This window comes from Micromonospora sp. KC606, from assembly GCF_004348675.1.
Lineage (GTDB): Bacteria > Actinomycetota > Actinomycetes > Mycobacteriales > Micromonosporaceae > Micromonospora.
Genome location: NZ_SMKN01000001.1, coordinates 112268 through 169938 on the forward strand (window position 1 = coordinate 112268; position 57671 = coordinate 169938).

44 protein-coding genes and 16 pseudogenes (2 of these 60 running past the window's edge) are annotated in these 57671 nt (G+C 68.7%); 39 read left to right on the forward strand and 21 right to left on the reverse strand.

Features of this window, described 5'->3' with window-relative positions; genetic code table 11:
• The 4 genes and pseudogenes from E1193_RS00565 to E1193_RS00580 form a co-directional block, all read left to right on the forward strand.
• Positions 1 to 669 carry the 3' portion of a Gfo/Idh/MocA family oxidoreductase gene (locus tag E1193_RS00565; protein WP_207922470.1) on the forward strand. The gene continues 408 nt to the left of window position 1, outside the view, so only the last 669 of its 1077 coding nucleotides appear in the window; the start codon falls outside the window, past its left edge; the stop codon is at positions 667 to 669.
• A 220-nt stretch (positions 670 to 889) separates the two neighbouring features.
• A pseudogene (locus tag E1193_RS33890) lies at positions 890 to 1265 on the forward strand (transposase); the annotation flags it as partial.
• Between the two features lie 554 nt (positions 1266 to 1819).
• Positions 1820 to 2013, forward strand: a pseudogene (locus E1193_RS33895) (helix-turn-helix transcriptional regulator).
• 121 nt (positions 2014 to 2134) lie between these two features.
• A complete protein-coding gene (locus tag E1193_RS00580) occupies positions 2135 to 3727 on the forward strand; it encodes an alpha/beta hydrolase (RefSeq protein ID WP_132179131.1) in 1593 nt (530 codons plus the stop codon).
• 259 nt (positions 3728 to 3986) lie between these two features.
• On the opposite strand, the gene E1193_RS00585 is transcribed toward E1193_RS00580, so the two are convergent.
• Positions 3987 to 4568 (reverse strand): transposase, encoded by a 582-nt coding sequence (locus tag E1193_RS00585; RefSeq protein WP_165945553.1) that lies wholly within the window; start codon positions 4566 to 4568, stop codon positions 3987 to 3989.
• Between the two features lie 748 nt (positions 4569 to 5316).
• Between E1193_RS00585 and E1193_RS00595 the strand changes: the two genes are divergently transcribed.
• Both E1193_RS00595 and E1193_RS32705 read left to right on the forward strand, forming a co-directional pair.
• Positions 5317 to 6528: a molybdopterin-dependent oxidoreductase gene (locus E1193_RS00595; protein WP_132179135.1), complete on the forward strand. Its 1212-nt coding sequence runs from the start codon at positions 5317 to 5319 to the stop codon at positions 6526 to 6528.
• Entirely contained in the window at positions 6525 to 7013 is a 489-nt protein-coding gene (locus E1193_RS32705) for a hypothetical protein (RefSeq protein ID WP_243707199.1), read from the forward strand. Before E1193_RS00595 ends, E1193_RS32705 begins: the two co-directional genes overlap by 4 nt.
• Positions 7014 to 7179: 166 nt before the next feature.
• On the opposite strand, the pseudogene E1193_RS32710 reads toward E1193_RS32705, so the two are convergent.
• From E1193_RS32710 to E1193_RS33610, 3 genes and pseudogenes are all read right to left on the reverse strand, one after another.
• Positions 7180 to 7497: pseudogene (locus E1193_RS32710) on the reverse strand (nucleotidyltransferase family protein); the annotation flags it as partial.
• A 76-nt stretch (positions 7498 to 7573) separates the two neighbouring features.
• The gene (locus tag E1193_RS33605) at positions 7574 to 8077 is read right to left on the reverse strand and encodes a transposase (protein WP_279433277.1); all 504 of its coding nucleotides are present in this window, start codon (positions 8075 to 8077) and stop codon (positions 7574 to 7576) included.
• Positions 8078 to 8096: 19 nt separating this feature from the next.
• Positions 8097 to 8837 carry an IS256 family transposase gene (locus tag E1193_RS33610; protein WP_279433278.1) on the reverse strand — a complete coding sequence of 247 codons (741 nt, stop codon included), beginning with the start codon at positions 8835 to 8837 and terminating at the stop codon, positions 8097 to 8099.
• Positions 8838 to 9096: 259 nt separating this feature from the next.
• Here E1193_RS33610 and E1193_RS00610 point away from each other — a divergent pair, with 259 nt between their 5' ends.
• Both E1193_RS00610 and E1193_RS00615 read left to right on the forward strand, forming a co-directional pair.
• Complete coding sequence (locus E1193_RS00610) at positions 9097 to 10032, forward strand: sigma-70 family RNA polymerase sigma factor (RefSeq protein WP_132179249.1); 936 nt, start codon at positions 9097 to 9099, stop codon at positions 10030 to 10032.
• Between the two features lie 3 nt (positions 10033 to 10035).
• Positions 10036 to 10791, forward strand: coding sequence for an alpha/beta hydrolase (locus E1193_RS00615; protein WP_132179139.1), 756 nt, complete (start codon positions 10036 to 10038; stop codon positions 10789 to 10791).
• Positions 10792 to 11038: 247 nt separating this feature from the next.
• On the opposite strand, the pseudogene E1193_RS00620 reads toward E1193_RS00615, so the two are convergent.
• Together E1193_RS00620 and E1193_RS00625 are read right to left on the reverse strand one after the other, a co-directional pair.
• Positions 11039 to 12331 (reverse strand): annotated as a pseudogene (locus E1193_RS00620) (ABC transporter ATP-binding protein); the annotation flags it as partial.
• A gap of 148 nt (positions 12332 to 12479) precedes the next feature.
• Positions 12480 to 12962 (reverse strand): NUDIX hydrolase, encoded by a 483-nt coding sequence (locus E1193_RS00625; RefSeq protein WP_132179141.1) that lies wholly within the window; start codon positions 12960 to 12962, stop codon positions 12480 to 12482.
• A gap of 256 nt (positions 12963 to 13218) precedes the next feature.
• Between E1193_RS00625 and E1193_RS33900 the strand changes: the two are divergent.
• Positions 13219 to 13890: pseudogene (locus E1193_RS33900) on the forward strand (helix-turn-helix transcriptional regulator); the annotation flags it as partial.
• Between the two features lie 879 nt (positions 13891 to 14769).
• Here E1193_RS33900 and E1193_RS32715 read toward each other — a convergent pair.
• Positions 14770 to 15370 (reverse strand): annotated as a pseudogene (locus E1193_RS32715) (leucine zipper domain-containing protein); the annotation flags it as partial.
• Between the two features lie 75 nt (positions 15371 to 15445).
• Between E1193_RS32715 and E1193_RS00645 the strand changes: the two are divergent.
• The 4 genes and pseudogenes from E1193_RS00645 (at position 15446) to E1193_RS00660 (ending at position 19842) form a co-directional block, all read left to right on the forward strand.
• Positions 15446 to 16999: an MFS transporter gene (locus E1193_RS00645; RefSeq protein ID WP_132179145.1), complete on the forward strand. Its 1554-nt coding sequence runs from the start codon at positions 15446 to 15448 to the stop codon at positions 16997 to 16999.
• Positions 17000 to 17004: 5 nt separating this feature from the next.
• Entirely contained in the window at positions 17005 to 17574 is a 570-nt protein-coding gene (locus E1193_RS00650) for a TetR family transcriptional regulator (RefSeq protein ID WP_132179147.1), read from the forward strand.
• 152 nt (positions 17575 to 17726) lie between these two features.
• Positions 17727 to 18077, forward strand: a pseudogene (locus tag E1193_RS00655) (leucine zipper domain-containing protein); the annotation flags it as partial.
• On the forward strand, positions 18070 to 19842 hold the full coding sequence (locus E1193_RS00660; RefSeq protein ID WP_132179149.1) for a hypothetical protein: 1773 nt from the start codon (positions 18070 to 18072) through the stop codon (positions 19840 to 19842). The pseudogene E1193_RS00655 and the gene E1193_RS00660, both read left to right, overlap by 8 nt.
• An 86-nt stretch (positions 19843 to 19928) precedes the next feature.
• Here the strand turns inward: E1193_RS00660 and E1193_RS00665 are convergent, their stop codons facing one another.
• On the reverse strand, positions 19929 to 20732 hold the full coding sequence (locus E1193_RS00665; RefSeq protein ID WP_132179151.1) for an aminotransferase class IV family protein: 804 nt from the start codon (positions 20730 to 20732) through the stop codon (positions 19929 to 19931).
• A gap of 55 nt (positions 20733 to 20787) precedes the next feature.
• Here E1193_RS00665 and E1193_RS00670 point away from each other — a divergent pair, with 55 nt between their 5' ends.
• The 4 genes and pseudogenes from E1193_RS00670 to E1193_RS32725 all read left to right on the forward strand — a co-directional run.
• Positions 20788 to 21138 carry a MerR family transcriptional regulator gene (locus tag E1193_RS00670; RefSeq protein ID WP_132179153.1) on the forward strand — a complete coding sequence of 117 codons (351 nt, stop codon included), beginning with the start codon at positions 20788 to 20790 and terminating at the stop codon, positions 21136 to 21138.
• An 87-nt stretch (positions 21139 to 21225) separates the two neighbouring features.
• Positions 21226 to 21456: pseudogene (locus E1193_RS00675) on the forward strand (ABC transporter ATP-binding protein); the annotation flags it as partial.
• Between the two features lie 57 nt (positions 21457 to 21513).
• Positions 21514 to 21792: pseudogene (locus E1193_RS32720) on the forward strand (DNA-binding response regulator); the annotation flags it as partial.
• Positions 21793 to 21918: 126 nt separating this feature from the next.
• Positions 21919 to 22106 (forward strand): annotated as a pseudogene (locus tag E1193_RS32725) (TetR/AcrR family transcriptional regulator); the annotation flags it as partial.
• Positions 22107 to 22194: 88 nt separating this feature from the next.
• Here E1193_RS32725 and E1193_RS00685 read toward each other — a convergent pair.
• Positions 22195 to 22977 carry a FadR/GntR family transcriptional regulator gene (locus E1193_RS00685; RefSeq protein ID WP_243707183.1) on the reverse strand — a complete coding sequence of 261 codons (783 nt, stop codon included), beginning with the start codon at positions 22975 to 22977 and terminating at the stop codon, positions 22195 to 22197.
• Positions 22978 to 23112: 135 nt separating this feature from the next.
• Between E1193_RS00685 and E1193_RS00690 the strand changes: the two genes are divergently transcribed.
• The 12 genes and pseudogenes from E1193_RS00690 (at position 23113) to E1193_RS31600 (ending at position 32899) form a co-directional block, all read left to right on the forward strand.
• Entirely contained in the window at positions 23113 to 24402 is a 1290-nt protein-coding gene (locus tag E1193_RS00690) for a sugar ABC transporter substrate-binding protein (RefSeq protein ID WP_243707184.1), read from the forward strand.
• A gap of 89 nt (positions 24403 to 24491) precedes the next feature.
• Entirely contained in the window at positions 24492 to 25433 is a 942-nt protein-coding gene (locus E1193_RS00695) for a sugar ABC transporter permease (RefSeq protein WP_243707185.1), read from the forward strand.
• A complete protein-coding gene (locus E1193_RS00700; RefSeq protein WP_132179157.1) occupies positions 25430 to 26245 on the forward strand; it encodes a carbohydrate ABC transporter permease in 816 nt (271 codons plus the stop codon). Before E1193_RS00695 ends, E1193_RS00700 begins: the two co-directional genes overlap by 4 nt.
• Before the next feature lie 3 nt (positions 26246 to 26248).
• Positions 26249 to 27397, forward strand: a complete 1149-nt coding sequence (dgoD, locus tag E1193_RS00705; RefSeq protein WP_132179159.1) for a galactonate dehydratase — start codon at positions 26249 to 26251, stop codon at positions 27395 to 27397.
• A 4-nt stretch (positions 27398 to 27401) separates the two neighbouring features.
• Positions 27402 to 28040: a bifunctional 4-hydroxy-2-oxoglutarate aldolase/2-dehydro-3-deoxy-phosphogluconate aldolase gene (locus tag E1193_RS00710; RefSeq protein WP_132179161.1), complete on the forward strand. Its 639-nt coding sequence runs from the start codon at positions 27402 to 27404 to the stop codon at positions 28038 to 28040.
• A complete protein-coding gene (locus E1193_RS00715) occupies positions 28037 to 28990 on the forward strand; it encodes a sugar kinase (protein ID WP_132179163.1) in 954 nt (317 codons plus the stop codon). Before E1193_RS00710 ends, E1193_RS00715 begins: the two co-directional genes overlap by 4 nt.
• A gap of 35 nt (positions 28991 to 29025) precedes the next feature.
• Positions 29026 to 30255 carry a D-mannonate dehydratase ManD gene (manD, locus tag E1193_RS00720; RefSeq protein ID WP_132179165.1) on the forward strand — a complete coding sequence of 410 codons (1230 nt, stop codon included), beginning with the start codon at positions 29026 to 29028 and terminating at the stop codon, positions 30253 to 30255.
• Positions 30245 to 30784 (forward strand): gluconokinase, encoded by a 540-nt coding sequence (locus tag E1193_RS00725; protein ID WP_132179167.1) that lies wholly within the window; start codon positions 30245 to 30247, stop codon positions 30782 to 30784. Before manD ends, E1193_RS00725 begins: the two co-directional genes overlap by 11 nt.
• Positions 30785 to 31128: 344 nt before the next feature.
• Positions 31129 to 31349: pseudogene (locus E1193_RS00735) on the forward strand (transposase); the annotation flags it as partial.
• 136 nt (positions 31350 to 31485) lie between these two features.
• A complete protein-coding gene (locus E1193_RS00740; protein WP_207922474.1) occupies positions 31486 to 32070 on the forward strand; it encodes a hypothetical protein in 585 nt (194 codons plus the stop codon).
• Positions 32071 to 32286: 216 nt separating this feature from the next.
• Positions 32287 to 32730 carry a hypothetical protein gene (locus tag E1193_RS00745; protein ID WP_165945536.1) on the forward strand — a complete coding sequence of 148 codons (444 nt, stop codon included), beginning with the start codon at positions 32287 to 32289 and terminating at the stop codon, positions 32728 to 32730.
• A complete protein-coding gene (locus tag E1193_RS31600) occupies positions 32708 to 32899 on the forward strand; it encodes a hypothetical protein (protein ID WP_243707186.1) in 192 nt (63 codons plus the stop codon). The genes E1193_RS00745 and E1193_RS31600 overlap by 23 nt, the downstream gene beginning before the upstream one ends.
• A 39-nt stretch (positions 32900 to 32938) precedes the next feature.
• Here E1193_RS31600 and E1193_RS00750 read toward each other — a convergent pair whose 3' ends face one another.
• Positions 32939 to 33292 carry an ADP-ribosylation/crystallin J1 gene (locus E1193_RS00750; protein WP_132179171.1) on the reverse strand — a complete coding sequence of 118 codons (354 nt, stop codon included), beginning with the start codon at positions 33290 to 33292 and terminating at the stop codon, positions 32939 to 32941.
• A gap of 807 nt (positions 33293 to 34099) precedes the next feature.
• Here E1193_RS00750 and E1193_RS33905 point away from each other — a divergent pair.
• A pseudogene (locus E1193_RS33905) lies at positions 34100 to 34156 on the forward strand (hypothetical protein); the annotation flags it as partial.
• Between the two features lie 240 nt (positions 34157 to 34396).
• Here E1193_RS33905 and E1193_RS00765 read toward each other — a convergent pair.
• Positions 34397 to 34945, reverse strand: coding sequence for a transposase family protein (locus E1193_RS00765; protein WP_347876999.1), 549 nt, complete (start codon positions 34943 to 34945; stop codon positions 34397 to 34399).
• 37 nt (positions 34946 to 34982) lie between these two features.
• Between E1193_RS00765 and E1193_RS00770 the strand changes: the two are divergent.
• A pseudogene (locus E1193_RS00770) lies at positions 34983 to 35087 on the forward strand (IS5/IS1182 family transposase); the annotation flags it as partial.
• 77 nt (positions 35088 to 35164) lie between these two features.
• On the forward strand, positions 35165 to 35605 hold the full coding sequence (locus tag E1193_RS00775; RefSeq protein WP_132179173.1) for a hypothetical protein: 441 nt from the start codon (positions 35165 to 35167) through the stop codon (positions 35603 to 35605).
• 305 nt (positions 35606 to 35910) lie between these two features.
• On the opposite strand, the pseudogene E1193_RS32730 reads toward E1193_RS00775, so the two are convergent.
• Positions 35911 to 36024: pseudogene (locus E1193_RS32730) on the reverse strand (transcriptional regulator); the annotation flags it as partial.
• Between the two features lie 698 nt (positions 36025 to 36722).
• Positions 36723 to 38231 carry a cellulase family glycosylhydrolase gene (locus tag E1193_RS00785; protein ID WP_132179175.1) on the reverse strand — a complete coding sequence of 503 codons (1509 nt, stop codon included), beginning with the start codon at positions 38229 to 38231 and terminating at the stop codon, positions 36723 to 36725.
• Positions 38232 to 38415: 184 nt separating this feature from the next.
• Here E1193_RS00785 and E1193_RS00790 point away from each other — a divergent pair, with 184 nt between their 5' ends.
• The 5 genes from E1193_RS00790 (at position 38416) to E1193_RS31605 (ending at position 44522) form a co-directional block, all read left to right on the forward strand.
• Positions 38416 to 39606, forward strand: coding sequence for an ROK family transcriptional regulator (locus E1193_RS00790; RefSeq protein WP_165945554.1), 1191 nt, complete (start codon positions 38416 to 38418; stop codon positions 39604 to 39606).
• A 386-nt stretch (positions 39607 to 39992) separates the two neighbouring features.
• Complete coding sequence (locus E1193_RS00800; RefSeq protein ID WP_243707187.1) at positions 39993 to 42440, forward strand: glycoside hydrolase family 2 protein; 2448 nt, start codon at positions 39993 to 39995, stop codon at positions 42438 to 42440.
• 109 nt (positions 42441 to 42549) lie between these two features.
• Positions 42550 to 42939 carry a hypothetical protein gene (locus tag E1193_RS00805; RefSeq protein WP_132179181.1) on the forward strand — a complete coding sequence of 130 codons (390 nt, stop codon included), beginning with the start codon at positions 42550 to 42552 and terminating at the stop codon, positions 42937 to 42939.
• A 227-nt stretch (positions 42940 to 43166) separates the two neighbouring features.
• A complete protein-coding gene (locus E1193_RS00810; protein ID WP_132179183.1) occupies positions 43167 to 43958 on the forward strand; it encodes an SMI1/KNR4 family protein in 792 nt (263 codons plus the stop codon).
• A 408-nt stretch (positions 43959 to 44366) separates the two neighbouring features.
• Positions 44367 to 44522 (forward strand): hypothetical protein, encoded by a 156-nt coding sequence (locus E1193_RS31605; RefSeq protein WP_165945555.1) that lies wholly within the window; start codon positions 44367 to 44369, stop codon positions 44520 to 44522.
• A 9-nt stretch (positions 44523 to 44531) separates the two neighbouring features.
• Here the strand turns inward: E1193_RS31605 and E1193_RS00815 are convergent, their stop codons facing one another.
• A complete protein-coding gene (locus tag E1193_RS00815; RefSeq protein ID WP_132179185.1) occupies positions 44532 to 45011 on the reverse strand; it encodes a hypothetical protein in 480 nt (159 codons plus the stop codon).
• Positions 45012 to 45214: 203 nt separating this feature from the next.
• On the opposite strand from E1193_RS00815, the pseudogene E1193_RS32735 reads away from it, so the two are divergent.
• Positions 45215 to 45360 (forward strand): annotated as a pseudogene (locus E1193_RS32735) (RNA polymerase subunit sigma-24); the annotation flags it as partial.
• Positions 45361 to 45497: 137 nt separating this feature from the next.
• Here the strand turns inward: E1193_RS32735 and E1193_RS00825 are convergent.
• The 3 genes from E1193_RS00825 to E1193_RS00840 all read right to left on the reverse strand — a co-directional run bounded on the left by E1193_RS00825 (position 45498) and on the right by E1193_RS00840 (position 52332).
• On the reverse strand, positions 45498 to 46901 hold the full coding sequence (locus E1193_RS00825) for a M1 family metallopeptidase (protein WP_132179187.1): 1404 nt from the start codon (positions 46899 to 46901) through the stop codon (positions 45498 to 45500).
• Positions 46898 to 50818: a Pls/PosA family non-ribosomal peptide synthetase gene (locus E1193_RS00830; protein WP_347876998.1), complete on the reverse strand. Its 3921-nt coding sequence runs from the start codon at positions 50816 to 50818 to the stop codon at positions 46898 to 46900. The genes E1193_RS00825 and E1193_RS00830 overlap by 4 nt, the downstream gene beginning before the upstream one ends.
• 629 nt (positions 50819 to 51447) lie before the next feature.
• On the reverse strand, positions 51448 to 52332 hold the full coding sequence (locus E1193_RS00840; RefSeq protein WP_132179191.1) for an aminoglycoside phosphotransferase family protein: 885 nt from the start codon (positions 52330 to 52332) through the stop codon (positions 51448 to 51450).
• Positions 52333 to 52359: 27 nt separating this feature from the next.
• On the opposite strand from E1193_RS00840, the pseudogene E1193_RS31610 reads away from it, so the two are divergent.
• Positions 52360 to 52494 (forward strand): annotated as a pseudogene (locus E1193_RS31610) (IS3 family transposase); the annotation flags it as partial.
• Between the two features lie 228 nt (positions 52495 to 52722).
• Here E1193_RS31610 and E1193_RS00845 read toward each other — a convergent pair.
• From E1193_RS00845 to E1193_RS00860, 4 genes are all read right to left on the reverse strand, one after another.
• A complete protein-coding gene (locus E1193_RS00845; protein ID WP_132179193.1) occupies positions 52723 to 54546 on the reverse strand; it encodes an RICIN domain-containing protein in 1824 nt (607 codons plus the stop codon).
• 128 nt (positions 54547 to 54674) lie between these two features.
• Complete coding sequence (locus tag E1193_RS00850; RefSeq protein WP_243707188.1) at positions 54675 to 55007, reverse strand: RICIN domain-containing protein; 333 nt, start codon at positions 55005 to 55007, stop codon at positions 54675 to 54677.
• Between the two features lie 660 nt (positions 55008 to 55667).
• Entirely contained in the window at positions 55668 to 55853 is a 186-nt protein-coding gene (locus E1193_RS00855; protein WP_132179197.1) for a hypothetical protein, read from the reverse strand.
• Between the two features lie 161 nt (positions 55854 to 56014).
• A protein-coding gene (locus E1193_RS00860; protein ID WP_165945556.1) for a transporter substrate-binding domain-containing protein crosses the window boundary here: on the reverse strand, positions 56015 to 57671 show its 3' portion. 464 nt of this gene lie beyond the right edge of the window; 1657 of the gene's 2121 nt are visible here — the last part of the coding sequence; its start codon lies beyond the right edge, outside the window; its stop codon occupies positions 56015 to 56017.

Genomic DNA, 57671 nt, shown 5'->3' on the forward strand with positions numbered 1-57671 from the left:
GCGGACGGTCTGGTCGGGGAGGTGCTGTCAACGTCGCTCACGTACTCCCTCGCGACCCCCGAGGTCTGGTCGCAGCGCTACGCGGCGCTGTTCGACCACACCAAGGGCGTCAACCATGTGGCAGTCGTCGGCGGTCATTGCCTCGACATGTACCGCTCGATCGTCGGCGATTTTACCGAACTGTCAGCGACCCTGACGACCCGGATCCGCCGGGTCACTCTGCAGGAGACGGGTAACGAGATCGAGGTCACTTCGCCGGACCAGATCGTCGTGGCGGGGCTGTTGGAATCGGGGGCGGCGTCCTCGGTGCATCTCATGACAGGTGGACCACAGGGCGACGGCCTCCGGATAGAGGTGCACGGGCGGGCAGGCCGGCTGATACTCCGTTCCACGGACGACTCCCTGGTCGGTCCCGAGTTCGTTCTCACCCACGCCCGGGTCAACGGCAGCCCGGTCGAGCGGCTCACGGTGCCCATGCGTTATCAGTCTGCGCTCACCGGGGCGCCGTCCCCGGTGAGCAACGTGCACCAGGTGTACGCGGATCTGGCGCGAACGATTCGTACGGAACAAACCTTCGAGCCGGACTTCGCAACGGCGGTCCGTACGCATCGCCTGCTGGACACGATCAAACAGTCCGCGGATATGGGAGAGCGTCAACGACTCCCCTAACTGGACGTTTGCTTCACGTTCGCGCCAGTAGTGGGCGTTCACGGTCCGATCTCGATAGCGCAAGATGCCCGATCCAACCCGGAAAGAACACATCTTGCCCGACTGAACCCCGACCGGAATCAGAGCATTTCGCCCCTCGAACGCGTCTGGTTCACCTTCGCCCATAAATCGACGGACATGATGTCCGTCGAGCCGGCCCCCGGCCCCGTACGCCTGCACCGTGACCGCACGGCGAGCCTGTCCGTCCGACCTGTCCGACGCCCGGTGGGCCCTGATCGCACCCCCGCCTGACCGCCTAGCGACAGGCCCGCACCGACGCCGGCGTCAGCGGCCGCACCCCCACCCACGACCTACGCGACACCTTCGACGCCATCCTGTACATCAACCGCACCGGCATCGCCTGACGCTACCTACCCCACGACTTCCCGCCCCACGCCACGGCCTACGGCCACTTCGCCACCTGGAGCAAAGAAGGCATCTTCGCCGACCTGACCCACCAGCTCACCGGCCTCGTCCACGACCACCACGACCGCACCATCACACCCACCGCATCCCTCACGGACAACCACAGCGTGAAAACCTCCACCAACGTCCCACCTCTTAGGTGGAACTGACGGCAGTCCCGTGCCGCCGGGACCGGGGTCGGCTCGGCCATTGTCAAGTGAGCTTGACATCGCCAGCGAGTGCCTTCTATCGTGTCAAGTATACTTGACTCTCGCTGCAGGAAGGGCAACTCGTGCAAGCACAAAACGAGATCGGGGACTATTGCGACTCGATCAAGACAGCCGTTCGACTCGTACTCTGGACACTGGCCTGGGCGGCGACGCTCGCCCTGGCCAAGTTCGGCCCCCGACTCTTGTGGGATTCACAACAACCGGTGGCGAGCTGGGCCGCGGTGGTCGTCAATCTTGTCGTCGGCATCGGATGGATCGTCGCCTTCACGCGCTTTCTCCGAGCACAAGATGAGTTGCAACGGCAGATCCTGCAGGATGCGCTGGCGGTCACCCTCGGAGCGGGGTGGCTCGGCGGATTCGCCTATATCGTCGTGGACAGCCGGCCTCGTCGCCAACGACGTCAATATCGCAGTCTTCCCCGCGCTCATGGGAGCCGTCTACTTGATCGCCTTCGTCGTCGGCAGAACCAGATACCGGTGAAGAACCGCATCACGGACCTTCGGACCGAACGCGGGTGGACGCAGGCTGAACCAGCTCAGCGTATCGGCGTGTCAAGGCAGACGATCAACGCGACGAAACAGGGAAGTTCGACCCGAGCCTTCCAACCGCCTTCCGCCTCGCCAAGCTGTTCAACCTGAGAACCAAAGAGATCTTTATCGACGATGAATGACGCGCCTCGGTGCAGCCTGCACGAGCCGACCCCACACGCCGCATACGCCTTCACCACCAGGTTCATGCCGTTCCAACGGCGCTATGACCATCACAGCCATAGATGAATTGGAGCTACCCCAATGCCCGACGACCGAAGCCCGACCCGCCGGCCACGGCCACGGCGGTCACTCGCGCTCGTCGCGGTGGCCGTGTTCGCGGCCACGCTCACCCCGGCGACACCGGCAGTCGCCACGGCCACACCGGCCGGGCTGGTCTGGGGCGCCTGCCCGCCACCGGCCGAAGGTTCCGGGGGCGACACCCGCCAGCAGTGCGCCACACTGCAACTGCCGTTGGACTATCGCCATCCGCACGGCCGCCAGATCGACGTCACGATTTCACGGATCGCCACCGCCGAGCCGGGCCTACGGCGCGGCATCCTGCTGTCCAACCCGGGCGGACCCGGCGACTTCGGCCTCGACATGCCCAGCTTCCTCGCCGCCGCGCTGCCGGCCGAGGTGCTGACCCGCTACGACCTGATCGGGTTCGACCCGCGCGGTGTCGGGGCGAGCACGCCGATCACATGTGGCATCACCGACCCGGTCGCGGTGACCGACCTCATCCTGCCCTACCCGGCACCGGACGGGTCGATCGCCCGCAACATCGAGTTCGCCCGGACGACGGCGCGCGACTGCGCGGCGCACTCCGGCGAGTTGCTGCCGCACATCACCACCGCCAACACCGCACGCGACATGGACCGCATCCGGGCCGCGCTCGGCGAGCCGAAGCTGTCCTATCTCGGGTACTCCTACGGTACCTACCTCGGTGCGGTTTACACCTCGTTGTTCCCGGACCGCAGCGACCGGATCATCCTGGACAGCGCGGTCGACCCGAACCGGATCTGGAACGGCGTCTTTCGGCAGTGGAGCCCGTCCGTGGCGTTGCGCTTCCCCGACTTCACCGGCTGGGCGGCCGCCCGCAACGACGAGTACGGGCTGGGCGCGACGCCGGCCGCGATGGCCGAGACCTATTTCGCGACCGCGGCGGCACTGGACCGCGAGCCCCTGGTGACGCCCGGCATCGTGGTCACCGGAAACGTCTACCGCCAGATAACCCGCGTCCTCCTGGATGACGACCGCAACTTCCCGCTGCTCGCCGCGTTCTGGCAGGCACTCGCCCAGGCATCGCCACCGGCGGCGCTTCCCGCGCTGCGGCGCGCGGCGCCGACGGCCCAGATACCGGCCGACAACGGCGCCGCCGTTCTCTACGCGATCGTTTGCGGTGATGTGGCGTGGTCGCGTGACGTCGACCGGTACGCCCGTAACGTGGCCGTCGACCGCCGGCTGTTCCCGATCACCGCCGGCATGCCGGCCAACCTCTGGCCGTGCGCGTTCTGGCCGAACCGCCCGCTGGAACCACCGGTGGCGGTCACCGGCAAGGGGCCACGCAACGTGCTCATTCTGCAGAACCTGCGTGACCCGGTGACCGGCTGGCCGGGCGCGTTCGGGCTACGCCGGGCGTTGGACCGGCGGGCCACAATGGTCACCCAGGACGCGGGCGGGCACGGCGTGTTCCCCATCCGATCCGGACGGTGCGCCGCGGACATCGCCACCGCGTTCCTCACCACAGGAACGCTGCCCGACCGGGACCGCTTTTGCCCCGGTCCATCACCCGACGACATCGCCGTAACGTCCGCCGCGCGGCCGATACCCTCCGGTCCGCTCGCCGTCCGATAGGCCGTGACGATCCGCGCACCGGGACGCCCTGGCGATGTGCGCCCTGGTGCGCGGATCAGCGCACACCGCAAGATCGAAGCACTGTTCTCGGCTACTTGTTTCATTGACCTGCGACCGTAGCCCGGCCAGGCTTCGGTCGAGGCGCCCGGGCTGTCGCTCACTTTTCGGCTGCCCATGCTGGTCGTGTGGCTCTCATCTGACCTGCGCGGCCCGGGCGTCGCCCCAGGGCGGGGAGAGGCTCAAGAGCCGCCTCTGTGTGTCAACCCGTTGCGGTGAGGTGCTTGAGCTGATCTTTGATGAGCTGTCTGTAGAGGACGTTGGTGAGTCGTCTTTTGAGTGCTCGTCGGGCTTCGGCTGGCGTCTTGCCCTCACTGATTTTGCGGAGGTAGTAGACGCGGCCGGGTCCGGGGTCGCGGGCTTGGCAGACCGCGATGGTGTGCAGGGCGGTGTTGAGCTGCCGGTTGCCGGTGGGGTTGAGCCGGTGGCGGCGGCGTTCGCCGCTGGATGCTTCCAGGGGTGCGGTGCCGGTGTAGCTGGCGAAGTGATCGGCGGTCGGGAAGCGGGTCACATCGCCGACGTGGCCGAGGATCTTCCCGGCGAGGATGTGTCCGACGCCGTGGATCTCGGTGACCCTGGAGTGAGTCTCGGCGAGGGTTGTTTGACGGGTCTGTGCCTGGTTGGCGTCGAGGTTGCCAGCCGACCGCCACCCGCGTCGAACGCATCCGGGCCGTAAACGCCTACCAGGCGCTGAACCGGACCGAGGCCGGCCTCGCCGTGTTCCACACCCGCCTCGGTCTCTCCCTCGTCGACGCCCTCGACGGCAGCCACCAGCCGGCAGCACACCCCATCGTCGCCCGGCTGATCGAACGAGCCACCGGGGACGAATACGCCGCCCGGGATCTCCTCGCCCATGCCGGCTGCCGCAGCATCCACACTCCGCAACAGATCGAGCAGTTCACCGACTGCGTCACCACCTGCGGACTCGACGCCGGCGTCATACCGAGCTCCTTGCTGACCGAACTCACCGACGCGCTCGACATCGCCGCACGCCTCGTCGGCACGACGCCCACCGCCAGCGCATCCCAGCGGCCGCGGCAAGTGGCCAGTTGGGATGCAAACAACTCCCGGTCCCGGAGCCCAAGCCAACCCATTTTGTCGTATGCGCCCGATATGGTCGCTGCGCATCCCACGCCGACGTTCACCAACGGAGGTCCGATCATGACTGGTTCCGCACTCGACACCGTTACCGCAGACGAGGCTCGCGCCCGGCTGGTCGACCAAATGGTCGCCGACGGGAGGATCACCTCACCAACGGCGGAGGCCGCGTTTCGCCGAGTGCCACGACATCTGTTCGCGCCCGACGACGTCAGCATCGACGCACAGGACGGGCGGCGAGCCATCTTCGCCGAGCGGGCCCGGCATATCGCCACGGGGTTGAGGAGTGGACGTTCATCGACCGGGAGATCGACCTACGGCTGTCGCGTTTCTGACCGGGTTCGGGTCTGCAACGGAACGCGTGGACATCGATACGCTGTGATGCGTCAGCTGGGCGGTGATCACAGGCAGTATCGACCGAATAGGTGGCGTCCATGCGTGCTCCCGGCCTGCCCACATCCGCCTCGTTCCGTTCCCGACTCCATGACGAGAAGACGGCCACGCTCCTTGGCCTCGCCCTCGCCGTCACCTTCACCGTCTGCTTCGTGACCGGGCTGGTCTCCCATCTGATCCAACATCCGCAGCCCTGGTTCGAATGGCCCGCCGCCCCCCGCAACCTCTACCGGGTGATCACCGCCACGCACGTGGTGACCGGATTTGCCACCGTTCCCCTGCTGGCGGCGAAGCTGTGGACGGTCTATCCCAAGCTCTGGGCGAGGCCGTTGTTCACCAGCTGGGCACACGCGGTGGAACGGATCAGCCTGATCCCGCTCGTGGGTGGCAGCCTCTTCCTCGTCGTCGGCGGCATAGACGACTCGATGTACATCTACATCAACCCGTTCACGTTCACCCCGACGCACTATGTGGCGTCCTGGATCACGGTGGGCGCGCTCATCATCCACGTCGCCGCCAAACGGCAGGTCACCCTGCAGACGCTGCGGCGCCGCGACACGGTGGCCGGGCCATCGTCCCGCGGGCCAGGCTCACCGGCCCGCGCGGCTGGCCCGCCGGCTCCAGCGGTGGCGCTCGCCGATGATCACGCCGAACGCCGCAACTTCCTGATCACGGTAGGCGCCGCCGCCGGGGTTCTCGGCGTCAACTTCCTGGCCGCGAACGTGGACCCGCTGCACGATCTGGCCCTGCTGCCATCCCGGCGCTCGGACGTGGGCACGCAGAAACTGCCGGTCCAGACCCAGGCCACAGCAGCGGGCGTGACCGAGCGCATCACCTCCCCGGACTACCGGCTGCGGGTCATCGGCCAGGTCGCCAGCCCGCTGGAACTCGACGTCGACGACCTGCTCGCCCGGGTCAGCCACACCGCCACCTTGCCGATCAGCTGCGTGCAGGGCTGGAGTGTCAGCGCAACCTGGCGCGGCGTACGAGTCCGTGACCTGCTCCGCGAGGCCGGCGTGACGGACTTCGACGAGGTGATCGTGCGCTCGATACAGACCACGACCAAGCCCCAGCGTATGTTCGGCCGGGCCCGGCTCAACCCGTCGCACGCGCTGCACCCGGACACACTGCTGGCCACCGAGCTCAACGGCGAACGGCTTCACATGGATCATGGATACCCGGTGCGGCTCATCGCCCCGAACAACCCGGGCATCATGCAGACCAAATGGGTCGAGGAGCTGTGGGTCCGATGACACGACAATACAACTGGATCTTCTGGGCCAGCGTCGGCCTCGGCCTACTCCTGATGGGCTACGGCGTGCTGCTGCTCATCCGCAGCCCGATCCAGTCGTGGCCCTTCGCCAACGAAGCGCTCGTCTCGCCGTTGGACGCGCAGCTGGGCGCGATCCGCCGCTTCGCGATCATCCTGCTGCTCCACGACCTCGTCGTCCTTCCGCTGGTGTTCGGCTTCGCCACCCTCACATTCCGCGTGCTGCCGCCGGCCTGGCGCGCACCGGTCAGGTTCGGGTTGCTGATCTCGGTGTTCGTGCTTCTGATAGCCGCCTGGGGGCTGGCCGGTCAGGCGATTGAGGTGCAACCCGGCAACGAGCAGATCCTGCCCAACCACTACCCGACATCGGTAGCGCTGCTGCTGACGCCTGTATGGCTTGTCGTCGTGGTCTGGGGCTGGCGGGCAAAGGTCCGCGCCGGCCAGGACACGCGCGGGCGGGCCCACTGATCTTACGCCGATCGCGGCACGGGGCCCGGTGCCGTTGGCCCGATCGGCTCCGGGCCAACCAAGGCCGGCCGTCACCGCCGGCGGTGAAAGCCCCGGCCGGTGCGCGCTGGCACCGGTTCGACCGGCCACGGTAAACCCTGCGGTCTGCGCCGTACTCGGGCCAGGTCGCGACCGCGTCGGCGATGCCGTGCAACGGTGGGACGGGTCCTCCGCCGAACCGCTGTGGGTACCAGGTGTGTACGGCGGCCTGGTTCTTCGCCTCCCACGGCAGGCCAGGCTCCAGCGCGGCCAGCCGTGCAGTGGCCCGCTGGTCGTTGTCCTGACTCAGGTCGGCCGGGTCGAAGAAGGCCACGTCCACGTCCCGAACGTCCCGCAGGTCGAACCCGTCGCCGTAGCGGCACCCCCACACCAGATCGCGGAGGACCCCGGCACCGATCCACGCGTCCGGCAGCCCCGAGTCCCGCACCACGGCCAGTGCCCGCATCAGCCGAGGACTGGACCGCACCAAGTCCGGGAGTGTGGCGATTTCCGTGTTTGGGCCTGTGGTGTGATCGAGGTTGTTAGATGGCGATCCGGTCGCCGTAGGCGAGGATCAGGGCGTTGAGAGCTTTGGCCCAACCGTAGACCCGGCCGGTGATACTCCCGCCGCCCTTACGTTTCTGTTGGACGACGAGGTAGAGGACCTTCATCGCGGCCTGCTCGGTCGGGAAGTGCCCGCGTCGTCGGGCGGCTTGCCGGAACCGGGCGTTGAGGGACTCGATGATGTTGGTGGTGTAGAGGACCTTGCGGACCTCGTGGTCGTAGTCGAGGAACGGCACGAACTGCGGCCAGGAGGTCCGCCACAGTTTGATGACGGCCGGGTACTGGTCGCCGAACTCGGCGGCGAACGTCTCGAAGCGGGCCTCCGCCGCGGCCACCGTGGGGGCGGTGTAGATCTCCCGCAACGCGGGGGTGATTTTCTGCCAGTCCTTGCGATTGGTGTACCGCAGAGATGCCCGCACGAGGTGGACGACACATTGCTGGTGCACCGCCTGCGGCCAGACCTGCTCGATGGCGTCGGTCATGCCTTTGAGGCCGTCGCAGTCAGGCCATGAACACGTCCTCGACACCGCGGTTGCGTAGTTCGGTGAGGTAGCCGGCCCACTGCTTGGCGCCTTCCCCGCCGGTGCCGGCCCACATCCCGAGCACGTCGCGTTCCCCGCCGAGGCTGATACCCACAGCCACGTAGACGGGCCGGTTCGCGACCTGCCCCTGACGGATCTTCATCACGAGTGCGTCGATGAACACCACTGGATAGATCCGGTCCAGGGGCCGCTGCCGCCAGGCTTCCATCTCGTCCACGACGTTGTCGGTGACCCGGCTGATCAACTCCCGGGACACGTCGGCGTCGTACACATCGGCCAGGTGGGCGGAGATTTCCCCGGTCGTCAACCCTTTGGCATACAGCGACAGGATCGCCTCGTTGAACCCGTCCAACCTGCGGGCGTGTTTCGGCACGATCCGCGGGGTGAACGAACCCGCCCGATCCCGCGGGATTTGGATCCGCACCGGGCCGACCTCGGTCTGCACCGTCTTCGCCCCGTGCCCGTTACGAACGTTGGTCCGCCGGCCAGTCGCCTCGTCAACGCCGGCCTCGTCCAGGTGAGCATCCAGCTCCGCATCAAGGGCTGACTCCAGGACGGTGCGGGTGATCCCCGCGAGGAGCCCACCCGGCCCGACCAACGACACCCCGTCAGCCTTGGCCCGCTCGACCAACTGCTGAGCAAACTCCACCTCCGCCGCCGTCGGCTGCGGAAGTGGAGCAGCGTTCTTCTTGTCTGCCATGACGTGGTCCTTCCCGGACAGGATCGACGTCCTGTCCAACGGACCACACCCAGCTCAAACACGGAAATCTACGCAGTCCCGTACGGGCCGAAAGACCAACGGATATGGCTGACCTGCACTGATGCGGACGCGCCGGTGACGATGCTGGTGTCCTCTCCGATGGTCGCGTTCGTCGTGTCCGGGCCGCCCAACAACACGGCCGGCCCCGCGGGTGGGATCTTGAAGTCAAGTTGGGAATGGTCATTATTTTGGGCAGGTGATGTTCGAGGATCGTTTGGAAGCGCACCGGGTCGAACTGACCGGTTACTGCTATCGCATGCTCGCCTGCGTCGCCGAGGCCGAGGATGCCGTGCAGGAGACCCTGATTCGCGCCTGGCGCCACGCTGACCGCTTCGACGAGGGCAAAGCGGGCCTGCGTACCTGGTTGCACCGGATCGCTACGAACGTCTGCCTCGACATGGCCCGCAGCGTGCAGCGGCGTGCTCTCGCGATGGATCTCGGCCCGTCCTCACCTGTCGGGGGTGTCCTGGGTACGCCGTTGAGTGCCGCCGCCTTCGTGCAACCGGTCCCGGACCGGCGCGTGCTCCCTGTCGACGGGGATCCGGCGGAGCTTGCCGTGCAGCGCGACACGATCCGGCTGGCGTTCGTCGCTGCCCTGCAGCACTTGCCGCCGCGCCAGCGGGCGGTGCTCATCCTGCGTGAGGTGCTCTGCTGGTCGGCGCAGGAGGTCGCGGGGATCCTCGACATGAGCCCGGCCGCGGTCAACAGTGCCCTGCAGCGCGCGCGGACCACCATGTCCGCCCGTAACCGCCCGGGTGGGACCGGTGAGGTGGCCGAGGACCTGCTTCGGCGGTACGTCGAGGCGTTCACTGCCTATGACGTCGATGGTCTCGTCGCGCTGCTGCATGAGGACGCCACGATGTCGATGCCGCCGTTCGCCTGGTGGCTCGACGGCCGGGAGGCGATCCGGGCGGTCCTGCTGGGCGCGGCCGGGGTGTGTGCCGATGACCGGCTGGTCCGCACCGCGGCCAACGGCTCACCGGCGTTCGGGCAGTACCGAGACGGGCAGGCGTTCGGCCTGGTCATCCTGGATGTCTGGGACGGGCTGATCGCGGCTACGACGTCGTACCTCGATCCGTCTCTGTTCGCATTGTTCGGTCTGCCGATGAGTTTGGACCCGCCGCGTCGTATGTAGTGCATGACCAACATCGTTGACATGTGCCACGACGAACGCGGCGCCGGCGACCCGGTGGTGCTATTGCACGGCGGCTTGACCGACAGCCGCTGCTTCACCGCCAACCTCGACGGCCTCGCCGACACGTTCCGGGTGTACCTGCCGGACCGGCGTGGCCACGGCCGCACGCCCGATGCGCCCGGCCCGATCACCATCGAGCTGATGGCGCAGGACACCATCGCGTTCCTGGAGCAGGTGGTCGGCGGCCCGGCCCGGCTAGTCGGCTACAGCGCCGGCGGCACGGTAGCGCTGCAGGTGGCGATGCGCCGCCCCGACCTGGTCGAACGTCTCGTCCTGATCAGCGCGGCCTACGACCTCGACGGACTGATCTTCAAGCCGTCAGCCGGTGGCGAGATGCCCGCCGAAATCGTCGACGCCTACGCCGAGGTGTCACCCGACGGTCGGGACCACTTCCCGGTCGTGGTCGACAAGATCGTCCATGCGGTGGCGACGGAGCCCGGCCCGGACCCGGCCGACCTGCGCGCCGTGACCGCCCGCACCCTCGTCTTGGCCGGCGACGACGACCTCGTCACACTCGACCACACGGTGGCGCTCTACCGGGCGCTGCCCACTGCCGAACTCGCCGTACTGCCGAACGCCAGCCACCTGCTGCTGATGGAACACGCCGACGCGGTGCGCGACATGGTCCTGAATTTCCTGACCACCAATGCCGCCCCGACCTACATGCCTATCGCGCGTGCCGACCAAAACTCCCACTGAGTTCAGCGAGCGTCGGTCGATGCGTCGTCGACGCCAGAGGTACTCGGGTCTATCGCAGACGACCGTCTGCGATAGACCCCGCGACGGCACGCAGGCGCCAAGCATCGGCCCAGGAGCCAGCTGCCACAAAACCCACCCCGAAAACAAGCCATCACAACATTCCGGTCCGCGCGAGTCGGCCTGTACTACTGGGACCCGATCCGGCATGAGACACCACGCCGCTGGACGCGTTGACAGATCACATAACGGAGCCGTTCTCCCCCACGAACGCCACCGTCTGCCCGGCTCCGATGGTCAGGGTGACCTGGTCGACGGCCGGCGTGTCGCGATCGGGGTAGCAAAGGCTCACCGCGTCGACAGCGATCTCCCGCAGCCGCTCTGTTGCTGGCAACTCCGCGCCCGGGCTGGTGTGCGGTGGCAGGTAGTCGGCGGCGCGGGTCATGAAGCCGGTGTAGTCGCGGAAGTGCTGGCCCTCGGTGTAGACCCGGTCGATCTGGAAGGTCACCACGGCCAGGGAGCGTTGCGCGGACTGGACGGCGATGACGCAGGTCGCGGCGGCGGCGAGGGGGATCTGCCCGTCGACGAGCAGCAGGCCGAGCAGCACGTACACCACGGCGGTGGCCACCCCGCCGATCATGGCGCCGACGGTGGTGGTCGTGGTGACCCGCCGCGCGAGGGCGAGTTGGATGCCGGTTTCCACGCCCATGACCCGGTCGTACTGGTCGAGCAGGAAGCCACGCAGACCGTAGGAGCGCAGCTCGGGGGCGGAGTCCCGTTCGGCCATCAGCCGGTGCAGCAGCCACAACCGCCGGCGGCGTACCGACCCGGCGGCGTAGGTCTGGTAGCGCAGGTGCCCGGCCCGCAGCGACGCCCACCCGTTCGGGACGGTGGCCATGAGCAGGGCGAGCAGCAGCAGTGGGTGGATCACCACGACGGCGACCGCGACGGCGAGGACACCGGCCAGGCCGGCGAGCAGGTTCATCGACGACTGCACCAGCCCTGTCGTGGAGTCCGCGCCGCGGGAAGCGCGTTCCATGTCGTCGGCGAACGCGTCGGCGTCGAACGCCTCCAACCGCACCGCGGTGGTCACCTCGAACAGCCCACGCTCGACCTCCCGGTCCACCTTCGGCGTGAGCCCGTTCTGCGCGTACCCCATACCGGTGGCCATGCCGGCACGCAGCGCGGTCACCGCCGCCAGAGCCACCAGGGCGGGCAGCGCGGCGAGCACCTTGTCCGCGGTGGGCCCGCCGGCGAACAACTCCACCAGCACCCGCTGCGCCGCGAGCAGGCCGAACGCCGACATCACCCCCGCGCCCACCGTCGTGGCCGCCACAATCGACGTGCGGAGGCGGTCAGCACGCCAGCTGACCACGAGCGCGGCCCCGACCAGGCGGGGCAGCTCGGAGAAGACCGCGAACAGGCCGGCCTGTGCCCGCACCCCGGTCTCCCACCACATCTCCCGCAACTCCGGCAAAACCGAATCCCGCTGGGATGGCTCGGGACGGACGGGCGTGTGATCGGGGTGGCCAGATTTGGACATGGAGGTACCTCCCGAAAGTGAGCACGGTGGGCTGCGGCTGTGGTGTTTCGATGGGCGGACGGCGGGACGCGAAGGTGCCCCGCCGGTGATGGCGACTGGTGCCGCGGACGCTTCTGCCTCTGCCGAGAGAAGCCCGGGCGGTCTGCGGTCAGGTGACCAGCACGCCGTCTTCGAGGTAGTAGGCGCACCCGTCAGCTCGGGCGTGCAGCGCCTGGGTAATCCGGCGGGCCAGCAGCGGTGGTAACCGCTGGCCGGTCTGGGGCGGGTCGGACCACGCCCAGCCCTTCAACTCGCCGGGCGGCACCACGATCCGTTCCGCCGCGGTGGCGTCCAGGGCGCCGCCGTCGTAGATGACCATGACGCCCTCGGTGCGGCCATCGCGGGCGGGCACCCAGTCCACGACGAGCAACCGACCCACCGACAGGTCCAAACCGAGTTCCTCACGGCCTTCTCGGATCGCGGCCTGGTACGGCGACTCGTCAGCCTCGACGCACCCGCCGGGAATCTCCCACTGCGCCTCGTATGCCGGCTCCACCAGCAGAACCCGCTCGTCCGGGTCGGTGATCAGCAACCCCGCGGCCAACCGCTTACGGGGCAGATCGACGGTGAAGTCGCGGCGTTCGGAGGGCATGCAGGGACGGTATGCGGCCTCCGGGTCGACACGCCCGCAGCGCCGTGCGCCGACATTGTCGGCAGATTCCGACACCCACTCCGACACCACGCCGGCATCGATAACGCCGCCAGCCCGAACCGTCAGCACCGGCGCAGGGACCTGGCGATTACCGCACGCCGACCCCCGGGGAGAGAGTCTCCTGTGGCCCGAAAGTGTCACAGGGGGCAGCTACGGTGTCGGCTCATCGTGACCGCAGCGACCGGGGGTGGCAGCGATGGCCGACCACGACCAGATCACCACCGCCCGTCGCGCGCTCGGCCGCCACCTCGCCCACCTGCGCAAGGCCGCCGGCCACACCCAACACGGCCTCGCTCGGCTCGTGCAGTACGGGCGCAGCTCCGTGGCGAACACCGAGACCGGCCGGCAGCACCCCGAGCGGTCCTTTTGGACCCGCTGCGACCAGGTGCTGCGCACAGGTGGTGTGCTTACCGCCGAGTACGACCGCATCGCTGACCTGGACCACCAACGCCGCCACAGCCCGACGGCCCTGGACAGCCGCACCTGTTCCACTACCGGGAATGCCGTGTGGGAGCACGAGGACCACATCACCGCGCGCCGACTGGCGCTGACCACCGCGACAGATGACGACGCGCGGCTGGCGTACCTGGGACACGAAGTCCGGGATGCGATCGACAACAACGAACGCTGCCCACCGGCCACCCTCGTGGCCCGGCTGCGTCCGCTGCGGGTCTGCGTCGACCAGCTGATGGACGCCCGGCAGCACCCACCGCAACGCGCCCGGCTCTACACCACCGCCGCCCACCTGTCCGGGCTCCTCGCCGCCCTCGCCCTCGACCTACGCGCCTTGCGCATCGCACGCGCCTACGCCGCCGAGGCATACGATCTTGCTCACGCCGCCCAGCAACCCGACCTGCAGGCCTGGGCCCGCGCCACCCAGAGCCTGGTCGCCTTCTACACCGGCGACCTGCACGACGCTGTCACCTACGCCGAGGACGGCCTACGTCAGGCCGGCACCAGCCCACACCGGATCCGCCTCACGATCAACGGGCAGGCGCGGGCGCTCGCCCGCCTCGGCGACCGGCACGGCGTCGACCGCTGCGTCGAGCGCGCGTTCGCCCTGCTGGCCGAGCACCCGCCGAACGGGCAGGTCAGCACCAGCCTCACCCTCGGCCCCTACTGCCCCGCAAGGACCGCGGCCAACGCCGCCACCGCCTACCTCGCTCTCGGCCACACCACCAACGTCACCGACCACCTCACCACCGCCATCGGCGCCTTCGACAGCGCCCACCTGCGCGGCCCGCAAGCACTCAGCCGCCTCGACCTGGCCACCGCACACCTGCACGACGGCGACCTCGACCAGGCAGCCGAACTGGCGCTACAGGCACTCACCCTCACCGCCGACCACCACTTCGAATCGGTCCACCACCGCACCCGCCACCTCCTCACTACCGCCCGGCCCTTCGGCCACCACCCGCAACTGCAGGCCGTCGCGGACCTGCTCGCCCAGCGCACGCACCTCGGCACCGCGCCGCGACCGGGCCTACGATCGCCGGCATGAGTAGCCGGGAACTGGCCAGCTTGCAGCAGCGCTGGGCCGCCTAACAGAACCTGCCCGAACTCACCGACCACGGTTACTGGCGTCCCGGCTGGCGCGCCGACCGCCACTACTACACCTGGCACCTCACCTTCGACCACCAAACCCAACTCCACCACCTCGTTACCGACCTTCAGCGCCACCTCGAACTGCCCGAGCTGGACCTAGTGCCGTGAGACGGCCTACACCTGACCAGGCAGGGCATCGGCGTTCGGTGTAGGCCAGCCGGGAAAAGCCGTCGACGATGGAGTGCAGGTAGACATAGCCGCGCTTCGCGCCAGCTGACTTTGCTCGGCCAGCGGCCCTGGCCCTGGTCGCTGTCGCGGCCGTGGACGCACCAGCCGCCACCGTCGGGGATCCGGCCGACCTTCTTGACGTCCAGGTGGGCCATGTGTCCGGGCCAGCGGGCGGTGATCTTGCCCTACTTGCGGTTGTTCTCCCCCGTGGGGTCGATGAACTGCTGTCCGAGTCCAAGGCAGGCGAGGTGTCTGGTGACTGTGCGGCGGTGGACGCTGATGCCGATACCGCGTAGCTCGTCGGTAATCCGTTGGGCGGACCACTTGTTGTCCCTGCGCCAGGTCTCGATCCGTTCGATGACCTCGGGTGGTGTTGCGTTCGGGCTGGTGTGTGGGCTTGAGGGCCGGTCCAGGAGGCCTACCTCGCCGTAGCGGCGCCACCGGTTGACCCACTTTGGGGCGCACGCCCGAGACATCCCCATCTCCGCAGCGACATGGGTGATCGGCCGAGTCCTGCACCTCGTCACCAGGCGTCGTCTGCCCTCCACGCTGAGGGGTGCGTTCCTGTGAGTCACCGTTCCGGCTCGTTCACATCTCATGTGGAACGATGGTACAACTAGTACGTACGTTCAACTAGGTTGGAGGGTGAGATGGGGACGGAACTGTCGTCACGCGCTGGGTGGCGGGAGTGGGCCGGCTTCGCGGTGCTGGCGTTGCCGACCGTGTTGTTGGGGCTCGACGTAACGGCGCTATACCTCGTCGTTCCGAGCCTGGCCGCGGACCTGCATCCCACCGCAACGGAGACGTTGTGGATCATGGACGCCTACGGATTCCTCATCGCGGGGTTCCTGATCACCATGGGAACGCTGGGCGACCGGATCGGGCGCCGTCGCCTGCTGATGATCGGCATGGCTGCATTCGGCGCGGCCTCGGTTCTGGCGGCGTTCGCCCCCAGCGCCCTCTGGCTGATCATGGCGCGGGCACTGCTGGGAGTGGCCGGAGCGACGCTGATGCCGTCCACATTGTCCCTGGTCAGCAACATGTTCACCGACGCCCGGCAGCGGGCGTTGGCGATCGGTGCATGGGCCACGATGTTCGCGCTTGGAATGGCAGCCGGACCGGTCGTTGGCGGTGTCCTGGCTGCCAGCTTCTGGTGGGGTGCAGCCTTCCTTATCGCGGTACCCATCAGCGTGTTCGTGCTGGCTGCTGCACCAACGCTGCTGCCAGAGTTTCGGACCGACGCCGGTCGGCTCGACTTGTTGAGCGTCGGCCTGTCTCTGGCAGCGATGCTTTCGACCATCTATGCGATCAAGCATGTCGCCGCACACGGCATCGACATCCAGGCATGGGCCGCTGTTCTCTTCGGTGGCGGCTCGGCGGTCGCGTTTGTCCGTCACCAACTGCGCTTGAAAGAGCCGCTGCTGGACATGAGGCTCTTCACCAACCGGGCCTTCTCCGCCGCCCTGACAGTCTTGCTGATCGGCCTGGCCGGTTTCGGCGGAATGATGTTCCTGATCACACAGCACCTGCAGCTCGTCGAGGGCCTCTCGCCCACGGCAGCCGGACTGTGGATGGGGCCACCGGCACTAGCCATGCTGATCGGGGGCATCGGTGCGCCCCTGATCGCCACTCGCATACCGCCGGGGGGCGTTATGGGCTCCGCCCTCGCGCTGTCCCTCATCGGATATGCCTTCCTCGCCTTCGCGGGGACCGACAGCAAGCTGAGTGTGGTCACCGGATTCGCGTTCCTCTATCTCGGCCTCGGAGTCATCGCTGCACTGGGTACCGACATCGTCGTAGGTGCGGCGCCATCGGAGAGATCCGGGTCAGCCGCCGCACTGTCGGAGACCGTGCAAGAGCTCGGGATCGCGGCCGGGGTCGCGCTCCTGGGAAGCCTCACTACGGCGATCTACCGGACGGCGGCCGAGGCTCGGCCCGGACTGACCCGATCCGTGGCCGAGCCCTACAACGACAGCCTTTCCGGCGCAACATCCATGGCGGACCAGCTGCCAGCAGGGGCTCTCCGACACGCGCAGGAAGCGTTCACCAGCGGACTCAACACCGCCGCGATCGCCGCGGGTATCGCAATCGCTGGAGCATCAGTCGCTTGCTTCAGCACGCTGCGCCACATTCGCCCGATCGGCGACGCCAACCCTGGGACGAAGCCGATAACCTCAACTCGCCTGAGCAGCGATGATCGGTGAGGACAATGACGGACGAGCAAGACACGGTCGATGGGCGCAAACTGCGCGGTCAACGCCGCCGAGCCCAGATCATCGAGGCGACGCTCACGATCGTCCGCCGCGACGGTGCCGCTGGCGTGACCCATCGGACCGTCGCCAAAGAGGCAGGGATCACCACCAGCCTGACTCTCTACTACTTCGCCACACTCGACGACCTGCTGGTTGCCGCCCTGACCAGCGTCACCAACGCGTACACCCGCCGCATCCGCCAACTCATCGACACCGAGGGCGACCCTCTCGACGGGCTCGCCCGGCTCATCGCTGAATCAGCGGGACCAGGCCGTGAGCGCGCGCTCGCCGAACGTGAGTTGTCGACCCTGGCGGCTCGCCGCCCCGCCCTACGCCCCGCAGCGCGAAGCTGGCGCGACAACGTCGCAGAACTCGCCCAAACACAGACGGACGACCCTGATGCCATTGAAGCCTTCGTCGCACTCTGCGACGGGCTATGTGCAGCAATCCTCCTCGACGACCACGATGCCGACCCAGACCACATCCGGGCAGTCCTCAGCAAGGCACTACTAGGAACCAACCGATAGCCTCCGCTGGTCACGCCCGTGCACGTCACCAACGTCCAGCCCCGAGATGTTCTGCCCATGGACGTTGGTGACAGGGCTGGGATCTTGAAATAGGTGAGGACCTCCGGGTGAGGTGGAGCTTGTCGAAGGTTCCGCACACCCGGGAGGTCCTCGTGCCCCACGCTAACGCACCCCTGACCGAGCGCAATCGGCTGCGCCTGGCGCGCTGCGTGGTTGACGATCATTGGCCGTTGCGGCGGGCCGCGGAACGGTTCCAGGTCAGCGTGAACACCGCGAAGCGGTGGGCTGACCGGTACCGGACCGAAGGCATCGCGGGCATGGCTGACCAGTCCAGCCGCCCGCGCCGGTCCCCGAACCGGACGCGCCCACCGGTGGAGCGCAAGGTGCTTCACCTGCGGGTGAAGAAGCGGTGAAGGCCAGCCCGGATCGCCGGCCGGCTGGACATCCCGTCGTCGACGTGTCACGCGATTCTGCGCCGTGCCGGGGTCGCCCCCCTTGCCTACACCACTGCCGACCCGTGACGACGACCTGATCTGCTTCCACCTGTGGAACGCGTTCGCCAACGCGGCACCCGACACCTGGCTGCAGGGCGTGCATCCCGAACCGGTCGTTCTGGCCGTGCGCCACCGGCCGGGCAACCTTCCCGACTCGTTCTCCTTCACGCCGGAGGGCCTGCGCCGCAGGCCCACCAGCGACCAGCGCAGCCCGCTCAGATCAACCATCTGGATCTTCCACGGCGACCGCGCCCGGCACGCCTGCGGCGTGTTCGACACGCTGGACGCCGCACTCGCCTGGGCCGCCGAGCACCAGGTGACCGGGAACCTGGCCGAGAATTCCTTCGGCGGCGCCTGCGACGTCGCCGTCAGCGAAGGGCCGCTTCACACCATCGAAAGCACACCATGGCACCGCCGACCACGTCGGCACCTTCAGCCCCGGGCTACGTCACCTCCAACTGACCTGCGGACACCCAGACGAATAGACGTCGCTCATAGCGCAGACCGAGCATCACGCTCCGTGAGGAGGGTGCGGTGGGTCAAACGCTCGTGTCGAATCTGGGTTCACCGTCGTCGGCTGGTGTCGTGGGCGTGGTCGCCGGTCCTTGCGGGTCTCGGTGGAGGCGTCGTTGGAGTCTTGATCGTCCAGCCTGGTGCGTGGCTTTACGATGGCGGCGTGACGCCCTCCCGATTGCCTGCGGCGGTCGGTGGCCGTTGGGCTGGGCCTGTCGTTGAGGTGGAGGTACCGGTCCGTCCGTGTCTGCGCGTCGAGGTTGCCGGCGGCCGGCGGCTGCTGCTGCTGCTGCGTCAGGACGACCGGGTGGTGTTGCTGGGTCGACAGCGGGCGATGCATCGAGGTGTGTACTACGCCCGGACCGGTCGGTACCGCTCGCCGATACCGCCGATCACGGCTGCGCTGGCCCGGCGCCTGCGTGCGAGCAGCGAGGATGAGGAGTCGTGGGCAGCGCGGTGGACGCATCAGTTCACCGGCTGGCTGCAGGCCGGGGTTGACGGGCCGTTGCACACCGGGCGCTGGATGTTGGCCTGGGGCATGCCGAGGTGGGCTGTCACCACGCACTGGCAGCGTCTGCGCGTGGTTGACCCTGACCAGGGTCACATCACCTGGTTCGGTTACGGCGATCCGGACGAGGACCAGCGGGACGTGCTACCGCTGCGCCGGCTATCGGCGGTGGACGCCGGCCGGGTGCGTTCCTACCGTCGTCAGTATCGCGAGGGTGTCCTGCCTCCGGTGTTGCTGTGGTGGGTGAGCGGACTGCAAACGCTGCTGGTGCTCGACGGCCATGACCGGGTCACCGCGGCCCTGGCCGAACATGTCGTGCCCGACGTGCTCGTGCTCGCTCCCGCGGCCGATCTGTCGTGGATCTCGTCAGTCCAGCACCGACAGATTCGGGAGCACCAGGGCCGCCTGGACCATTTGCAGGCGCTTGCCGATCAGGGCGACCAGATGGCGAAGGCACACCTCACCGATACGACCCGCCGCTTCGCGGCTGACCTTGCGGACATCGTACGTAGCGAAGGCCGTACCAGAGCCTGGCCGATGCCCCGGCGGAACGATGGCATGGGCGCTACATGCGGCTACGTACGCGCCGGACTGGACCACCGAATCGGCGTAACGCAGCCCTGCGCCGACCACATCGCTCAGCATCAGCAGCCGAGCGTCCCGTCGAGAAACAAACGGATTTGCCGAAGAGAGTGCACCTTCTTGACGGCGCTCGGCGTTGCGCCGCGCCCGCGCCCGCCGCGATCGCATTGACGCGAGTCAGCAGAGCAACAGTAGTCCGGCAGCGCTACCTGTTCGCCTGGCAGCGGATGGCGGTCAACCAACTGCTCACACCGGTTTCAGGGCTGGGCTGGGGGCTCGGTCTGGTAGGCCTTGTGCAGGAGTTGGGCGAAGTTGTCGCCGTTCGCAAGCTGCCTGTCTCCCAGGCGAGAGACAGGAATGGCTGGGGTCCAGGAGTTCATGATGACGCCGGCCATGTCCTTGCTCAGGTCAGCTCGGCGGATCTCGCGAGTCTGCTGAGGGACGCCGAGGTTTTGGAGCTGGCGGGTGACGGTCTGCATGGTTACTCCGGGCAGGATGTCGGCCTTCGGCCAGATGACCTGCTCGCCATCCCAGAAGGCCATGTTCCAGATGGTCGCTTCGCTCAACCGGCCCTCACTGTCCTCGAAAGCGGCGTCGTCGAAGCCGCGGGCTTGGGCCTGCCGGAGGTACAAGGTCTTGCTGACCTCGCCGACGTGCTTGATGCCAGACAGGTGCCGCTGGTGGTGGACGATGTCCAAGGCAATCGGCCCGGTAGGCGGCTGGGCCGGATCGGTGAGCTTGATCAGCACGTCCAGGCTCAGGTCAGGGCTGGTGGCCATGAACTCCCCTGGCCGGGAGGTGACGAAGCAGGTGAGTGACACATCCGGTCCACTCGCGTCGATGGCCGCGCGCAGGTACTCGCGGACCCGGCTGTCGGGTAGGTGCTGGCCGAACAGCACCTCGCTCGCCCGGCGCAGGCGCTCCAGGTGTAGATCCAGGCCCCGGACAGCCCGGTCGCGGACCTGCATCGCGGTGAAGTGGGCGTAGCCGGCGAAGGCCAGCGGTGCGAGGTCCTTGGCGGTGGCGGGCTTACCGTTGAGATGAGTGAGCGAGATAGCCATGCCAAGAATGTAGGAGCTGACACCAGTGTCAAAGGCAAGCGTTCAGGACAGGCAGATGCTGCGCGTTGGTGAGCTGGCCTCCCGCACGGGGGTGAGCCCGCGGTTGCTGCGCTACTACGACAACCAAGGCCTGCTGGCCACCGAGCGCTCTACGACCGGGCAGCGGCTCTTCGAGGCCTCGGCTGTAGAGCAGGTCCGCTCCATCCGCCTCCTGCTGGAGGCCGGCCTGCCGACTCGTGTGATCGCCGAGCTGCTGGAGTGCATCCACGAACCCGGCCGGCTCGAACCATGTGCTGTGCCCACCCTCATTGAGCACCTCCAATCATACGACGAACGCATCGCCAGCCTCCTCAACACCCGCACCGCCCTCCAAGGACTCATCAACTCCTCGACTCCGGAGCAGTAACAGCTCGGAGAGAGCTCGGATCCCGTGGCGACGGGCACCTCGGATGCGATGCGCTGGCTCCGTTACCAAAGGTAATCATTAAGCACTACCACCACCCTGGCCATGGCCGTCGGCCTGCTCCGCCCCGACGCCGGCAGCGCCGAGATCTTCGGCGTGGACGTCTGGCGCGCAACCGTCCGGGCCAAGAAACTGATCGGCGTGCTGCCCGACGGCAACGCCATGCCGGAACGGCTTACCGGCCGCGAGGTCCTCACCTACCTCGGCCTGCTGCGCGGCCTGCCCCCCGCCGTCGTCGCCGAGCGCACCGGCGAACTCCTTTAGATCCTCGAACTCGACTCCGCCATCACCGCCCTGCGCCACTCCCACCCCCACATCAAGACCCTCGTCCTGACCACCTTCGACGGCGACTTCGACGTCCTGCCCGCCATCGAGGCCGGCGCCACCGGCTACCTCCTCAAAGACGCCCCCACCGACGAACTCCTACGCGCCGTCCGCGCCGCAGCCGCCGGCGAGCCAGTCCTGTCCCCCTCCGTCGCCGGCCGCCTGATGGGCCAGGTCCGCAAACCGGCCAAGGCCGCCCTTACCGACCGCGAACTCCAAGTCCTCGCCCTCGTCGCCGACGGCGCCTCCAATCGCCAGGCAGCCGCCAAGCTCTCAGGTCATGGCCACCCGCCGGAATACCAGACAGTTTGATTACATGACCCTGCCAGTCGGACGGGCCCGGGCGGCACTGCCGGTCCCACCCTCCAGCTTCATGGGTGTACCTCCAAATCCATGTCCATCGCGGCGGCGCTGGTCGGCGGCCAGCAGGACGGCTCGATCCGGGCCGACGACGCCGACCTCACGGCCCGCGCGGTCTTCCTGACCACACAGTCCTTCGTGCTGTCCGTCCGTACGGTCGCCGACGGCGTCCCGGTCGCGAGTTCGACCGGGAGCTGGCGCGACTGGTCGACGGCTACCTGCGACCATGGTTGGCGGGCGACAGCCGCACGCTGGCCATCGCCGCCTTCGACGACCCGTTCGGGAAGCGCTGGCGGCTCACCCAACGCAAGCCGGTCAGCGCGCGTCGCCTGCGGTGGGCGGGACTGCCGGATCGGCGGTCTGTTCCCAGATGGCCTTCATCTCGTCGAAGGCGTGTTCCATGATCTGGACCATCGCGCTGCGGGCCCGTTCGCCGTCGCGCCGCTGGATCGCCTGAGCCACGTCGGCGTGCAGTTGGAGGGCCTGCTCGTGCGGGTGGTGGGGCATGAGGTTGTAGTGGTGTCGGCCGCTGAGCACCTCGGCGACCAGGTTCTGGAGCTTGACGAACATCTCGTTGCCGGAGGCGGCCAGCACCCGCCGGTGGAACTCGATGTCGAGACGCAGGAAGCGCTCCTCGTCGCCGGCCTTGCCGGCGGCCCACATCCTCGCGGCGAGGCCGACGAGTTCGCTCGCCTCGTCGTGACCGACGCGGCCGGCGGCCAGCCAGGCGGCGTGCGGTTCCACCGCCGTCCGCAGTTCGGTGATCGAGCGGATCTGGGCGATGCGGCCGGCCGAGGCGAGTCGCCAGTGGATCACCTGCGGGTCGAAGACGTTCCAGGCGTCCGGCGGGCGGATCATGACCCCGACGCGTCGGCGGGTCTCGATGAAGCCGATCGAGGCGAGCACCCGCAACACCTCGCGGACCACCGAGCGGGACACCGCGTACCGGTCGACGAGATCGTCGATGTTGAGGACCAACCCGGGCGGGAGATCGCCACCGCAGATGGCCGTGCCGAGGTGATCGAGTACGCGTGCGTGCAGCCCGGCCTCGGTAGGGGCGTTCTGGCCGGCTACGCCCCCGGAGGAGTGCGGTTCCACGCCACGGAGCATATCAGTTAGATCAACCTCTTGAATAAATCTGCTTTTTCGGCCTAGCATCCGGATGTTAAGCGGATGTAAACACCGGGGTTGGCGCCCTACCCGGGCAGCGACCGGGACAGAAGGAGAGATAGCGTGCGACGTCGATCGATAATCGGCACTTCTCTGGCCATGGTCGTCGCCGTTGGCCTGTCCGCCTGCGGTGGCGGTGACGACGGCGGCAGCGGGTCGAACACCCTCCGCGTGACGCTGGTCAACCACGTCTGGACGGAGAACATCAAGAAGGCCCTGCCGGAGTTCGAGAAGCAGACCGGCCTCAAGGTCGAGGTGACGCAGCTCGGCGAGGACCAGCTGTCGGACCAGTACAACGTCAAGCTGAACGCCGGATCCACCGACCTGGACGTGATGATGTACCGGCCGCTGCAGGAGGGGAAGCTGTTCGCCCGGAACAAGTACCTTGCCGACCTGACCGACAAGGCCAAGTCGGACGGCGCGTTCGAGTTCGGCGACTTCCAGCCCGGGCCGGTGCAGGCCACCACGTACGAGGACAAGCTGGTCGGGGTGCCGATCATCACCGAGCAGGAGGTGCTCTACTACCGCAAGGACCTGCTGGAGAAGTCTGGATTCACCGCCCCGCCGAAGACCCTCGACGAGCTCAAGGCCCAGGCGGCGAAGGTCGAGGCCGACAACCCGGGCGTGGCGGGCTTCGTGTCCCGGACCGGTAAGGCCGCCGCCGTGACCCAGTTCTCCAGCTTTCTGTACAGCTTCGGGGGCGACTTCGTCGACGCGAGCGGCAAGGCCTCCGTCAACACCGAGCAGGCCAAGCAGGCCTACGCGTACTACGGCGGTCTGCTGCGCCAGCACGGCCCGGAGAACATCAGCACCGACATGAGCTGGTCCGAGGCGATGGCGATCTTCACCCAGGGCAAGGCGGCGTTCTACACCGAGGCCAACTCGCTCTACAGAAACGCCACCGATCCGGCCAAGTCGAAGGTCTCCGAGACGGTCGGCTTCGCCCCCTTCCCGGCCGGCCCGGCCGGCTCGAAGCCGTACAACATCCCGTCCTGGGCGCTCGGGGTGAACGACGCGTCCAAGAACAAGGACAACGCCTGGAAGTTCATCCAGTGGGCGGCCGGCAAGGAGCAGTCGCTGGCGCAGCAGAAGGCCGGCGTCCCCGGCGCCCGCGCCTCCGTGTGGGCGAACCCGGAGGGCACCGCAATGTTTCCGCAGGACCTGGCCGAGGCCACCAAGGTCAGCACCGCCAACGGTGTCGGCCACGACCGCCCGCTGGTCGTGAAGGTCGCCCAGGCGCGGGAGATCGTCGGCCAGCCGATCGTCGACGCGATCACCGGCAAGGACGCGGCGGCCTCGGCCGACGCGGCCAACGAGGCGTTCCAGAAGTTCCTCGACGACGAGGCGAAGTAGTCCGACCGCGGGTGGTGGGGCTGACCGGCTTCGCCACCCGCGCCGGGACCCTGGCCGCCCTGAGAACCCCGGAGACCCTCATGTCAGCCGTGACCACACCCGTCAGCAGACCGTCCGAGACCCGCCCGGCGTCCCCGGCGGCGTCGGCCTGGTCGCGTTGGGCCAACGCGCACCGCAAGTGGCTCTTCGCGGCGCCCGCCATGGTGTTCGTCGCCGTTTTGATCATTTTTCCGGTCGCGTGGACCGGGTACCTCAGCCTGACCGATGCCGAAGGGTCGGTACGCGCCGAGAGCGAGTTCATCGGCTTCCAGAACTACCTGGAGGTGCTCTCCGACACCGACCGGTTCTGGCCGGCGGTGTGGCGCACGATCCTCTTCACCGGCGTCGTGCTCCTTGTCGAGGTCGTGCTCGGCATGGCGATCGCCCTGCTGCTGTGGCGACCGTTCCGGGGCGAGAAGTGGGTCCGCGTCGCCATCCTGATGCCGCTCGTCGCCACGCCGGTCGCGGTCGGCATGATGTGGCGGCTGATCTTCGACCCCAACATCGGCATGGCGAACCAGATGCTGAGCTGGTTCGGCATCGGCCCGCAGCCGTGGCTGGCCGGGCAGAACTCGGCCCTGCCGACCACGATGTTCATCGACATCTGGCAGTGGACCCCGATGGTCGTGCTGATCTTGCTCGCCGGCCTGACGTCGCTCTCCGACGAGCCGCAGGAGGCGGCGCTCATCGACGGCGCCAGCACCTGGCAGCGCTTCCGGCACGTCACCCTGCCGCTGCTGATGCCCACCGTGATCGTTGCGATCCTGCTGCGCGGCATCGACGCCCTGAAGACCTTCGACATCCTCTACGCGACCAAGGGCCGCGGTGGCGGATCCTTTCACGAGGTGGAGACCTTGAACGTCTACGCCTACGGCCTCAGCTTCGACTACAACGACTACGGCGTCTCATCGACGGTCCTCATCATCTTCTTCCTGATCATCATCGGGGTGATGTGGGCCTTGACCTACCGCAAGAAGGGGCTGGAGCGATGAAGCCGAGCAGGCCGTTCAAGGTGTTCCGGGCGGTGGCCCTGGCCGTCGTGGTGTTCTCGCTGGTCGCGCCGCTGCTCTGGATGGTCGCCGCGTCATTCAAGACCAACGTCGACATCTACGACACTGGCAAGGCCTTCGCCTTCTCGCCCACGCCGGACAACTACGACACCGTCCTCCAGCAGGCAAACTACGTCCAGTTCATCGGCAACAGCCTCTGGGTGGCGCTCGCGGCCACCGTGTTCTCGCTGATCCTCGGCGTGCCGGCGGCGTACTCGATGAGCCGTTTCAACATGAAGAAGTCCGCGCTCGTCGTGCTCATGGCCCGGGTGATCCCCGGCGTCTCGCTGCTGGTGCCCTGGTACTACGTCTTCTCGAATCTGCAGATGGTCGGCGGGTACACCGTGCTGATCCTCAGCCACATGTTCGTGTCGTTGCCGCTGGTGGTCTACATCATGATGGGCTACTTCGACGGCCTTCCCACCGAACTCGAAGAGGCGGCCCTGGTCGACGGACTGACCCACATCGGCGCGTTCCGGCGGATCACCCTGCCGCTGTCGGTGCCCGGCGTCGCCACCGCGGGAATCCTGTCCTTCATCTTCTCCTGGAACAACTTCATGTTCGCCCTGGTGCTCTCCGGGGCCGACACCAAGACGCTGCCCGTCGCGATCTTCGATTTCATCGGCTACGCCAGCATCGACTGGGGCGGCCTGATGGCGGCGGCCACCGTGGTCACCCTGCCGATCATGCTCATCGCCCTGTTCGTGCAGAAGTACATCGTCTCCGGCCTCACCGCCGGCGCCACGAAGGGCTGAGGCATGACGACGATCGCACGGGTCGAGACGTTCCTCGTCGCGCCGCGCTGGCTGTTCGTCCGGGTGGAGACCTTCTCCGGAATCGTCGGCTGGGGCGAGGCGACGTGCGAGGGCCGCTCCGAGACGGTCCGCACCGCCGTCGAACAGCTCAGTGAGCTGCTGGTCGGCCGGGACGCGCTGCGCATCGAGGACCACTGGCAGGTGCTGACCAAGGGCTCGTTCTACCGGGGCGGACCGATCCTGGCCAGCGCCGTCGCCGGGCTCGACCAGGCGCTGTGGGACATCGCCGGTAAGCACTTCGGCGCGCCGGTGCACCAGCTGCTCGGCGGCCCGGTCCGGGACCGGATTCGAATCTACGGCTGGGTCGGCGGCGACGAGCCCGACGAGGTCCGCGACCAGATCAGCGCCGCTGTCGAACGCGGCCTGACCGCGGTGAAAATGAACGCGTCCGGGCGGATGAGCGCGGTCGCCTCGGTCGCCGAACTCGACGGCGTGGTCCGGCGGGTGGCCGCCGCCCGCGAGGTGCTCGGCGACGAGCGGGACGTCGCGGTCGACTTCCACGGCCGGTTCACCCTCGCCACCGCCCGCCGGATCGCGCCACTGCTCGAGGAGTTCCGGCCGTTCTTCCTCGAGGAGCCGGTGGTTCCGGAGAACTCGCACCTGATCGCCGAGTTCGTCCGCTCCACCACCACGCCGGTGTCGACCGGGGAGCGGCTCTACAACCGGCAGGAGTTCCTGCCGGTGCTGCAGGCCGGCATCGCGGTCGCCCAGCCGGACCTCTCGCACGCCGGCGGCATCACCGAGGTACGCAAGATCGCCGCGCTCGCCGAGGTGTACGACGTGCAGCTCGCCCCACACTGCCCGCTCGGGCCGATCGCCCTGGCAGCCTGCCTGCAGGTCGGCTTCGCGACGCCGAACTACCTGATCCAGGAACAGAGCATCGGCATCCACTACAACCTCGGCGCCGAAGTGCTCGACTACTGCCTCGACAAGACCCCGCTGACGTTCGTCGACGGGTACGTCGAGCGGCTCACCGCTCCCGGGCTCGGCATCGAGATCGACGAACACGCGGTGCGGACGGCGGACAAGCGCGGCCACGCCTGGCGCAGCCCCACCTGGCGGCACCGCGACGGCTCCTACGCGGAATGGTGATCACATGACCGTCAACCTCACCGCCGAACTCGCCGCTGCCCGCATCCTCGCGGTCATTCGCGGCACTGACACCGCCGGCGCGATCGCCGCCGGGACCGCCCTGCTGGAGGAGGGGGTACGCCTCGTCGAGGTGGCCCTCACCACGCCGGACGCCCCGCGCGCCGTGGCGGCGCTGCGCGCCGTCGCGCCCACGGGGTCCGTGGTCGGAGCCGGCACCGTACTCACCGCCGCCGACGTCGCCGACGTGGCCGCCGCCGGCGCGCAGTTCGTGGTCACGCCGGCCGTGGTGGAGTCGATCTCCGAGGCGGCCCGCCGCGGGATCCCGGTCGCCGCCGGGGCCCTCACCCCGACCGAGGCGTACACCGCGACGCGGATGGGGGCGTCGGCGATCAAGCTGTTCCCGGCGTCGGTCGGCGGCCCGGCGTACCTCAAGGCGGTGCGCGACCCGTTCCCGGACATCCCGTTCGTCGCGGTCGGCGGCGTGGGCTTGGACGACGTGGCCGGCTACCTCGCAGCCGGCGCGATCGCGGTGGGCGTCGGCGGTCCGCTGGTCGGCGACGCCGCCTCCGGCGGCGACCTGGCCGCACTGCGCGCCCGGGCCCGCACCTACCTCGCCGCGGTACGCGGGCCGGTGGGCTCATGACCGCACCGGACCTGCTCACCTTCGGTGAGACCATGGTGTCGTTGCGCTCGGCCGGTCCGCTCGCCGCCGGCGGACCGCTGACCATGCACCTGGCCGGCGCTGAGTCCAACGTGGCCGTCGGGGTGGCCCGGCTGGGCTACCGGGCCGCGTGGGCCGGCCGGGTCGGCACCGACGAGCTCGGCGAGTACGTGCTGCGGCGGTTGCGCGCCGAGGGCATCGGCGTCGATGGGGTGACCCGGGATCCGGATCGCCCGACCGGCCTGATGTTGGTGGAACAGCGCACCGCCGACCTGACCCGGGTGCAGTACCACCGGTCCGGGTCGGCGGGGTCCGCCCTGCGGGCCGACGACCTGCGGGCGTCGCTGTCCGCCGGAGCCCGGATGCTGCACCTGACCGGGATCACGCCGGCGCTGTCCGACACCGCCCGAGACGCCACCCGGTGGGCGGCCGAGGCCGCCGCGGCGGCGGGCGTGCCGGTCTGCCTCGACGTCAACTACCGCGCTCGGCTCTGGTCCCGGGATACCGCCCGCGAGGCGCTCACCCCGCTGGCATGGTCCGCCTCGACCGTCATCGCCTCCGCCGACGAGCTGGACCTCGTCGGTGCCCCCGGAGCCGACGAGTCCACCGCGGTGGCGGAGCTGTTCCGGCGGGGCGTGCGGACGGTCCTGGTCAAGTTGGGCGCCGCCGGTGCCCGGGCGCACACCCCGGACGGTGTCCAGCACGCCGGTGTGCTGGCCGTGACCGCCGTCGACACCGTCGGCGCCGGGGACGCGTTCACTGCGGGCTACCTCTCCGGGTGGTTCGACGGGCTGGACCTCGCCGGCCGCCTGCGTCGCGCCGCCACCCTCGGTGCCTTCGCGGTCTCCAGCCGGGGTGACTACGAGGGGCTGCCCCGCCGCGCCGAACTGTCCCTCCTCGACGGGCACGAGACCGGAAGCGTCCTCCGTTAGCCGCCGCCACACCACGTGAAGAAAGGCACCCCTCCGTGAAGATCGCTGCTGCCGACGTCATCGTCACCAGCCCCGACCGCAACTTCGTCACCCTCAAGATCACCACAGACGAGGGCATCGTCGGCCTGGGTGACGGCACGCTCAACGGGCGGGAACTCTCGGTCGCCTCGTACCTGCGCGACCACGTCGTACCGCTGCTGATCGGCCGGGACCCGCACCGCATCGAGGACACCTGGCAGTTCCTGTACCGCTCGGCGTACTGGCGGCGTGGGCCGGTCACCATGGCCGCCATCGCCGCGGTCGACGTCGCCCTGTGGGACATCAAGGCCAAGGCGGCCGGCATGCCGCTGTACCAACTGCTGGGCGGCGCGTCGCGCACCGGCATCATGGCGTATGGGCACGCCTCCGGCCGCGACCTGCCGGAGCTGTTCGACTCGATCCGCCGGCACCTGGAGGACGGCTACCGGTCGATCCGCGTCCAGACCTCCGTGCCCGGCATCAACGCCGTGTACGGCGTCGCCGCGCAGCCCAGCGCCGACGGCAAGCGGTACGACTACGAGCCGGCGCAGCGCATCCCGCTTCCGGCCGAGGAGGACTGGGACACCCGCGCGTACCTGCGCCACCTGCCCGGCGTGTTCGAGGCGGTCCGCAACGAGTTCGGCCCGGAGCTGCCCCTGCTGCACGACGGTCACCACCGGATGACCCCCATCCAGGCCGCCAAGGTCGGCAAGGAGCTGGAACCGTACGACCTGTTCTGGCTGGAGGACTGCACGCCGGCGGAGAACCAGGAAGCGCTGCGGCTGGTCCGCCAGCACACCACCACCCCGCTGGCGATCGGTGAGGTCTTCAACACCGTGTGGGACTACCAGACCCTCATCCGGGAACAGCTCATCGACTACGTCCGGTCCGCGGTCACCCACACCGGCGGCATCACCGCCCTGCGCAAGCTGCTCGACTTCGCCGCCCAGTACCAGATCAAGTCGGGCATCCACGGCCCGACCGACATCTCCCCGGTCGGCATGGCCGCCGCGCTCCACCTGGACCTGGCCATCCACAACTTCGGCATCCAGGAGTACATGCGGCACGGATCCCTCACCAACGAGGTGTTCCGGCAGTCGTTCACCTTCACCGACGGCTACCTGCACCCGGGCGAGCAGCCGGGTATCGGCGTCGAGATCGACGAGGAGGCCGCCGCCCGCTTCCCGTACGTCCCGGCCTACCTGCCCTTCAACCGGCTCAAGGACGGCACCGTCCATGACTGGTGACCCCGCCCTCACACGGCACGTCGTCGTGATGGGCGTCTCCGGCGCGGGAAAGACCACCCTGGCCCGGCTCCTCGCCGACGCCACCGGACTCGTCTTCGGCGAGGCCGACGAGTTCCATACCGCGGCCAACGTGGCGCGGATGCGCTCCGGTGTGCCCCTGGACGACGCGGCCCGCTGGCCATGGCTGCGCGACCTCGCCGGCTGGATGACCGCCCGGCACCGGGAGGGCGTCTCGACGGTGCTGGCCTGCTCCGCACTCAAGCGGTACTACCGGGACGTCCTGCGGAAGGGACCGCCGACGGTCGACTTCGTACACCTGGACGGCCCGGCTGACGTCATCCGGGAGCGGATGTCACTGCGTGCCGGCCACTACATGCCGGCGAGCCTGCTCGACTCCCAGACCGACGCCCTGGAGACCCTCGGCCCGGACGAACGAGGCGTGGTGCTCGACCTGCGGCTGCCCGTGGCGACGCTCGTCCCGGTGGTGGCGGAGCGCCTCGGTCTGCCGGTCACCGTCAAGGGCGGCTGAGCCCGCGCTTTCTCGGACGCCGGGGTGCGGCCCCCGCGCCGACACCCGGCATTCAGGAGGCAGGGTCGAGCGACTCCGACCCGTGTACGGCGCCAATACCTGTCGCACCTGCTGTGAGCTGGGGCTTCATGAATCTGGGGCACCCTCGCGGTCATGGCGTTCCGATTGATCCATCCAGTCGCGATTCGCATGTTCGACGCCCTGCTGTGCACGGCCGTAGCGACAACACCGGTGCTCGCGGAGCTACTGGCCCTTCGCCATGAGGTTGCGGTACCACGCCGCCAGATTCACGGCCGACCACGACTGTCCTGGCCAGACCGGACGGTTCTGAACGCGCGACGACCCGTCTCACCACCTGGATCGCCGAGGTCAAAACCACCGGCCCCACCTGCACACATTCACCCGCGGCCTCGGCCTGGACCGCGACGCCGTCAACGCCGCACTGACCCACCCGTTCCACAACGGCGGCACCGAAGGCGTCAACACCAGAACCAAACTGAGCAAGCGACTACTGTACGGACGCGCGGGCTTCGCCCTCCTACGACACCGCATCCTGCTCGGTTAACCCCCCACCCTTCGTCACCACCGATCGTGAGACAGAGCCATGCGAACGGTGTTTCAGGCGTCTTCGGTCAGTAGGTTTCGGCGCCCGGCCAGCGGTCACCGGAAGTGATGGCGCTGCTGTACTACGCTCGCCCCTCATGGCAGACATCAAACCGATCGCGGACCGCGAGGGTCGCATAGGCGGCATCGAGTCCATCTTGGTCGATGGGCGCAGGTGGTTCTTCGGGTTCGACTACAGCATGGACACCGCAGTCTCGCCGCTGATCGACGACCAGGCGCGGATGGCAGAGTTCGCCAGCAAGCACATGCTCCAGCGCGACGGGGCGCACGACGTCGCCTACTGGCGAGATCTGGTCGACTCTTCGGTCGAGACATCCGGCATCGTGGGTGAGGACGAGGATCGCACCTACAACAGTGAAACCCTGACAGCGGAACGGCTGTCGCCCAGCACGCAACTCATGTACCTGATGGGCGCGGCGACGGCGTGGGACGACTCATTCTTCGAGGACGAGGCCGTCCAGGCCGCGCTCACCACGATTGGCGTGCGGGAACGCGACCGCGAGGACTGGGACTGCCTCGACCAGTGCATTGCGGCCACACGCTCGGACAGCGCCGAGGTGAGCAGGGCCGGGACGCACCTCATGACGCTGTACCAGCGATTCATCTTCGACAATCTGCCGGCGAACTGGCCCGAGGTCTTCGCCGCCCTGCGGCCGATCTGACCAGCTCGCCGATCGCCGACCGCCCCGAGCGGCCAGTGAAAATCACCGAATCAGCCCCTGGCGTGGTGGTTCTTGCCGACACCCCTCGTCCGTCCGCTCTCCCACACGATCAGCTCACCGCCCAACGCCTGACGGGATCGCCGTCCTGATGACTTGGGTGATGTCCGGGAGTCGGTGGCGAGGCTCCGACCGGCACGCCCGCTGACCGCGCTGCTGGTGGTGGTGGTGGTGGTGGCGGTTTGTGCCGTCATGGCCGGAGCATCGTTGTTCGCCGCGATCACGGATTGGCTGCACAACCTGGACAAGCAAGCCCAGGACCAGCTCGGGTTCCGCATCGGCGGCGGCCGCCAGGTGCTCCTGCTGTCCGCCCTGGACACCACCACCGGGATCGTGCTCGCCCAGGTCACCGTGGACGCCGAGAGCAATGAGATCACGTCCATCACCGTCGCCACCCCCGGCGGCATCACCTTCCCGCACGCCCAGCAGGCCGTGCGGATCACCCGCACCCGCCTCGTCGCTGATAAGACCAGCCGCGAAACCGCCTACCTGACCGTGTCACTGCCCGCACGCCAGGCTCTGCCCCGCGACCTGCAAACCTGGATCCGCCGACAGGCACATCGAAAACAAGATCCATCACGTGCGCGACGTGACGTTCCGTGAAGACCTCCACCAGGCCCGGACAGGCAACGGACCCGCCGTCATCGCAACGCTGCGTAACACCGCGATCGGCTGGCACCGCACCGCCGGCGCGACCAACATCGCCCGCGCCACACGCCGATCACACGACCTCATCACCGCCGTGACCAGCGGTTACCCGACAACGCAATAGCCCTGGGATCTCATCCTCGTTCACTGTCACCACGTCCGTTCAGCGGCCGGGCCGGAACTCGTGGACCACCTCGATCAGCCCAACAATGTGCCGGTTGAACTCGTCGAGTTCCTCGGCCGGCACCCACAGCTCGAGGATGTCGCGGCCGCCGGCGTGCCGGACCGGGTAGCGGGAGGCGAACTCGCGGTCGACCTCGAACCGGGTGACGTAGCCGACGCCGGAGGCGGATACGTTCCAGTCCCGGGCGATCATGATCGCGTACTGCTCGTTGAGGACCGGATAGAAGATCGGCTGGTCGGGCAGCCGCGGCGGCCACGCCTTCCAGCCGGTGGCGCGCACGAGTTCCAACTCCTCGGGGCCGGTCGGCCGCCACAGGGTCATCGTCTCGGCCATCGCGGCACTCCTTCCTGGCGGGCGCAGAGTACCGGCTGGCCCACGACGTGAACCAGCCGGTTTCGTCCTCAGTGCCGTAAGGACCAGTCGAAGCCCAACTGCTGGGCGGCTTCCACGCTGCCGCCGGTCAGCCACTGCTGCTCGCGCGGGTCGGTTTCGGTAATCTGCCGGACGATTTCGTCGACCACGATTTCGGGGTCGCCTGCTGGCAGTTCAATCACCGCGACGAACTGCAACCAGAGATCTTCTAAACCGACAGGCCGCTTGGGGTAGAAGTACGACACGTGCACCCGGCCCTGGTCGTCCGGCCGTGCCGCCACCCACCCGAGATGGCAGTCCCATCGGCCGAGCAGATCGGGTTGTTCTCGTAGGCGTGTCCGCAGCAGCCGGGCGACAGTTCGGTCGGGCCACTCCCAGGAGTGATCGTTTTCGGCGCGGGCGATTTCGGCGTCGTACTGGGCAGCGTCGAAGTGAACGGTCAGCAGGTCAAGGCTGGGCCGGTCGGGGTTACGAATCGCGATCCGACTGTGGTCCCCGTTCATCGAAAGCTCCGCCAGCGGCACCTGCCCGCAGGGGGTCCTCACCAGCGCGACCCAGCGCGCCCGATGATAGATCGCACGGTCGGCCGACCGGTCGGCGACATCCAGGACACCTGCCCCAGGCAGGCTGGTCGAGCAGACGCTCGAGCGTCGCCCGTACCCAACCCAGTTCGTCGCCCGACCAACGTTCCAGCAGCACCCGGACCACGACATCATCACGAGCTTCCCCGGCATCACCGCCCAGGCAGGCGCCCGGCTACTCGGTGAGATCGGTGACGACCGGAACCGTTTCGCCGATGGGCGATCGTTGAAGGCCTTCGCCGGCGCGGCACCGGTAACCCGTGCTTCCGGCCGCAGCCTGGTCGTATCGCAACGCCGGATCAAGAACGATCGACTCGCCGCGGTCGGCTTCACCTGGGGACTTTTCGGCACTCAACCAGTCACCCGGCACGCGAGCCCACTACGACCGACGCCGGGCCACGGGCGACGGCCAGGCCGCCGCCTTCCGCCACCTGTTCAGCCGCTTCCTTGGCTGCCTGCACCACTACCTGACGGCACGACAGCACTACCGAAAAGCGACAGCCTTCCCGATCACGACGGCCGTCGCTGCTTGACAGTTACGCCCATCGGATGTCTTGTCCGCGAACGTCATCACGTTGCCGCTGGTCAACGCGTCAACGAGTCCGACGGTTCGCTCGGCGGTCAGGTCGTGGACCGCGCCGGGCAGGGCGGGTGAGACCCAGACCAGTCGGCCGGCGGGGTCGGCCACGACCTGCACCGTCACGCCGTGTCGCTTGTGCTTTCCCAAGTAGTACGGCCTCTGCTCGGCGACTCTGTCGATGGGGATGAGGGTGCCGTCGAGGATCGCGTAGGCCAATCGGGCAACTCGTACCGCGCAGGCGTTGATGTCGTCGGCCAGGGCGGCGAGCAGGGTGATCGCCTCGCGGACGTACCGCCAGGCGGTGGTGGTGCCGATGGCGAAGCCGGCGGCGAGGCGCGAGTAGGTGTCACCGTTGCGCAGGTGGGCCAGGACCAGCAGCGCCTGCCGCCCGGGGTCCAGGCGTCGCCACCTGGATCGACACTGCGTTCGGTGTTGGCGGATCAGGTCGGCCAGGCGGTTGAGGGCGGTGAACGGACAATCGCCACGCTCAAGACCCTGGAAGATCCTGATGAAGCTACGCTGCTGCCCACGCCGAGCAACCACGATCGTGCAGGCCATCCTCGTCCTTCACCACGTCGAGACGATCCGCTACGCGGATGAAAGTGGCTCAGTGGTAGGTTCTGCGACGAAGGCGGTCACTCCTTCATGGACCTGTTCTCAGGGGGATGAGAAATGGTAAACAGGCGCATTATCACGTGGACGGTAACCGGCGCTGCCGCGTTGGCACTGGCCGTATCCCAGGCGACGCCCGCGTTGGCCGCCACGACGGTATCGGTCAAGACTACCGACGGAATGCCTATCGGGGGCACGGCCATCTTCTGGGGCAACAATCCCAACGCAGTCGATCCCGATATGCGCAAGCGGGAGAGGCTTGGAGCCTGCGACAAGCAGGGCAACGACGGCAAGATCGTCTATGCCGAGGCGCAGTGGAAGCTCAACGGCCAGTGGCAGTTCTTCTCGCTGTACGACACAAACGGCGCCGGCACCAGCGGCTGCCGCGAGGCATGGCTGCCGAATATCAAAGAGGGCACCACCGTCCACATCAAGGCATGCCTTCAGACGAGCGTCAACCACCGTCAGGAGTACTGCGGCACCGCTACGGGCATCGCCTGAGCTCGTGACCTGCTGACACAGCCCGTTCAGTGAGCGTCTCTCGCTCAATGCTCAGATGATGCCGGGGTTGAGGGCACACCCTTCGTGGCTCTGAACCCCGGCATCTGCATCTCGTCCCGGTGGCGGCTCAGGTCGACGCAGTCGGAAGTCAGAAGGTGCCGGTGTTGGCGGCCGGCGCTGGCAGATCGCCGGTTCGGGCTGACAGGAGCGGGTAGACCTGGGCTGTGAGTGTCGTGTCCTGGGTCAGTGAAACTGCCAAGCCGAGGCTCTGACCTGCCCTGCATCAGATCCATTCAGCCGGCCGGGGCGGCGATCAGGGTTAGGTTCGCCCCGAGCCGTCCGAGCCTATGCCGGACGGCGATTGCTTGTCCGAGCGGCACTGCCGTGAATGGCCTATGCCCGGATTCCCAGCTCTGCACAGCTCGACCGCTGCAACCGCACGCACGAACCCTGCGACGCGCTGATGGCCTGGGCTGATCAGCCTGCCACACCCGAACACATACGCTCCCGACTGGCCACCCTCAGCACCAACACTCCCCAGGTCCGGCTGGCTCGCTCCGACGACCCAGCCGTGACCGACAGCGTCGCCTTCGGCGTCCTCATCGGCCACGTCTGTGTCTACGGCCACCAACGCCGGAACAAAGACGCCGACCGCGTGTACATCGCTGGCCCCCTACCCAACCGCACCTGCCTCGTCCCGTAACCAACACCGCGGCACCAACAAACATCCCCACACCCAGTGGACAAAAAACCCTGATCGGGAGTGGCCCAGGTTCGCCCGCGTCACCCCGCACCCCTGTTTTCCCAGCCCAGGACCACATTCGGAGCACACGGGCCCCTGTTCGTGACAGGCCGTGGGCCACGGTGGCAAGCGTTGGCACGATACAGGTGCTCGCCGCCCTCGAAGGCGCCCTCTTGCTGGCCCGGGCCCGGCGGAACTCCCTCCTGGTGACCTCCGTGGCGGAGAGGGTCACCCGCCACTGGCCCGAACTTGCGCGTCTGGTCGTCGAGGGTGGGTTGCGAGCTGAGCTGGACCTGCGCAAGCGCGTCTTTCACGGGTGGGGATGGGGGCGGTGACCTCGGCCTGGGGACAGGCCGAGGTCACCGCGAGTCTGGATCAGACGTATGGGTTTTGGGTCAGCAGGTGGGCCTTGTAGCCCTCGCCGACACCGGGTTCCGGGGTGCCGGCCCAGTCCTTGATGAGCACGGCGCCGCCGGTGCAGCCCCATGGGTTCCAGGTCCAGGCCAGGTACCCCATGTCGTGCGCGTCGGCCCAGGTAACCAGCCGTTGCATGTAGTCGAAGCTGCAATCGTCCTGACCGAACTCACCGATCACGACCGGCACCTGCTGCGCGATCGGGGCGATCTGGCTGTCCCAGCAGGACTCGTTCGCGCAGGCGTTGAAGCTGTATGCGTGCCAGGAGGCAGCGATGTTGTTCAGCGGGTCGTTCGGCTTGTACGTCAGCCATTCGCGCATGTCGTTGGTCCATTCCAGGCCGCTGACCATGAGCATGTTGGTGGCGCCGGTGGCGCGGACGGCGTCGACGAGGTCCTGCATGCCGGCTGCCTCGTAGGGCAGGCCGCCGCAGGTGCCGCCGTCGCGTAGGCATTGCCAGCCCAGGGTTTTGTTCCACTCGGCGGGCATGTCCGGGTACGGCTCATTGAACAGGTCGAAGACGACGGCGTCGTTGCCTTTGAAGGTGTCGGCGACGCCGGTCCAGAACTGGGGGGCGTACCGCGCGTCCGGCATCGGTTTCTGGCAGGTGGCGTGCTCGTCCTTGCAGTGCCAGTCCGGGCTGTTGGTGTAGGCGCCCCAGGTCCAGTGCAGGTCGAGGATGACGTTGATGCCGTTGGCGACGAGCAGGTTGACGTAGTCCTTGACGCCCTGTTGGTAGGTGGCCCCGCTGGGTGTCCCGTTGACGCCCAGCCAGCATTCCTCGTTCAGCGGTATCCGGACGGCGTGGATGTTCCAGGTCTTCATCGCGTCGACGGATGCCTGGTCGACGGGCCCGGAGTCCCACAGGCCCTTGCCCTGGACGCAGGCGAACTCGCCGCTGGAGCGGCTCACGCCCAGCAGCCGGTACGCCTTGCCGTCCGTGGTGACGATCTTGTTGCCGGACACGCGCAGCTCCGGGGCCCGACCGCTCGGCGGCGGCGTTGTGGCGGTCGGGGACGGGCTGGCAGTGGTGGGGCTGGCGGTCGGTGTGATCACCGAGCCCGTGCACGCGGTGCCGTTGAGCGCGAATGACGCGGGTACCGGGTTGGCGTCCTTCCACGCGCCGAGGAACCCGATCGAGGTGGACGCCCCGGTGCCCAGTGACCCGTTCCAGGTCATGCTGGCCGCCGAAACGCGGGCGCCGGACTGCGTCCAGGTCGCACTCCAACCCTGCGTGACGCGCTGGCCGGCATTGGGGAAATCGAACGTGAGCGTCCAGTTCGACATCGGGTCACCGAGGTTGGTGATGGCGACGTTGGCGGTGAATCCGCCTGTCCACCGGCTCTGCACCGTGTACGTGACGGAGCAGCCGGATGCGGCCGCCGAGGCGGGAAGGGTTGCCGTTGCGATGCCACCCAGTACCAGCGTGCTGGCGGCGCCGGCGGCCAGTAGTGCATGACGGTGTTTCATCTGATCTCCTCGTGGATGGGTGAGGGATCGATGGGAGCGCTGCGGACATCCTTTATTAGGCTGGTTACGAGAGTCAATACCCCGCATGACCGACGCGAGGGGGACGGGAGCAGGCGACGGGAGCGGCACGATCGGAGGGGTCAGTAAAGTAGCTCCGAGGATCGACGGGACGGAGGAGGACACCGTGGCGACGAGCCCGATCTGGGCCAGCCGGCCGAAGACCCGCGGCCTGGTCCTCGATCTGATCAGGTCGGCGCGCACAATCACCCGGATCGAGCTCGCCGAGGCGACGGGTCTCACCGGAGCTACGATCTCCGAGGTCGTGCGCGAGCTCATGGGCGACGGTCTGGTCGTCGAGGCGGGCCGGGGCGCGCCGACGGGCGGCAAGCCACGCACGCTGGTCCAGCTCAACCCGCTGGCGCGCTACAGCGTCGGTATCCAGCTCGAGCGCAACACGTGCGTCATCGTCGTGGTCGACCTGGCCGGCCGGCAGGTGGCCCGCACCTCGTTCCAAGGCGTGGCGACGATGCCGCCGGAGCAGGCGCTGCCGCTGGTGGCGTCGCAGATCGACGCGCTGCTGGCCACGGCGGCCGTCGATCGTGACAGGGTGTTGGGGGTCGGCCTGGTCAGCTACGGCCCGCAGGACCGGCGCGTGGGCGTGTTGTTGACGCCGCAGCCCACCGGCAAGTGGCTCGACTACCCGGTCGCGCGGCGGCTCGCGGAGATTCTCGAGCTGCCCGTCCTGCTCGACAACGACGCCGCGGCGGCCGCCATCGGCGAGTACTGGATGGGCGCGGTAGACCCACGCAGCACCTACGGCTGCATCTACATGGCCACCGGTATCGGCGGTGGGGTCGTGGTCGCCGGTGAGGTCTACCGGGGCAGTTCCTCGAACAGTGTGGAGATCGGCCACATCTCGATCGACGTCAACGGCGACGAGTGCCCGTGTGGCAACATCGGCTGCCTGGAAAACTACGCCGGCCCGTCGGCTCTGGTCCGGCAGGCTCTGGCGACACCCGGGCTCGCTCAGCGGCTGGCGCTCGATCCGGCCGGTGCCGACCTCCTCACCGAGTTCGCGCGGGTCGCGGCTGCGGCGAACGCCGGCGATCCCGACGCCCGGGGCCTCGTCGAGCAGTCGGCCCGCTATCTCGGGTCTGCCGCCGTCACCATGACGGGCCTGTTCGACGTGGACACGATCGTCCTCGCCGGGCCGAGCTTCGCTGTCGCCAGCTCGATCTACCAGGCGGTGATCCAGCAGGAGGTGGACCGCCGCACGTTCGCCCGGCGGCCCATCCGGTGCGGGTCGTACCGTCGGTCAACGGGTCGGACGCGGCGGCGATGGGCGGGGCGGCCCTCGTCTTGCAGAGCCAGCTGACCCTGGCACACTCCCGCCCGGAGGACGTCGTCAGGCCGGTGCCCGCCAGCGCGGGCGGGGTGCTCTGACCCGCCTACCGGTGTTCGTGCGGTGGGGCGCGGCCGGGCCAGGTGGTGGGCTATGCCGTGGAACGGGTTCGGTGAGGCGAACGGGTCCTGGAGCACCATCTGTAGGCGGTGGCGCACGCTGCTCGTGGTCGTGTACAAAACCCGCCTCCCGTCATTGCCAAGTTGCCTAAAAAGCCGTCAATAGGTTCCGGCAGCCACAGCGGCGCCAATCGGCGGCGGGGCGGGAGCATCGCCACGTCCGTCGATCAGACTGCGATTGACTTACTTAAGCTTCCTACGTAAGGATGCGGTCGCCGACCGGCGACAAGAGGGCGGATGATGCGCGAGACCTTGCACGACGGCTGGCTACTGCGGGCCGTGGGAGCGGTGCCGGACGTCCTCGTGGGACGGCAGGTGCCCGCTCAGGTGCCCGGCAGCACCCATCTCGACCTGATGGCCGCGGGCCTCATCCCGGACCCCTTCCTGGATCGGAACGAGGCGGCGCTGACCTGGATGCACCGCGTCGACTGGCAGTACACGACCAGGTTCCAGGCGCAGACGCCTCGACCCGGCGAGCGGGTGGAGCTGGTCTTCGACGGCATCGACACGGTCGCCACCATCGAGCTGAACGGCCACCTGCTCGGCCACACCGCCAACATGCACCGCGGCTACCGATTCGACGTCTCCGAGTCGCTGCACGACGCCGGCAACGACCTGACCGTGACGCTGAGATCCGCGCTCACCCACGCCGAGCAGATGGAGGCCCGGCTCGGCTGGCGCCAGCGGGCCTACCCGCACCCGTACAACGCGATCCGCAAGATGGCCTGCTCCTTCGGCTGGGACTGGGGACCGGACCTCCAGACCGCCGGCCTCTGGAAACCCGTACGGCTGGAACGCTGGGACACCGCCCGCCTGGCCCAGGTGCGCCCGCTCGTGGCCGTCGCCGCCGACGGCACCGGCCGCGTCGACGTACACCTGGAACTGGAACGCGCCGCGGACCGCGACTACACCGCGGTCGTGACGGTCGGCGACCGCGAGGAACGGGTAACCGTCTCCGGCGACACCGCACAGGTCACCGTCCTCGTGCCGGACGCCCGGCTGTGGTGGCCGGTCGGCTACGGCGACCAGCCACTCTACGAGCTGACCCTCACGCTCCTGGCCGATGGCGAGCCGGTGGACACCGACCGGCGCCGAATCGGGTTCCGTACGGTCACCGTCGACACCGAGCCGGACGAGACCGGCACGCCGTTCACCTTCGTCGTCAACGGCACACGCGTCTTCGCCAAAGGCGCCAACTGGATCCCGGACGACCACTTCCTCACCCGGATCACCCCCGAGCGGCTCGCCCGCCGAATCGACCAGGCCGCCGACTCGAACATGAACATGCTGCGGATCTGGGGTGGCGGCATCTACGAGACCGACGACTTCTACGAAGCCTGCGACGAACGCGGCGTGATGGTGTGGCAGGATTTCCCCTTCGCGTGCGCCTTCTACGCCGAGGAGGAGCCGCTACGCGGCGAGGTCGAGGCCGAGGCCCGGGAGAACATCACCCGGCTGGTCGCCCACCCGTCGCTCGTGTTGTGGAACGGCAACAACGAGAACCTCCCCGCCTACACCGACTGGGGCTGGCAGGACGGCCTACAGGGACGCAGCTGGGGACTCGGCTACTACACCGAGCTGCTGCCCAGGCTCGTCGCCGAGCTGGACCCCACCCGCCCTTACGCACCGGGCAGCCCGTACAGCCCCGATGATCTGCCACCCAACGACGCCGACCACGGCACCCGTCACGAATGGGACGTCTGGAATGTCCTGGACTACACCCACTACCGCGACCACCTTCCGCGGTTCTGCGCCGAGTTCGGTTTCCAGGGACCGCCCACCTGGGCCACCCTCACCCGGTGGATCCACGACCAGCCGTTGACACCCACCTCGCCGGCGTTCCTGCTCCACCAGAAGGCCGATGACGGCAATGGCAAGCTGCACCGCGGCCTCGCACCCCACCTGCCTGTCCCGGCCGACTTCGAGCAGTGGCACTGGGCGACCCAGCTCAACCAGGCCCGTGCGGTGGCCTTCGGCATCGAACACTTCCGCTCCTGGTGGCCACGCACCGCAGGAACCCTCGTCTGGCAGCTCAACGACTGCTGGCCGGTCACCTCATGGTCCGCTGTGGACAGCGACGAACGCCCCAAACCCCTCTACTACGCGATCAAACACGCGTTCGCGCCCCGGCTGCTGACCATACAGCCCCGCGCGGGCAAGCCCACCCTGGTCGCGGTGAACGACCACGACCAGCCCTGGACGGGCACCGTCCTCGCAACCAGACAGACATTCGGCGGCGACGTGCTCGCCACCGCTGAGCTGCCGCTCAGCGTCCCACCCCGGTCCACCGCCCTGCTGGACCTCAACGAAAACCTGCTCAAACCCACCGACCCGAGGACCGAGGTACTGGTCGCGACCGCCGGCGACGCGCGTGTCCATCACCTGTTCGCCGAGGACCGGGATCTCGGCTACGAGCCAGCGCCGATTACCGCCAACATCACACCCGCGGCCGGGGGCTACCGGGTCGACGTGCGAGCCAACTCGTACGTCCGGGACCTCGCCCTGCTGGCCGACAAGGTCGCGCCCGACGCGGTCGTCGACGACATGCTCATCTCACTCACGGCCGGAGAGACCCACAGCTTCTTCGTACACACCACAGCGAGCCTTCATTCACCGTCCGCTTTGGTGGGTCCGGAAGTGCTGTGCTGCGCCAACACGGCAGCTCGGGCCGCCGAGAGCCTCCGATAGGACCGCCCACGACATCCACCTGGACCGTCGGTTCACCGCCGCCGCCGATTTGCCGCTCGCGCTGCCTCCGGCGGGGGCCGATGTTGAGGCGGCCGCGCATACTGGGGGGATGACCGGGCCGGAGTTGGTGTTCGACGAGGGAGACTGGCACTACCGGACTAGTGGGGACCGCTGGGGCAGCAGAGGTCGACTTCGGGTGTGGCGCGACGCCGACAGCCGTTTGGTGGCGATGGTGACGATCCGAGACCATGTCCTGAGAGACGACGGGTGCCTCCTACCCGAGCAGGTCCGGGCACGGTTTCCCGACGAGGACGTCGAGGTGGTCGCCTACGAGCCCAGTTGGTGGGGCGCCTACGAGCAGTACTACCTTGCGGTCGCCGGTGACCGCATGTATCGCTGGGAGGAGATCAACGGGTCCATCCTGGCGGAGCGCCTCTCGCCGATCTTCGTGGTCGACGACGAGGGCGACGACTCACCGGGCGGCGACTCCGGAATCTGACGTTGTCGGTGGCTGGGCGCATCCTCGCGATGATCCTGATCAGCGTTCTTCTGCTGGTCCTCCACCAAGCCTTCGGCGACCGATGGGAGCCGCGCCCTGTCGCTTAGAACAACCCGGCCATCGGCACGAGCGAGCGCAGAGCATCACCGGTTGGTCGATTTGACGTGGTACATAGAGTTTCTGATCAGCCGCCAGGTGCGGACTCGCTGATCACATGGAAGAACGGGATGGTCGATCAAGAACAGCCGCTGGGCCGGTATGCGGCCGTGTTCCACGAATTGGTCGAGGGTCGGACGGAGCCCGGGGACTGGTTGGTGTGGTGGGAGCAGCACGAGCGGCAGGTCAAGGCGTTGTGCTCGCCCGGGGTGTTTCTGCGTCTGAAGCCTCGGGGCGCCGGCGACGATCCCGCGCGGCGCGCGCTTGCCAGCCAGCAGGGCGCCTGCGAGGTCCTCGACCTGCTCGGCGTCGGGTATGTCCGATCTGATCGGTATGAGTTGGCCTGGCGGCGGGCCTTCGAGCAGTTCTGCCGGGAGGAACGGGCGAAGGAAGCGGCCAAGGCCGCCGAGTTCACCCCAGCCATCGCGCGCCTCACCGGGCACTTTCCCCGCTTTGCCCGCTTCCTCAAGGCCAACATCGATGATGTCGACAGCTGCCGATCCGGCCTGGACGACGCCGAACTGGCCCGCCTCGAACAGGACTTGGGCCTCCGGCTTCCGGCCGCCTATCGCACCTTCCTGCAGTGCACCCGGGAAGTCGTCTTGGGTGACACGCTGCAGATAACCTCAACTCATCCGTTTGTGCACAACTCGACGAAGGTCGCACTGCCCACCCGGGGCATGTTGTGCATCGCCGACTTCTGGCTCACCGGCGACGGCGACCAGGCCCTGTTCGATCTCCGCGACGGCGTCGTAGACGATCCGCCGGTCCTCTACTACGACCACGACCAACCCGCCGTCCGGCCCATAGCCGCCAGCTTCACCGCGTGGATCGAGAAACTACCCCAGACCCTTGCGGAGTAACGGAACGCGCTGAAAGCCGGGCACTGCGAGGCGCCAGCGAACGCCCTCAACGTTGCTCGTGATGACGCTTCGTGGCGAGCGGATCGCGGCAGAACTTTGCGCGTCACCGTGAAGGAACACGGCGGGCGAGGTGTCGTTACTGCCGACCCCCACGCCGGCGTCCATCGTCTGTACGATCGCGCGGGTGAGCGAGAACCTCCGCCCTGTGCGCCGGGTCAGCGTGGCGACCGTATCGCCGACATCGACGCCGCTGACCGGTCCCAGGTGTCCAGGGCATCCTCTGTCGACCACGCATGGCTGCGACTTCTTCTCCACACCGGACGAGCGCCGTACGAAGGTCGCGGAGGCGGTCGGCCGGTGGGTGCGAACCGCTGGCGACACGAGCACGCCGGTCGTGGTATGGGACGGGTGAACCGCGTACGAGCGACGCGGCACCGCGGGGACGACACCCAGTTGCTCGACCGCATCTATGGGCTGCGGGCCCACGGTGCGCAGATGAGCCCGGTCATCACCCAGATCGAACCCGACCCACCGGTGTTGGCCGACCGATCCGGCGCGAGCTGATCCACCAGCTCAGCCCTTCCTGCGTTTGGCATAGACCAGCTGGTGTTCCCAGCCGCGATTGGATATCAACCTGACTCCGTCTGTGTGCCACCACATGAGGACGCAGAGCAGGAACGCGGCGATCCCGAGACCGGCCGGTATGAAGGACAGCTCGACCCACAGCGGCGTGACGTAGGGCCTGTTGTCCGGAGGCGGACGGTCGAACTGGACAAACACGAAGATGGCGGCGGCCGTGAGGAGGAGGCTGGGCACAGCCGCGGCCAGCCATACCCTGCGCGCCCATCTCGTACCTGCGGCATTGCGGACCCGAACACGCAAACGCGCACCGCATTTGCCGCAGCTCAGCTCCGACACGCTGGCGCCATGAGCCGGCCTGCGAACCGGAATGGGAAAGGTAACGTAGGTGTGGATCGTCTTGTTGCCCAGGCGCTCCACGCGTACCTGATGACCTAGCCGCTTGCTCGCGTAATCGCCGACTGCGCCGCGCATCTCACCTCCGCCGTGCAGAGGTACGAGCATACTGCGAGCGCTGCCTTCACGGCGCCAGTGAACTGGTCGCCGTAATCGAGGAGCATCTAGGCGGTTGATGGCCTGGGCAATCGACTTCGCCTAGCACAGACCGTCGAACCATAGATGCACTGTTCTCGACAGATCGGTGCGCGGACGACTGACCCGCGCCGCAACCTCCCTCCACCGCGGTGGCGGCGTACCTGCACGAACGCGACGGCGACCGGCGGCCCGGCTGTACGCCGAAGCAGCCCGAAAGGCCCCCAACCTCGCTGAGCGCGACCACCTGACGCGCCAAGCCGCCCGCCTCAACGCCCGCCGGGATCGCTGAACCGCCGGTCGGCACCGCACCTTGCGCAAAAATGCACTTCGCCCTCCCCGGTAGGCCTCGTCGAAGTACACAAGCTTGCGCATGTGGTGTGGCCGCCACCGCCCGCGTTGGCCGCGTCGCCGACGGGGTCGTCGCCGTCAACTAGGAAAGGCCGGGAGGGCGGGCTGGTCCAGCCAGGCGGAGAAGAGCGCGTCGAGCGGCTGGCGGGCGTACCGCTGGGCGTGCGCGCGAAACGCCGCCGTCGTCACGGTGGCGTGCCGGTGCCCGGCGACCCACCCACGCAGCATGGTGAAGAACTGTGTGTCACCGATCTCGCGCCGCAGCGCATGCAGGGTCAGCGCGCCACGTTTGTAGACCAGCGGGTCGAACATCCGGCCGATCCCGGGGTCCGCGACCCGCAGGTCCGCCGGGCGGGCTGCCATCTGGGCGTACCATTGCCGGGCGAGCGCCTCCGCCGACGACCCGCCGGAGAGTCCCGACCACAACCACTCCGCGTACGTGGCGAAGCCCTCGTTGAGCCAGATGTGCCGCCAGTCGGCGACCGTCAAGCTGTTGCCGAACCACTGGTGGGCCAACTCGTGCACGACCAGCCGCTCATGCGTACGCCTCCCGTCCACGTGGTTCGCGCCGAAGATCGACATGCCCTGGGCCTCGATTGGGTCCTCCAACTCGTCGTCCGTGACCACGACGGTGTACTCGCCGAACGGATACGGGCCGAAAAGGCGCTCGAACGCCGCCATCGCCTGAGCTTGGCGGGCGAAGTCGACCATGAACGGCGTACGCAGGCGGGCGGGGACGGCGGCGCGCTGCGGCACCGGCTGGGTGGCCAGTTCCAGCCGCTCGTACCGGCCGATCTGCACGCTCATCAGGTAGGCCGGAGTTGGCTCCGCACGTTCGTAGACCCAGGTGGTCCTGCTGGCGCCGGGCCGCTGGCCGACCAGGTCGCCGGTGACCAGCACGGTGTACGACGAAGCGCAGGTCACCGCGACGCGGTAGCTCGCTTTCTGTCCCGGCTGGTCGTCGCAGGGGAACCAGGACGGGGCGCCGTTCGGCTGGCTGGCCACGAGCACCCCGTCGGCGAGTTCGTCCCAGCCGATGTCTCCCCACCGCCCGCGAATGGGGGCGGGGTGGCCGACGTAGCGAACCTCGATCCGGAACTGCGCCCCCATCGGAATCGGGTGTGCCGGTTTGACCTGCAGTTTGTGCGGCCGGTGAGTGTACCTCGCGGAGCGGCCGTCAACCAGCACCTCCTGGACGCGGAACCGGCCGAGGTCGAGCGTGAAGCGGGACAACCCCTGGGTGGCGAGCGCGGTGAGGACAGCGCGGCCGACGAGCCGGTTCGACGCGATCTTGTAGTCCAGTTCCAGGTCGTAGTGGCGGATCCGGTAGCCACCGTTGCCGTGCTCCGGCAGGTACGAGTCGCCCGAGCGCTCGGCACCCGGGCCGAAGGCGCCACGCTGGGTCGTACCAGCGCCGGCTCCTCCCCCGGCGCAGTCGCGATCACCAGGACCACCGGCGGCCCGACCGGCCCTGGGAGTCATCCGTGGCGGGCGGCCGCGGCGGGCCAGGTGGCGATCGGGTTACCCTGCCAGCGGCTGTCCGGCGGTACGGCGTCGCCGCGGGTCACCAGCGACCCCGGCCCGACGGTGGTACGGGCACCGATCGCCGCTCCGGGCAGCACGATGCCGTGCGGGCCCAACGTCGCACCGGCCTCCAGTGCCACCTTGTCCATGCTCATGATTCGATCATGGAAGAGGTGGGTCTGCACCACGCAGCCCCGGTTCACCGTGGCCCCGTCACCGAGCCGCACCAGGTCGTACTCTGGCAGCCAGTAAGTCTCCAACCACACCCCGCTGCCGATCTTCGCACCCATGCTCCGCAGCCACACGGCGAGCAGCGGGGTGCCGGTGGCGAAGCGGGCCAGCCACGGCGCGGCGAGCACCTCGACGAAGGTGTCGGCGAGTTCGTTGCGCCACACGAACGAAGTCCACAGTGGCCTTTCGGTGACGCGGATCCGCCCGACCAGCAACCACTTCGCCGCGGTGGTGACGGCACCGGCCAGTACCCCGGCCGCGAACAGCACCGGCCCGGCGGCGAGCGCCGCGGGCAGGAGCCCGGCCGTCCGCTCGATGACGAGCAGCGCGGCGACGACGGCGCCGGCGAGCGCCGCACCGAGCATCACCGGCACGATCCGGCCCAGTTCGACGGCGGCGCGGGCCAACTTCAACCGGCGCGGCGGGTCGAACGTACGGCTGCTGTCCACCGCCTCCGCCGTGCGGCGCAGCGGCATAGGCGGCATGCCGAGCCAGGACGAGCCCTTCTTCGCCTTGCGCGGCGCCGACGACAGCACCCCGACCAGGCCCCGCTTGGGCACCGACCGGCCGGGCGCGGCGATCCCGGAGTTACCGAGGAAGCCCTGCTTGCCGATGCGTACCGGGGCCACCCGCAGCCAACCGCCGCCCAGTTCGTACGTGGCGACCATGGTGTCGTCGGCGAGGAACGCGCCATCGGCGACCGTGGTCATGGCCGGCACCGCGAGCACCGTCGACGCCTCCACCCCGTGCCCCACCCGGGCGCCGAGCAAGCGCAGCCAGACCGGGGTGAAAAGGCTGGCGTAGAGCGGAAAGAGCCCGACCCGGGCCAGCCCCATCAGTCGCTCCGTCGCCCAGACCTGCCAGGCGATCCGGCCGTGCACCGGGTGGTGGCCGGCGCGTAACCCGATGCCGAGCCCGCGCACCGCGGCGAGCACCAGGACCGCGTACGCCAGCAGGTACGTGGCGGTCGCGGCCGGGACGGCGAGCAGCGCGTGGCCGAACGCGGCACCAAGGGTGGCGGTGCCGGCCATCGCGCTGCCGAGCAGCGCCGCGGCGGGCAGCGCGGCGGTGGCCGGCAGCAGCCCAATCAGCAGGGAGGTCACCGTGTACGCGGCAGCCCAGCCCCGGGACCGGGGCGGCCGCTGAACCGGCCAGGCAACGGACTGCCCCCGCACCGGTGCCGCCGGCGATCCGGCCCAGTGCTGGTTGGCCGGCACCGCGCCGAGCACCGTGGACCCGGCGCCGATCCAGGCACCCTTGCCGATCCGGGCACCGGGTGACAGGGTGGTGCGGGCGCCGACCCGCGCTTCCGCGCCGATACGGAGCTTGCCGATGTGCACCAGGTCGCCGTCGACCCAGTAGCCGGACAGGTCCACCTCGGGCTCGACGGCCGCGCCTCGGCCGACCCTGAGCAGCCCGGTCACCGGGGGCGCGGAGTGCAGGTCGACATCCGGGGCGACCTCGGCGCCGAGCGCTTTCGCGTACCGGACCAGCCACGACGCCCCGGACACGCCGGTGACCCCGGTCAGCTCGGCGAGCCGCTCGGCGGCCCACAGCCGTACGTGGACAGTGCCGCCGCGTGGATAGCTGCCCGGCCGTACGCCGCGCAGCAGCACCCGTGCTCCTCCCGCCGAGATGACGATTCGGCCGGCCGGGGTGAACAGCAGCGCCCACCCGATGCCGATCCACCACCACGACACGGTGGATATCCAGGCCACGCCGGCGAGGCCGACGAGCAGGTTGCCGAACGCGGCGGCGACGACCGTGGCGCGCAGCCCGGGCAGCGCGAGCAGCGGCACCAGCAGCAGGGCCTGGAGGAATCCGGTTCGGCGCGGGGTCGGCGTCACCTCGCGCCGGGCCGCCGGGCCGGTCTGCGCGGCGCCGAGCCGCGCTGCCATCGCCGACAGCGTCGGATGCTCGTAGATGTCGGCGACCGAGACGTGCGGGTAGCGGCGGCGGATCCACGCGACGAGCTGCGCGGCGGTGAGGCTGCTGCCGCCGTGACTGAAGAAGTCGGCGTCCGCGGCGGTCACCCGCAGGCCGAGCACCTCCTCCCAGCCGCCGGCGAGCCACGCCTCCGCCTCGGACAGCTCCGCACCGGCATCGGACGGCACGGCGGCCAGTGGCCACGGCAGCGCCGCGCGGTCCACCTTCCCCGAGGTGCGGGTCGGCAGCTCGCCCACCGCAGCGAGCAGTGGAACCAGCGCGGCCGGCAGATGCTCGCGCAGCCGCCGCGCTGCGGCGTCGACGTCGAACCGGCTGCCCTCGCGGGGCACTACGTAGCCCACAAGCATTTGAGTGCCGGCACCGGCGGTCCGCACTGCCGCCGCGGCGGCGGCGACCCCCGGCAGCGCCTGCAGCGCCGCGTCCACCTCGCCCAGCTCGATCCGGCGGCCGCCGAGCTTCACCTGCTCGTCCCCTCGCCCGAGGAAGAGCAACCCTTCCGGCTCGGCGCGAACGAGGTCACCGCTGCGATACGCCCGCCGCCAGTCAAGCGCGGGCAGCGGGGCAAACTTCTCCGCGTCCTTCGCGGTGTCGAGGTAGCGCGCAAGCCCCGCCCCCCCGATGACCAACTCCCCGGTCTGCCCCATCGCCACCGGCACGCCGGCCGAGTCGACCACGGCGAGCTGCCAACCAGCGAGCGGGAGACCGATACGCACCGGGCCGTCACCGGTGAGCCGGGCCGCGCACGCGACGACGGTCGCCTCCGTCGGCCCGTACGTGTTCCAGACCTCGCGTCCCTCCACCGCCAGCCGCCCGGCGAGCTCAGGCGGGCACGCCTCGCCGCCGAAGATGAGCAGCCGGACGTCGTCCAGCGCCTCGACCGGCCACAGCGCGGCGAGGGTCGGCACCGTGGAGACCACGGTGATGCGCCGCGCCGCGAGCCAGTCGCCCAGGTCGACGCCGCTGCGCACCAGGGCACGGGCGGCCGGAACCAGGCATGCGCCGTACCGCCAGGCCAGCCACATCTCCTCGCAGGAGGCATCGAAGGCGACCGACAGCCCGGCCAGCACCCGGTCCCGCGGACCGATCGGGTCGCTGCCGGCCTCGGCGAGGAACAGCATCGCCTCGGCGTCCACGAAGGCCGCCGCCGCGGCGTGGTGCACGGCGACGCCTTTGGGCGTGCCGGTTGAGCCCGAGGTGAAGATGATCCACGCGTCGTCGTCCAGCCCGGGGCGGCCAGGACGGCCGGTAGGGGTGGCGCACAACGACAGCTGACCACCGTCGCCACCGAGCACCGCGCACACGTCCGCCTCGGTGAAAACCAGTTCGGCACGCTCGTCCGGGTCCTCCGCGTCGACCGGCACGTACGCCGCGCCCACGGCGAGCACCGCCAGGACGGCGACGTAGAGCCCCGTCGTGCCGGAGGTGACCCGCACGCCGACCCGGTCGCCGACGCCGATCCCGTGGCCCGCGAGGATGGCGCGCAACGCGTCGACCTCCTCGGCCAGCCCACGGTAGGTCAGCACCGTCGCCCCGTCGTCGATCGCAGCCGCGTGCGGGTGGCTGGCCACCGTCGCTTCGAAGATGTCGAGCAGCGTGCGCCTCGCGCTCGCGCCGTCGGTGCGGAAGACCGCGGGCACCCGCGGCACGTCCGGTGTCCAGCGGGAGGAATCGGCGGCCAACAGATCCGTCACGGTCACCAGGTCAGCTCCGCCCCCACCATCCAGGTCAACGCCAGCCAGGCGCATGGTGGTGAGGAAATCGCCCGGGCTAGCCGTTCTACGTTACGGGCACATGACGGCCAGCCGAGCCCGGCGGGTCGTGTTCGTGTCCGCGATCACCAGACGAACGGTGCGTCAGCCTCAAGTGACCGCCGTCCCCGTCAATGAGCGGACACCGACACGCAGACCACTGTGGTGTCCTCGAGGGCCTCGACGACCCCGGGGGCCTGCTCCGGAACGTGTACGAAGTCGCCTGCACCCACCGTTACGGCGTCGCTCCCGGCGCCCACTCGTAGCGCTCCGCTGAGCACCACCCAGACCTCCCCGTAGGAGGCCGGCAGGTCGGCCCGCGCCCCGTGTAGAGGAACGACGTGTAGGCGCTCATCCGCCTGCTTGCCTGTTTGCCGAAGGCGGGCGCGATGAGGATCCCGTCGCCGAAGCGGATGGCGTCGTCGCCGATCGCCGAGCTGAACCTGCGGACCCGCGGGGACGTGACATCCATGCCGAGATCTCTCTCCCCGAGTAGTGGTCAGGCGTCGAGCTCGGTCGCGGCGACGGCGTGCACGGGCGGCGCCTGGACCCCGAGCTCCCGTGCGATGGCCGGGATCTCAGGGTCCGCGAGGTACTTGTCGTAGTCCTTCGCGTCCCAGTAGAATCTCGACCCTGGTTTCAGACTGAGCCGTTGCCTTCCGCAGTTCGGTCAGCCACTCGATGCCGAGCCGGTGGCCGTCGGGGAACTGATCGTCGCGATCCCAGCGCCACGCGGTGATCATCGCCAACACGAGGGTCCGGCAATCTCGGAGCAGCTGGTGATCGACGCTCGGGTAGTGGTCTCCGACCTCCTCGGGCGCGTGGGCCAGGTCGAACTCGATCGGCCCCCGGCAGCACGTCTCGAAGTCGATGAAAAGCGGACCGGTCTGGGTCAAGAGCAGGTTGCCCGGATGGGGTTCGCCATGCAGGAGTTGCTCGGGCCGGCCGCTCTCGCTGACCGCTCGTCGCATACGGTCCAACGTGCTGGCGAGGAACACCCGGTCCGGGTCAGCCAGTTCCGGTGTTCGGGCCTGGTCGGCCACGAGCGTCTGGGCCTCAGAAACTCGGTCCGTGAAATGCGGGGTCCGCAGGTCGACCCTGCGCATTCCGGCGTGCAGACGTTCGAGCGCGCCAACGTATTCCGCCTTTGGAATCGCTTGGGTAGTCACCGGTTCGTAGTAGGCCCACAGGGTGACCACGTAGTCGTCCCGAACAAAGACCTCGGGCGATTCCAGCGCGGCCACCGGGCTCCCGACCTCGGCCAACCGCTGGGCGACATCCACTTCGAGCTGGGCGCACTGGTGCGCCGCCGACGCCACCCGGGCCAGCACGTCGCAGGGCTGCAGACGCAGGGTGAGCTTGTTCGAGTTGTGCAGGACGGCGGCGTCGTGGGCGGTTAGGCCAAGCGATGAGGCGCTCGATATGGCTGCCTGTGTTGCCCGCTGAGTCTCATACGCCTGCATCGGAGCACCGTAGCTCAGCGTCCCGCCGCCCGCACGGCGATCTTCGACGGGATCGAGGGCTGGTACAACACCCGCCGCAGGCATTCCACCCTCGGTTACCTCAGCCCCGCCGAGTACGAGGAGACCGCCTTTTCCCGCAGGCCAACCAGCACCGTAGCGTGAGAGCAACTTATCGACCCTGTCCGTCAAACCGGGTCAACCCCAGACGGTCAGTCTCTCGTTTCTGCGTACTACCAAGAAGCCGTTGCCTGCAGGCCTTGTAGCCGCGCTCAGGTCGCCGCGTGGCTGGCCGAGCGCAGCGCCGCCACCAGCGATGCACGTGAGACCCCGCGATAGCGCCCCTCCGCGACCCGTCGGCAGGACGGATCGCGGAGGGGCGTAGTCAGGATGTCAGACCTGCTGGCGGCGCCACTGCTGGCTGGTGCTCGTGCCGCAGGTGTTCTGGATGGCTTGGGCGCCGTCGGTAGTGGCGGCGCCTTGGATGTCGAGGCACTTGTTACTGTGCCGGGCGATCAGCTGGAGGTACCCGTTGCCGAGGTCCAGGACCCGCCACTGCTGATTGGTGCCGCTATGACAGGTCCACTGGACGACCCGCACGCCGTCGCCGGTGGCGCTGGTGCCGCCGTGGACGTCGAGGCACTTGCCGCTGTTGACGCTGACCACGTTGTAGAAGCCGTTGCCGAGGTCCAGGAACTGCCACTTCTGGTTGGCCTGCCCGTTCGCGGCCCACTGCACGACGTTCCCGCCGTCGGCGGTGGAGCGGTCGTACACGTCGAGCAGCTTGCCGCTGTGCCGCGCGGTGAGGGTGTACGTGACCGGGGGCGGAACGGTGGTCTGCGGCACGAGCCGGTACAGCCCGGCCCCGTGCGCGGGCAGGGACCGGGTGAACGTCCCGCTGACCGTGCCGAGGTTGGCTCCGGACCACAGGTCCGTCACCGTCGCCGAGCCGATCCCGAGGGTGGCCAGGTTGAGCGAGACATTGCCCGCGACGCCGTCGCGGTTGAACATGGCAACGTACTTGTGGCTGCTGCCCGGGATGTCGGCCGCCCATACCTGGCGGGTACCGCCGACGAGCTGGCGGTTGTTGGTGCTGTTCTGCAGGATCGCCATAACGGCGGCGTTATTCATCAGCGCGAGCTCGGAGGCGCGGTTCTCGACCAGGTTGCCGCCCCACATCATGGGTGACCGGTTGATCACCCACAAGCTCATCAGGGTGCGCTGCTCATCAGGCGTGAGCCTGCTGTACCGGGGCGAACCCACCGGCCCGTGCTTGGAGAGTCGCCCGATCGGGATCATGTCCGGGTCGGGCCAGGCGCCCGTCGTCCGGTACGGCGTCCAGTCGCGGAGCTTGTCGAAGAGCGGGTCCACGTGTCGCCACTCGTCCCACAGGTCGTTGACGACCCGCCACATGTGGGCGTTCTGCTGCACGTGCGGACCGGCGGACAGCGGCGTCGGGCCGGGCGACAGGCTGAGCACCATCGGACGCCCGCTGCTCTGGATGGCCGTCCGGTACCCCTCGACCTCGGCCTGCCGGTACGTGGGCGCGGCGATGTCGTCGACCTTGACATAGTCCACGCCCCAGCTCGCCAGTAACTGGAACACCGAGTCCAGGTACGCCTGGGCGCACGGGTTGGACATGTTCAGGCCCCACATGAGGTTCAGCCAGGCCGCCGTGGTGTTGTTGTTGATCTGGTTGGCCCGGCAGCTCGTGCCCAGGATAGGCACGTTGGCCGCGACCGCCTGGCGGGGAATGCCGCGCATCAGGTGCACGCCGAACTTCAGGCCCTTGCTGTGCACATAGTCGGCGAGCGGCTTGAAGCCGTTGTTACCCGCCGCCGACGGGAAGCGCGTGGTGTCCGGCAGCAGCCGTCCGTTGGCGTCCATGCGGAGCCGGGGGTTGAGGTTGGAGTCCTGGTTCGGGCTGCCGGTGTGGTATCCCGGGTAGTACCACGCCCAGTCGATGACGATGTACTGCCAGCCGGCCTGCTTGAGGTTGGCTGCCATGTAGTCGGCGTTCGCCTTGACGTCGGACTCTTTGACGCTCCAGTTGAACGCGTCATAGCTGTTCCAACCCATCGGCGGGGTGTCGGCGGTGCCGTTGTCCCACGCCTGCGCCGGCTGTGGGCTATTGATGGTGAGCCCAACGGTGGCGACCAAAGCCAGCGCGGCGAGTGCCGCGGTGGCCAACCGACGCCGGATTCGCATGAGTTTCATCCAACCTCCAACTTCTCGGAACTAGGTGAGACCGGGCAATGGGCGTCGGCAGGGACACCTTGCTATGCGTTTTCCGATAGCGAGGCGCGCCCCGGGGTGCGCGCCGACGTGGAGTCCGTCTGGTCAGGTCATCCGATAAGCATGGTCCACTGTTGATCCGCGCCGCCGTTGTCGGTCCACTGCACGACGGCCGCGCCGTCGGCCGTAGACCGCTGGTAAACCTCCAGCACCTTGCCGCTGTAGCGGTTGCGGTTGACGTACCCGCTCGGCGCGGTGCTGGCATACCAGTACACCGTGTAGTTGTGGCCGTGGGCGTCGTAGAACGGGATGAGGTTGACCGTTGACCCGTTCGCGGACGCGGTGAAGGTGAGGGCCGTGCTGCTGGTCCGGGAGATGGAGTCGACGTTGAGGCTGGGCAGGCTGCCGAGGGTAGTGCTGCCGTAGTTGCCGGAGAGCACCACCGGGCCGTAGGTAATCGCCTGGACGTAGCGCTGTCCGGATGCGATCCAGCACGCCGTGAACGGCCGTGGTGCTGAGCGCCCGGTAGATCCTCTCGATGTGCTGAAACTGGTCTTGGTTCGTGTGGTTCATGTAGGCCACCAACTCCTGGCCCATGTGCGGTCCCAGCTTCACCACGTTCCTGTCGGCGTCCCGGAGCCTCCAGCTCCCTGACGCCCTGAACCAGCTCGACCTCCTCAGTAAGCTTGCCGCGAGCGAAGTCGGGGAGATCCCACTGGCTGATCGTCTGGTTGCTGACGTGGTATCGGCCGCTGATCCCGTCCATCTGGAACGGTGCGTGCACCTTGCGCCACTCCGGGAGTTCGTCGTCGGGGCCATACCCGTTCAGCTCCCGGCGCGCCCAGTCTCGTAGCTCAGCGGACCTAGCCTGCCCCCCGAGAGCTACACACTTCCGAAGCGTGGCGGCGAGCGGCACCCTGCTGTCCAGCGCGCCGCGCTCGATCTCGTCGATCAGCTTGCTCTCGCGTCCGCGCATCTGGCCCGCGTCCCCGTCTTTGGTCAATCGTCGTCATCAATTATCCCGGCAGCAGGTGGTCTCAGGCGAGCAGGAGGAGCGGAACGGTCGAGCGAGGTGCTCAGACCAACCCGCGCTCTGCGCACGTCTAGAGTTGCCACGCCAGCGAGAGTTGCCGAGCCGGGCGGGGTCGAGCGAGCGCACCGCGCCGGTACGTCTTACCTACTCCCAGATCGAGCAGGAGCGACACCACCTCGCGTTGCTGGCCGATGATCAGCCGTTCCCACCTCTGCTGAACGTCGGGTACGACCAGGTCCCGAACCAGCGGGGGCACGTCGACATGTTCGGCCCGGCTGCGCTACCACCCGCGAGACCCGAACCTGCAGTCCCGGCGGCCACGGCACGCTATACGGGCACCGCCGTCGCCGCGACCGAATTGACTACGGGCAGCCCGGCCACGTCACGTCGGCCGCGCCGCCTGACCCAGAGACGTGGTCACCCCTCGGACGTCGGATCCACCCGGATCAGGCAGCGCGGATCCTGCAACGTCGCCGGCCGCTGTCGTCGGGCGAGCGACTTCAGCAGCGACTCCCGCAGAGGCAGCCCGAAGAGGGCGGCCGAGTCGCCCGGAAGATCGGTGAAGCTGGGACAGGACACCCGGGATCTGATCTCGTCGTTGGCGACGATCTCTACCCCACCGGCGTCGGACAGGACGGTGGTGGACTCGTCGTCGACGGAGACGACGTAGCCGCGCAACTGCCGCATCGGCGGTTCCGTCGCCGAGGCGTCCGGGTCGGCGACGGAACCGTCGGGTGACCGGCTGGGCTCCGGCGTGATCTGCGGGCGGGCTACCTGGATCGCGGTGGACGGCAGGATCGGGGTGGTCACCACCGCGTACAGCACGCCGAGTGCCAGCACCGCCGCCAGGGCGCCGCTGGTCCGCACGAAAGCGACGACGGAGGCCGGCCGCAGCGGCGCGTCGACGCCGGCCAGCAGCAGCGCCACCGGCCAACCCGCGATCAGGGCGAGTACCGGCTCGTCCCGGGCCAGCGCGCAGACCACGATCGCGGCGGACACCACCGCGAGGGCCGATAACCCGAACCCGCGCCACCGGCGCGACCCGCGCCGCCCGGTGACCGCCGACTGGCGGGCGACGAACAGCGCCAGGATCCACGCCGGGGCGAACACCAACGGGGTACTCGCGGTGGCGGCCACCCCACTCGCCCAGACAACCCAGCCCGGTGCCCGCGCCGTCCACCGCGCCACCGCGTACGCGGCGCTCAGCCGCTGCCGGTCGGCCCGGTCCACGGCGGCACTGAGCACCACCGACCCGACGGTGAGGATCAGCGCGGGCACCGCCGCGAAGACCCACACCACGGACAGGCTCACCGTGGCGAGGAAGTTGATCGGGTTCACGCTCTGGGCCAGCATCAGCGTGAACTGCCGGTCGCCACCGGACTGGATCCACAGGTAGAGCGCGGACACCGCCACCGGCACAGCCAGCAACAGCGACCACGGCCCCGGCGCCGGCGAACCGATCCCCGTGTCGCCCGTCGGTGACGTGGGCCGACCGGGGGCCGGGCGCGCCACGGACGCGGTGAGTCGGACCGCCCGCCGGGTCGCGCGCCGCCGCCGGTGCGCCACCGTCCTACCGTGACGTGACGGCGCCGGTACGGTCGCAGCAACGCCCGGCGGCGTCCTCGCCATCGCGTCCGCCGGGGCCTGCCCGTCCCCCGCGCCCCGCAGCAGGGTTCCCTCCGGCCGGGGCTGGCGGCCGGTGTACCCGGCCCGGGCCAGGGTGCGGTCCGCCGCCCGCTGCCACGCCCCGCTCCGCCCCTTGGCGTAGCTCGCCCGCAGGAACGAGCCGACCAGCGCCTTGAGGTACGGATCACGGCGGCTGACACCGATGCCGTAACGCTGCACCGGCTCCTCGATGGCGGGGGTGAAAACCCGCAACAGTCCGCGTGAGGCGTACGCGTGGCCGCGCAGCAGGATCTCGTCGCCGGCGACCGCGTCGAGCCGCCCGGCGAGCACCTCGGTGACACAACGACCGACGTCCGGGCGGGCCTCCACCGGGCGCGTCCGCGTCATGATGACCTCGGCGACCGATCCCGACACCACACACAGACGGGAGTTCCCACCGCGCGGCGGC

Bases quoted from the DNA above. Each gene is read 5' to 3' on its own strand.
- E1193_RS00580 (WP_132179131.1), top strand. From the start codon at position 2,135: ATGCCCGACGACCGAAGCCCGACCCGCCGGCCACGGCCACGGCGGTCA.
- E1193_RS00595 (WP_132179135.1), top strand. From the start codon at position 5,317: ATGCGTGCTCCCGGCCTGCCCACATCCGCCTCGTTCCGTTCCCGACTC.
- E1193_RS32705 (WP_243707199.1), top strand. From the start codon at position 6,525: ATGACACGACAATACAACTGGATCTTCTGGGCCAGCGTCGGCCTCGGC.
- E1193_RS33605 (WP_279433277.1), bottom strand. From the start codon at position 8,077: ATGACCGACGCCATCGAGCAGGTCTGGCCGCAGGCGGTGCACCAGCAA.
- E1193_RS33610 (WP_279433278.1), bottom strand. From the start codon at position 8,837: ATGGCAGACAAGAAGAACGCTGCTCCACTTCCGCAGCCGACGGCGGCG.
- E1193_RS00610 (WP_132179249.1), top strand. From the start codon at position 9,097: ATGTTCGAGGATCGTTTGGAAGCGCACCGGGTCGAACTGACCGGTTAC.
- E1193_RS00615 (WP_132179139.1), top strand. From the start codon at position 10,036: ATGACCAACATCGTTGACATGTGCCACGACGAACGCGGCGCCGGCGAC.
- E1193_RS00625 (WP_132179141.1), bottom strand. From the start codon at position 12,962: ATGCCCTCCGAACGCCGCGACTTCACCGTCGATCTGCCCCGTAAGCGG.
- E1193_RS00645 (WP_132179145.1), top strand. From the start codon at position 15,446: ATGGGGACGGAACTGTCGTCACGCGCTGGGTGGCGGGAGTGGGCCGGC.
- E1193_RS00650 (WP_132179147.1), top strand. From the start codon at position 17,005: ATGACGGACGAGCAAGACACGGTCGATGGGCGCAAACTGCGCGGTCAA.
- E1193_RS00665 (WP_132179151.1), bottom strand. From the start codon at position 20,732: ATGGCTATCTCGCTCACTCATCTCAACGGTAAGCCCGCCACCGCCAAG.
- E1193_RS00670 (WP_132179153.1), top strand. From the start codon at position 20,788: ATGCTGCGCGTTGGTGAGCTGGCCTCCCGCACGGGGGTGAGCCCGCGG.
- E1193_RS00700 (WP_132179157.1), top strand. From the start codon at position 25,430: ATGAAGCCGAGCAGGCCGTTCAAGGTGTTCCGGGCGGTGGCCCTGGCC.
- dgoD (WP_132179159.1), top strand. From the start codon at position 26,249: ATGACGACGATCGCACGGGTCGAGACGTTCCTCGTCGCGCCGCGCTGG.
- E1193_RS00710 (WP_132179161.1), top strand. From the start codon at position 27,402: ATGACCGTCAACCTCACCGCCGAACTCGCCGCTGCCCGCATCCTCGCG.
- E1193_RS00715 (WP_132179163.1), top strand. From the start codon at position 28,037: ATGACCGCACCGGACCTGCTCACCTTCGGTGAGACCATGGTGTCGTTG.
- E1193_RS00725 (WP_132179167.1), top strand. From the start codon at position 30,245: ATGACTGGTGACCCCGCCCTCACACGGCACGTCGTCGTGATGGGCGTC.
- E1193_RS00740 (WP_207922474.1), top strand. From the start codon at position 31,486: ATGGCAGACATCAAACCGATCGCGGACCGCGAGGGTCGCATAGGCGGC.
- E1193_RS00750 (WP_132179171.1), bottom strand. From the start codon at position 33,292: ATGGCCGAGACGATGACCCTGTGGCGGCCGACCGGCCCCGAGGAGTTG.
- E1193_RS00775 (WP_132179173.1), top strand. From the start codon at position 35,165: ATGGTAAACAGGCGCATTATCACGTGGACGGTAACCGGCGCTGCCGCG.
- E1193_RS00785 (WP_132179175.1), bottom strand. From the start codon at position 38,231: ATGAAACACCGTCATGCACTACTGGCCGCCGGCGCCGCCAGCACGCTG.
- E1193_RS00800 (WP_243707187.1), top strand. From the start codon at position 39,993: ATGCGCGAGACCTTGCACGACGGCTGGCTACTGCGGGCCGTGGGAGCG.
- E1193_RS00805 (WP_132179181.1), top strand. From the start codon at position 42,550: ATGACCGGGCCGGAGTTGGTGTTCGACGAGGGAGACTGGCACTACCGG.
- E1193_RS00810 (WP_132179183.1), top strand. From the start codon at position 43,167: ATGGTCGATCAAGAACAGCCGCTGGGCCGGTATGCGGCCGTGTTCCAC.
- E1193_RS00815 (WP_132179185.1), bottom strand. From the start codon at position 45,011: ATGCGCGGCGCAGTCGGCGATTACGCGAGCAAGCGGCTAGGTCATCAG.
- E1193_RS00825 (WP_132179187.1), bottom strand. From the start codon at position 46,901: ATGACTCCCAGGGCCGGTCGGGCCGCCGGTGGTCCTGGTGATCGCGAC.
- E1193_RS00840 (WP_132179191.1), bottom strand. From the start codon at position 52,332: ATGCAGGCGTATGAGACTCAGCGGGCAACACAGGCAGCCATATCGAGC.
- E1193_RS00845 (WP_132179193.1), bottom strand. From the start codon at position 54,546: ATGAAACTCATGCGAATCCGGCGTCGGTTGGCCACCGCGGCACTCGCC.